The organism is Rhodoferax sp., from assembly GCF_012927445.1.
Taxonomy (GTDB): Bacteria; Pseudomonadota; Gammaproteobacteria; order Burkholderiales; family Burkholderiaceae_C; genus Rhodoferax.
The window spans coordinates 1-55,175 of the sequence record NZ_JABBPD010000002.1 but is presented as its reverse complement, the minus strand read 5'-3'; the positions used below and the strand labels follow the sequence as shown (position 1 = coordinate 55,175).

Annotated in this window: 59 protein-coding genes, 1 tRNA gene and 1 pseudogene (1 of these 61 running past the window's edge); 11 read left to right on the top strand and 50 right to left on the bottom strand. The window is 56.4% G+C overall.

Going from position 1 to position 55,175, the window contains the following annotated elements; genetic code table 11:
• The 8 genes from maiA to HHJ17_RS02900 form a co-directional block, all read right to left on the bottom strand.
• Positions 1–185, bottom strand: partial view of a maleylacetoacetate isomerase gene (gene maiA / locus HHJ17_RS02935; protein WP_296503659.1) — the 5' end (the start) only. 460 nt of this gene lie to the left of the window's left edge; only the first 185 of its 645 coding nucleotides appear in the window; the start codon lies at positions 183–185; the stop codon falls past the left edge of the window.
• Positions 182–1,198: a fumarylacetoacetate hydrolase family protein gene (locus HHJ17_RS02930; RefSeq protein WP_296503662.1), complete on the bottom strand. Its 1,017-nt coding sequence runs from the start codon at positions 1,196–1,198 to the stop codon at positions 182–184. The genes maiA and HHJ17_RS02930 overlap by 4 nt, the downstream gene beginning before the upstream one ends.
• A 6-nt stretch (positions 1,199–1,204) precedes the next feature.
• Positions 1,205–1,744, bottom strand: coding sequence for a VOC family protein (locus HHJ17_RS02925; protein ID WP_296503664.1), 540 nt, complete (start codon positions 1,742–1,744; stop codon positions 1,205–1,207).
• A 21-nt stretch (positions 1,745–1,765) separates the two neighbouring features.
• Positions 1,766–1,990, bottom strand: coding sequence for a DUF2783 domain-containing protein (locus HHJ17_RS02920; protein WP_296503666.1), 225 nt, complete (start codon positions 1,988–1,990; stop codon positions 1,766–1,768).
• Positions 1,991–2,000: 10 nt separating this feature from the next.
• Positions 2,001–3,674, bottom strand: a complete 1,674-nt coding sequence (locus HHJ17_RS02915) for an FAD-dependent oxidoreductase (RefSeq protein ID WP_296503668.1) — start codon at positions 3,672–3,674, stop codon at positions 2,001–2,003.
• A gap of 49 nt (positions 3,675–3,723) precedes the next feature.
• Complete coding sequence (locus HHJ17_RS02910; RefSeq protein ID WP_296503670.1) at positions 3,724–4,689, bottom strand: MBL fold metallo-hydrolase; 966 nt, start codon at positions 4,687–4,689, stop codon at positions 3,724–3,726.
• A gap of 226 nt (positions 4,690–4,915) precedes the next feature.
• Positions 4,916–5,707, bottom strand: a complete 792-nt coding sequence (locus HHJ17_RS02905; RefSeq protein ID WP_296503672.1) for an IclR family transcriptional regulator — start codon at positions 5,705–5,707, stop codon at positions 4,916–4,918.
• A gap of 181 nt (positions 5,708–5,888) precedes the next feature.
• Positions 5,889–8,072, bottom strand: a complete 2,184-nt coding sequence (locus HHJ17_RS02900) for a carboxy terminal-processing peptidase (RefSeq protein ID WP_296503674.1) — start codon at positions 8,070–8,072, stop codon at positions 5,889–5,891.
• A gap of 369 nt (positions 8,073–8,441) precedes the next feature.
• Between HHJ17_RS02900 and HHJ17_RS02895 the strand changes: the two genes are divergently transcribed.
• Positions 8,442–8,645, top strand: coding sequence for a hypothetical protein (locus tag HHJ17_RS02895; protein WP_296504951.1), 204 nt, complete (start codon positions 8,442–8,444; stop codon positions 8,643–8,645).
• A gap of 188 nt (positions 8,646–8,833) precedes the next feature.
• On the top strand, positions 8,834–9,256 hold the full coding sequence (locus tag HHJ17_RS02890) for a hypothetical protein (RefSeq protein ID WP_296504948.1): 423 nt from the start codon (positions 8,834–8,836) through the stop codon (positions 9,254–9,256).
• A 59-nt stretch (positions 9,257–9,315) separates the two neighbouring features.
• Here the strand turns inward: HHJ17_RS02890 and HHJ17_RS02885 are convergent, their stop codons facing one another.
• The gene (locus HHJ17_RS02885) at positions 9,316–9,528 is read right to left on the bottom strand and encodes a hypothetical protein (protein ID WP_296504946.1); all 213 of its coding nucleotides are present in this window, start codon (positions 9,526–9,528) and stop codon (positions 9,316–9,318) included.
• A 177-nt stretch (positions 9,529–9,705) separates the two neighbouring features.
• A complete protein-coding gene (locus tag HHJ17_RS02880; protein WP_296504944.1) occupies positions 9,706–9,972 on the bottom strand; it encodes a hypothetical protein in 267 nt (88 codons plus the stop codon).
• 366 nt (positions 9,973–10,338) lie between these two features.
• Here HHJ17_RS02880 and HHJ17_RS02875 point away from each other — a divergent pair, with 366 nt between their 5' ends.
• Positions 10,339–10,638 (top strand): flagellar basal body protein, encoded by a 300-nt coding sequence (locus HHJ17_RS02875; RefSeq protein WP_296504942.1) that lies wholly within the window; start codon positions 10,339–10,341, stop codon positions 10,636–10,638.
• On the opposite strand, the gene HHJ17_RS02870 is transcribed toward HHJ17_RS02875, so the two are convergent.
• The 12 genes from HHJ17_RS02870 to HHJ17_RS02815 form a co-directional block, all read right to left on the bottom strand.
• Complete coding sequence (locus tag HHJ17_RS02870; RefSeq protein ID WP_296504941.1) at positions 10,635–11,327, bottom strand: DNA alkylation repair protein; 693 nt, start codon at positions 11,325–11,327, stop codon at positions 10,635–10,637. The two genes, HHJ17_RS02875 and HHJ17_RS02870, sit on opposite strands and share 4 nt — an antisense overlap.
• Before the next feature lie 342 nt (positions 11,328–11,669).
• Positions 11,670–12,326: a phage protease gene (locus HHJ17_RS02865; protein ID WP_296505043.1), complete on the bottom strand. Its 657-nt coding sequence runs from the start codon at positions 12,324–12,326 to the stop codon at positions 11,670–11,672.
• Positions 12,327–12,328: 2 nt separating this feature from the next.
• Positions 12,329–13,000, bottom strand: a complete 672-nt coding sequence (locus HHJ17_RS02860; protein ID WP_296504939.1) for a hypothetical protein — start codon at positions 12,998–13,000, stop codon at positions 12,329–12,331.
• A 46-nt stretch (positions 13,001–13,046) separates the two neighbouring features.
• Positions 13,047–13,439, bottom strand: coding sequence for a Mor transcription activator family protein (locus tag HHJ17_RS02855; RefSeq protein WP_296504937.1), 393 nt, complete (start codon positions 13,437–13,439; stop codon positions 13,047–13,049).
• Positions 13,440–13,571: 132 nt separating this feature from the next.
• Positions 13,572–15,368, bottom strand: a complete 1,797-nt coding sequence (locus tag HHJ17_RS02850; protein ID WP_296504935.1) for a phage tail tape measure protein — start codon at positions 15,366–15,368, stop codon at positions 13,572–13,574.
• A gap of 142 nt (positions 15,369–15,510) precedes the next feature.
• Positions 15,511–15,801: a hypothetical protein gene (locus HHJ17_RS02845; protein WP_296504933.1), complete on the bottom strand. Its 291-nt coding sequence runs from the start codon at positions 15,799–15,801 to the stop codon at positions 15,511–15,513.
• 526 nt (positions 15,802–16,327) lie between these two features.
• Positions 16,328–16,810, bottom strand: a complete 483-nt coding sequence (locus tag HHJ17_RS02840) for a hypothetical protein (RefSeq protein WP_296504931.1) — start codon at positions 16,808–16,810, stop codon at positions 16,328–16,330.
• Positions 16,810–17,094, bottom strand: a complete 285-nt coding sequence (locus tag HHJ17_RS02835) for a hypothetical protein (RefSeq protein ID WP_296504929.1) — start codon at positions 17,092–17,094, stop codon at positions 16,810–16,812. The genes HHJ17_RS02840 and HHJ17_RS02835 overlap by 1 nt, the downstream gene beginning before the upstream one ends.
• A gap of 166 nt (positions 17,095–17,260) precedes the next feature.
• A complete protein-coding gene (locus tag HHJ17_RS02830; RefSeq protein WP_296503241.1) occupies positions 17,261–17,797 on the bottom strand; it encodes a hypothetical protein in 537 nt (178 codons plus the stop codon).
• 8 nt (positions 17,798–17,805) lie between these two features.
• Positions 17,806–17,994, bottom strand: a complete 189-nt coding sequence (locus HHJ17_RS02825) for a hypothetical protein (RefSeq protein WP_296503238.1) — start codon at positions 17,992–17,994, stop codon at positions 17,806–17,808.
• Between the two features lie 326 nt (positions 17,995–18,320).
• Complete coding sequence (locus HHJ17_RS02820) at positions 18,321–18,845, bottom strand: hypothetical protein (protein ID WP_296503235.1); 525 nt, start codon at positions 18,843–18,845, stop codon at positions 18,321–18,323.
• 170 nt (positions 18,846–19,015) lie between these two features.
• Positions 19,016–19,264: a hypothetical protein gene (locus tag HHJ17_RS02815; RefSeq protein ID WP_296503233.1), complete on the bottom strand. Its 249-nt coding sequence runs from the start codon at positions 19,262–19,264 to the stop codon at positions 19,016–19,018.
• A 374-nt stretch (positions 19,265–19,638) separates the two neighbouring features.
• Here HHJ17_RS02815 and HHJ17_RS02810 point away from each other — a divergent pair, with 374 nt between their 5' ends.
• The 3 genes from HHJ17_RS02810 to HHJ17_RS02800 all read left to right on the top strand — a co-directional run bounded on the left by HHJ17_RS02810 (position 19,639) and on the right by HHJ17_RS02800 (position 22,113).
• Positions 19,639–20,823 carry an integrase gene (locus tag HHJ17_RS02810; RefSeq protein ID WP_296504928.1) on the top strand — a complete coding sequence of 395 codons (1,185 nt, stop codon included), beginning with the start codon at positions 19,639–19,641 and terminating at the stop codon, positions 20,821–20,823.
• A 155-nt stretch (positions 20,824–20,978) separates the two neighbouring features.
• Positions 20,979–21,278 carry a hypothetical protein gene (locus HHJ17_RS02805; RefSeq protein ID WP_296504926.1) on the top strand — a complete coding sequence of 100 codons (300 nt, stop codon included), beginning with the start codon at positions 20,979–20,981 and terminating at the stop codon, positions 21,276–21,278.
• A 313-nt stretch (positions 21,279–21,591) separates the two neighbouring features.
• Positions 21,592–22,113, top strand: a complete 522-nt coding sequence (locus tag HHJ17_RS02800) for a hypothetical protein (protein WP_296504924.1) — start codon at positions 21,592–21,594, stop codon at positions 22,111–22,113.
• A 99-nt stretch (positions 22,114–22,212) separates the two neighbouring features.
• On the opposite strand, the gene HHJ17_RS02795 is transcribed toward HHJ17_RS02800, so the two are convergent.
• The 16 genes from HHJ17_RS02795 to uvrB form a co-directional block, all read right to left on the bottom strand.
• Positions 22,213–22,422, bottom strand: a complete 210-nt coding sequence (locus HHJ17_RS02795) for a hypothetical protein (RefSeq protein WP_296504922.1) — start codon at positions 22,420–22,422, stop codon at positions 22,213–22,215.
• A 10-nt stretch (positions 22,423–22,432) separates the two neighbouring features.
• Positions 22,433–22,669, bottom strand: coding sequence for a hypothetical protein (locus tag HHJ17_RS02790; protein WP_296504919.1), 237 nt, complete (start codon positions 22,667–22,669; stop codon positions 22,433–22,435).
• 70 nt (positions 22,670–22,739) lie between these two features.
• Positions 22,740–25,169 carry a DNA-primase RepB domain-containing protein gene (locus HHJ17_RS02785; RefSeq protein ID WP_296504917.1) on the bottom strand — a complete coding sequence of 810 codons (2,430 nt, stop codon included), beginning with the start codon at positions 25,167–25,169 and terminating at the stop codon, positions 22,740–22,742.
• Positions 25,170–25,338: 169 nt separating this feature from the next.
• Complete coding sequence (locus HHJ17_RS02780) at positions 25,339–26,046, bottom strand: hypothetical protein (RefSeq protein ID WP_296504916.1); 708 nt, start codon at positions 26,044–26,046, stop codon at positions 25,339–25,341.
• Positions 26,047–26,050: 4 nt separating this feature from the next.
• Entirely contained in the window at positions 26,051–26,386 is a 336-nt protein-coding gene (locus tag HHJ17_RS02775; protein ID WP_296504914.1) for a hypothetical protein, read from the bottom strand.
• Positions 26,383–26,835, bottom strand: coding sequence for an AlpA family transcriptional regulator (locus HHJ17_RS02770; RefSeq protein ID WP_296504912.1), 453 nt, complete (start codon positions 26,833–26,835; stop codon positions 26,383–26,385). The genes HHJ17_RS02775 and HHJ17_RS02770 overlap by 4 nt, the downstream gene beginning before the upstream one ends.
• Positions 26,836–27,235: 400 nt before the next feature.
• Positions 27,236–27,310, bottom strand: a tRNA-Val gene (locus HHJ17_RS02765).
• Between the two features lie 39 nt (positions 27,311–27,349).
• Positions 27,350–28,051: a DNA polymerase III subunit epsilon gene (dnaQ, locus tag HHJ17_RS02760; protein WP_296503230.1), complete on the bottom strand. Its 702-nt coding sequence runs from the start codon at positions 28,049–28,051 to the stop codon at positions 27,350–27,352.
• Positions 28,052–28,081: 30 nt separating this feature from the next.
• A complete protein-coding gene (fdx, locus tag HHJ17_RS02755; RefSeq protein WP_296503228.1) occupies positions 28,082–28,420 on the bottom strand; it encodes an ISC system 2Fe-2S type ferredoxin in 339 nt (112 codons plus the stop codon).
• Between the two features lie 22 nt (positions 28,421–28,442).
• Positions 28,443–30,299: a Fe-S protein assembly chaperone HscA gene (hscA, locus tag HHJ17_RS02750; protein WP_296503226.1), complete on the bottom strand. Its 1,857-nt coding sequence runs from the start codon at positions 30,297–30,299 to the stop codon at positions 28,443–28,445.
• 24 nt (positions 30,300–30,323) lie between these two features.
• On the bottom strand, positions 30,324–30,857 hold the full coding sequence (hscB, locus tag HHJ17_RS02745; protein WP_296503223.1) for a Fe-S protein assembly co-chaperone HscB: 534 nt from the start codon (positions 30,855–30,857) through the stop codon (positions 30,324–30,326).
• On the bottom strand, positions 30,854–31,177 hold the full coding sequence (gene iscA / locus HHJ17_RS02740; RefSeq protein WP_296503222.1) for an iron-sulfur cluster assembly protein IscA: 324 nt from the start codon (positions 31,175–31,177) through the stop codon (positions 30,854–30,856). The genes hscB and iscA overlap by 4 nt, the downstream gene beginning before the upstream one ends.
• Before the next feature lies 1 nt (position 31,178).
• Positions 31,179–31,577 (bottom strand): Fe-S cluster assembly scaffold IscU, encoded by a 399-nt coding sequence (iscU, locus tag HHJ17_RS02735; RefSeq protein ID WP_296503219.1) that lies wholly within the window; start codon positions 31,575–31,577, stop codon positions 31,179–31,181.
• Between the two features lie 18 nt (positions 31,578–31,595).
• Positions 31,596–32,816 carry an IscS subfamily cysteine desulfurase gene (locus HHJ17_RS02730; RefSeq protein ID WP_296503217.1) on the bottom strand — a complete coding sequence of 407 codons (1,221 nt, stop codon included), beginning with the start codon at positions 32,814–32,816 and terminating at the stop codon, positions 31,596–31,598.
• A gap of 53 nt (positions 32,817–32,869) precedes the next feature.
• Entirely contained in the window at positions 32,870–33,406 is a 537-nt protein-coding gene (locus HHJ17_RS02725; protein ID WP_296503215.1) for a Fe-S cluster assembly transcription factor, read from the bottom strand.
• Between the two features lie 95 nt (positions 33,407–33,501).
• Complete coding sequence (gene uvrB, locus HHJ17_RS02720; RefSeq protein WP_296503213.1) at positions 33,502–35,637, bottom strand: excinuclease ABC subunit UvrB; 2,136 nt, start codon at positions 35,635–35,637, stop codon at positions 33,502–33,504.
• A 177-nt stretch (positions 35,638–35,814) separates the two neighbouring features.
• On the opposite strand from uvrB, the gene HHJ17_RS02715 reads away from it, so the two are divergent.
• On the top strand, positions 35,815–37,011 hold the full coding sequence (locus tag HHJ17_RS02715; RefSeq protein ID WP_296503210.1) for an amino acid aminotransferase: 1,197 nt from the start codon (positions 35,815–35,817) through the stop codon (positions 37,009–37,011).
• 143 nt (positions 37,012–37,154) lie between these two features.
• Complete coding sequence (locus tag HHJ17_RS02710; RefSeq protein WP_296503206.1) at positions 37,155–37,970, top strand: Rossmann-like and DUF2520 domain-containing protein; 816 nt, start codon at positions 37,155–37,157, stop codon at positions 37,968–37,970.
• 132 nt (positions 37,971–38,102) lie between these two features.
• Here HHJ17_RS02710 and ygiD read toward each other — a convergent pair whose 3' ends face one another.
• On the bottom strand, positions 38,103–38,960 hold the full coding sequence (gene ygiD, locus HHJ17_RS02705; protein ID WP_296503203.1) for a 4,5-DOPA dioxygenase extradiol: 858 nt from the start codon (positions 38,958–38,960) through the stop codon (positions 38,103–38,105).
• A 229-nt stretch (positions 38,961–39,189) separates the two neighbouring features.
• Here ygiD and phaZ point away from each other — a divergent pair, with 229 nt between their 5' ends.
• Both phaZ and rsxB read left to right on the top strand, forming a co-directional pair.
• Positions 39,190–40,707, top strand: coding sequence for a polyhydroxyalkanoate depolymerase (phaZ, locus tag HHJ17_RS02700; RefSeq protein WP_296503201.1), 1,518 nt, complete (start codon positions 39,190–39,192; stop codon positions 40,705–40,707).
• Complete coding sequence (gene rsxB / locus HHJ17_RS02695; RefSeq protein ID WP_296503199.1) at positions 40,707–41,396, top strand: electron transport complex subunit RsxB; 690 nt, start codon at positions 40,707–40,709, stop codon at positions 41,394–41,396. Before phaZ ends, rsxB begins: the two co-directional genes overlap by 1 nt.
• Here rsxB and HHJ17_RS18765 read toward each other — a convergent pair.
• The 6 genes from HHJ17_RS18765 to scpA all read right to left on the bottom strand — a co-directional run bounded on the left by HHJ17_RS18765 (position 41,389) and on the right by scpA (position 51,321).
• Entirely contained in the window at positions 41,389–43,713 is a 2,325-nt protein-coding gene (locus tag HHJ17_RS18765) for a methyl-accepting chemotaxis protein (RefSeq protein WP_366557517.1), read from the bottom strand. The genes rsxB and HHJ17_RS18765 overlap by 8 nt on opposite strands.
• Positions 43,714–43,803: 90 nt before the next feature.
• Positions 43,804–44,289 carry a VOC family protein gene (locus HHJ17_RS02685; protein WP_296503195.1) on the bottom strand — a complete coding sequence of 162 codons (486 nt, stop codon included), beginning with the start codon at positions 44,287–44,289 and terminating at the stop codon, positions 43,804–43,806.
• Between the two features lie 68 nt (positions 44,290–44,357).
• A complete protein-coding gene (locus tag HHJ17_RS02680; protein ID WP_296503193.1) occupies positions 44,358–46,412 on the bottom strand; it encodes an acetyl/propionyl/methylcrotonyl-CoA carboxylase subunit alpha in 2,055 nt (684 codons plus the stop codon).
• Positions 46,413–46,495: 83 nt separating this feature from the next.
• Entirely contained in the window at positions 46,496–48,028 is a 1,533-nt protein-coding gene (locus HHJ17_RS02675; RefSeq protein WP_296503191.1) for an acyl-CoA carboxylase subunit beta, read from the bottom strand.
• A 65-nt stretch (positions 48,029–48,093) separates the two neighbouring features.
• Complete coding sequence (meaB, locus tag HHJ17_RS02670; protein ID WP_296503189.1) at positions 48,094–49,137, bottom strand: methylmalonyl Co-A mutase-associated GTPase MeaB; 1,044 nt, start codon at positions 49,135–49,137, stop codon at positions 48,094–48,096.
• Positions 49,138–49,161: 24 nt separating this feature from the next.
• Complete coding sequence (gene scpA / locus HHJ17_RS02665) at positions 49,162–51,321, bottom strand: methylmalonyl-CoA mutase (protein ID WP_296503186.1); 2,160 nt, start codon at positions 51,319–51,321, stop codon at positions 49,162–49,164.
• A gap of 152 nt (positions 51,322–51,473) precedes the next feature.
• On the opposite strand from scpA, the gene HHJ17_RS02660 reads away from it, so the two are divergent.
• A complete protein-coding gene (locus HHJ17_RS02660) occupies positions 51,474–52,121 on the top strand; it encodes a GntR family transcriptional regulator (protein WP_296503183.1) in 648 nt (215 codons plus the stop codon).
• A 98-nt stretch (positions 52,122–52,219) separates the two neighbouring features.
• On the opposite strand, the gene HHJ17_RS02655 is transcribed toward HHJ17_RS02660, so the two are convergent.
• From HHJ17_RS02655 to HHJ17_RS02635, 5 genes and pseudogenes are all read right to left on the bottom strand, one after another.
• Positions 52,220–52,462 (bottom strand): hypothetical protein, encoded by a 243-nt coding sequence (locus HHJ17_RS02655; RefSeq protein WP_296503246.1) that lies wholly within the window; start codon positions 52,460–52,462, stop codon positions 52,220–52,222.
• 13 nt (positions 52,463–52,475) lie between these two features.
• Positions 52,476–52,577: pseudogene (locus HHJ17_RS02650) on the bottom strand (ATP-binding protein); the annotation flags it as partial.
• A 259-nt stretch (positions 52,578–52,836) separates the two neighbouring features.
• Positions 52,837–54,294 carry an IS66 family transposase gene (locus HHJ17_RS02645; protein ID WP_296504910.1) on the bottom strand — a complete coding sequence of 486 codons (1,458 nt, stop codon included), beginning with the start codon at positions 54,292–54,294 and terminating at the stop codon, positions 52,837–52,839.
• A gap of 20 nt (positions 54,295–54,314) precedes the next feature.
• On the bottom strand, positions 54,315–54,524 hold the full coding sequence (gene tnpB / locus HHJ17_RS02640; RefSeq protein WP_296504908.1) for an IS66 family insertion sequence element accessory protein TnpB: 210 nt from the start codon (positions 54,522–54,524) through the stop codon (positions 54,315–54,317).
• A complete protein-coding gene (locus HHJ17_RS02635) occupies positions 54,521–54,925 on the bottom strand; it encodes a transposase (RefSeq protein WP_296504907.1) in 405 nt (134 codons plus the stop codon). Before HHJ17_RS02635 ends, tnpB begins: the two co-directional genes overlap by 4 nt.
• Between the last annotated feature and the right edge of the window lie 250 nt (positions 54,926–55,175).

Sequence of the window (55,175 nt, the reverse complement as noted above, 5' to 3'; positions counted from 1 at the left end):
CCGGTGTCCGTTTGCAACGCCGGCACAATGCCGAGTGGGCTTTTTTCCCGGTAGGCCGCCTGGTTCTGCTGGCCACCGTCACGCAAGAGATGCACGGGCACGGCTTCATACGGCAAGCCCTTCAGATTGAGCGCAATGCGGACCCGGTATGCCGCAGAGCTGCGGAAATAGGTATAAAGCTTCATCCCGGATAGCGCTCGACCCGTTGTTCAATGGCGCCAAAGAGGCTCTTGCCATCGCGGTCGAACATCTCGATGCGCACCGTGTCGCCAAACTTCAGGAAGCTGGTTTGCGGTTTGCCGGTTTCAATCGTCTCGTACATGCGCACTTCGGCCAGACAGCAGTAACCCACACCGCCATTGGCAATGGACGAGCCGTTGAGGTCGCCTTGTTTGTTTGAAACCGTACCGGAGCCGATGATTGAGCCCGCTTCCATTTCCCGGGTCTTGGTAACGTGTGCCACCAGTTGCGGGAAGTTGAAGATCATGTCGGTGCCGGCGTCCGGTTTGCCAAACATCTGGTCATTGATCTGGACGGTCAAGGGCCGATGCACCCGTCCCTCGCGCCAGTCTGCGCCCAGTTCGTCGGGGGTGATGGCGACGGGGCTGAATGCGGTGGCCGGTTTGGATTGAAAGAAACCAAAGCCTTTGGCCAACTCGCCGGGGATCAGATTGCGCAACGAAACGTCGTTGACTAGCATCAACAGGCGAATCGCCGGGGCGCATTGCGCCGCAGTGGAGCCCATTTTGACGTCACCGGTGATGACGGCCACTTCGGCCTCCAGGTCAATACCCCAGTCTTCCGACAAGGCGTAGATGGGATCACGCGGACCGACAAAAGAGTCCGAGCCGCCCTGGTACATCAGGGGATCGGTCCAGAATTCTGCAGGCAGTTCGGCACCGCGGGCGCGCCGCACCAGTTCGACGTGATTGACATAGGCGGAACCGTCGGCCCACTGGTAGGCCCGCGGCAGCGGCGAATGGCAGAGCAAGGGGTCAAACGGCACCGAGTCGCTGAAGGCGCCGCTGTTGAGCGCTTCATAGACCTGGCGCAATTGGGGCTCGCAGGCGTCCCAGTCGTCCAGCGCCGCTTGCAGGGTACGCGCGATGGCCGGCACCGGGCGGCAGTGTGTCAGGCTGCGGTTGACAACGATCAGCGTGCCGTCGCGGCCGCCTTGTTTGAGGGTGGCAAGTTTCATTGGCTTTTATTCTCCAGCGTAGCTGCCGTCATGCATCCAGCGTGCGTGTTGGGGGGCTTTTTTAGTGACAGCCCATTCGTTGAGCATGTCCCACTTGGCGTCATCAAGCATCTTGGCCATCTTCGGTGTGCCGGTGTTGGCGCACAGTTCCAGCCGATGGCCACTGGGGTCGAAGAAGTAGATGGATTTGAAGATGGTGTGATCGGTCGGTCCCAGCACGTCAATACCGTCGGCTTCCAGTCTGGCTTTGGCCTCCATCATGGCCTCGACCGATTCGACTTGCAGCGCCAGATGCTGGGTCCACACCGGGGTATTGGGGTCACGCCCCATCGGCGGCTGGGTTGGCAACTCAAAGAAGGCGAGCACGTTGCCGTTGCCGGCATCGAGAAACACGTGCATGTAGGGATCAGGCGCTTTGGTCGAGGGCACTTCGTTCTCGGCAATCGCCAGGATGAAGTTCATGTTCAGGTACTTGCCGTACCACTCAACCGTTTCCTTGGCGTCCTTGCAGCGGTATGCGACGTGGTGGATTTTTTGGATTTTCATTTGAGTCTCCTAAACAATTTATTAGACACCTTGGCGGGCAATCGTCATAGCCTCGCGCAGCACGGACAGATCACCAATGTGGTTCGACAAAAGCAACACCAACTTGGCGTTGACCAGCGCACTTTGCTCATCGGACAAATCGCGATGGGTTTCGATCAAGGCTTCATAGAAATCATCACCAGGCGTGTAAGCCTGGAAATAACGCTTACCGGGTTCAGAGAGGTTAGGTTTCAGATTGAGCGACATGGACGGCTCCTTATTGAACATTGAAAGTTGCGCGGGCCAGAGCTGCTTTGAGCGCATCCGCGTCAAAGGCACGCCAGCGGGCGGCCACATGCTGATCCGGGCGAATCAGATAAACCGTCTCCGGCTGGGCGTCGAAACGCTCGGCAAAACGATTTTTTTCATCGACAAAAACACGCAGACCTTCGGGCGCCACGCCGGCCTTCGGGGACACCAGAACCACTTCAATGGGGATCGGCGCATCCGCCAACGATTTGTAAACACGGGCGGTGGTGACATCCATCTGTGATGGGTCATTGACAAGCACCAAGGCCATGAATTGGTTGCCTACGCGGTCAAGCAGCCAGAAGCTCTTCCCACCTTCCTGCATCGGCGCGTCATCCATCGCGGCGCCTGGCACCATATCGCCCGCAAACACCGCCGTATCCTGCGTATTTAAACGCGATTCGGTGAGCACCGCAGGCACCGACAGACGCCCTGAATTGACCAGCGCACGGGCAAAAGCATGATGACGCGCCAGGGTCAGGGCCGCATTGCGAATGGTCAGCGACATCTTGCTTTTGGGGGTGATGAAATCGGTGGCGCGGGTCGAGTTGAGCAGGTTCTCCTCGGCGGCAAACACACGTTCGTCCGAGTAGGTGTCGAGCAAGCTGGCGGGGGCCTTGCCTTCGATGACCAGCTTCAGCTTCCAGCACAGGTTATCGGTATCCTGAATACCCGAGTTGGCGCCGCGGGCGCCAAACGGCGAAACCTGATGCGCTGCGTCGCCCACAAACAGTACGTGACCATGGGTGAAACGGCTCATGCGGCGGCACTGGAAGGTGTAAACGCTGACCCACTCCAGATCAAACTCACGGTCATCCCCCAGCATGGCCTTGATGCGGGGAATGACGTTTTCTGGCTTTTTTTCTTCTTCTGGATCGGCCTGCCAGCCGAGCTGAAAGTCAATACGAAAGACGTTGTCGGACTGGCGGTGCAGCAGCACCGACTGCCCTGGGTGAAACGGCGGGTCAAACCAGAACCAGCGCTCCGTTGGAAAATCGGCCTTCATCACGACGTCGGCGATGAGGAAACGGTCCATGAAAATCTTGCCGTCAATCTCCAGGTTCATCATGCGGCGGATGCCACTGCGCGCGCCATCCGCCACAATCAACCAATCGGTCTCCAGGCTGTAGATGCCATCCGGCGTTTCGACCTGCAGAGTGGCGCCCTGCCCGTCCGGATTGACCGACACCACCTTGTTCTTAAACCGCAAATCAAGATTGGGCAACTCTTTGGCCCGATTGATCTCGTATTCTTCCAGGTAATACTGCTGCAAGTTGATCATGCCGGGACGCTTGTGCTCGTCTTGCGGGCGCAAGTTGAAGTTATAAACCTCTTCCTCGCGGAAGAAGGTACGTCCGACATTCCAACTGACGCCCTTGTCCACACAAGGGGTGCCAACACCCAGTCGATCAAGAACCTCTAGCGTTCGCTTGGCATAACAAACACCACGAGAACCGACGGAAACCGTGTTGTCATCGTCGAGTACCACTACCGGCACGCCGGACTGTGCCAACTCAATAGCGGCCGCCAAGCCGACCGGACCCGCCCCCACGATCACGACGGGATAGCGCTTTTTTTCAGCGCCGCTTTGCTCCGGTGGGCGGACATATTCGTAACTCGAATATTGATAGGTACTCAACATGACTGTTTCCTTTTTTATTGAAGCCCGCTTCGAAAAGCGGGCGGGGAACTTAAGCCGCCGTCTGCAAGGCGTGCCACATCTCCTGATCGCGCTCAGCGGTCCAGATGCGCGGATGCTTGATACCGCTGGCTTCGTCCACCGCACGGGTCACGTCAAACGGCAGGCAGTGTTCGTAGATGAAGACCTGGCCAAACTTGGGGTCCATCGCTTTGCGGCAGTGGGCCATCGCCTGGTTCAGATTCATGTTCTGGGCCACGGCCTCCTTGGCAGAACTCAGCAAGGTCGTCACGAAGTCGCGGGTGTAGGCTAGGCCAGACTGAACGCGCTCGGAACCGACCAGCGCCGGGCCACGACCGGGCACCAGTTTTTCCGGCTGGAGTGCGGCCAGCGCATCCAGCGTGGCGGGCCACTCTGCCAGTTGCGCGTCGCCGGTGTAGCAGGCGGCATCCGCTTCCACCAGGTCCCCCGAAAACAGCACCTTCTCGGACGGCACCCAAACCACCGTGTCGCCTTTGGTGTGACCGGCACCCAGATGCATGATCTTGACTTCGAGCTTGCCCATCCACAGTGTCATGGAATCTTTGAATACCAGCGTGGGCCAGGTCAGGCCGGGGATGGAATCAAAGGCGTCAAACAGACGGGGAAAGCGCTCGTACTCGGACTGCATGTCTTGCGCGCCGCGCTCAACAATCATTTCATAGGTGCCCTGGCTGGCAATGATTTCCTGCATACCTGCCTCTTTGTAGCCGGAGGCGCCCAGCACCCGCACCGCGTGGTAGTGGGACAACACGACATACTTGATCGGCTTGTCGCTCACCTTGCGAATCTCGGCAATCAGGCTCTGCGCCATCACCGGGGTGGCCAGCGCGTCGCAGATCAGTACCGAGTCGTCTCCAATAATCACGCCCGTGTTGGGATCGCCCTCGGCGGTGTAGGCCCAGCAGTGCTCGGACATCTGCGCAAAGGTGGTCTTTTTGACCTCCAGGTCAGCTTGTGATGCGAATTTCTTAGTCATACTTTTTCCTTGGTTAAATATTTACATCCCCAGATACGCCGCACGCACCTGCTCATTTATTGCCTTGAGTTGCGTTTGTTTGAATTAAAAAATTGCCTTTTTCATCCCATTAATTTGCATTCTGAAATACAGAACTAGTTCTGTCAATTAAAAATAGCAAAAAAATACCTTGTCGACATTTGCACATCAACAAGGTTTCTCTTTATGATTTTCTGAATCGGTATGGCTAATTTGCATCTCCGGCATAGCCCAGACGTCGTGAAAGTGTCTGCGCTGAACGCTTCAGTGCGGTAACCACCGGTCCATCCAGCGACATGTCAATCATGCCTTTCACACCAATGGCCAAGACCGAGAGGGTAATTTCATTATTGGCATTGAAAACCGGGGCCGCCACCGCGGCCACGCCAGGAACCAAGTGATAGTCGGTCACGGCTGCCACGCCGTGCTGGCGTGCCGTCGCCAGCATCGTTTTAATCGCCTCAACCGTATGCACTTCAGGAGGCAGTTCCAGAGTCATCCGTTCACGGGCAATTAACGGGGCAACCGTGGCTTCGGGCAACCAGGCCGCAAATACACGTCCGCTGGCCGAGGTCAGTATGTTGAGTGCCGTGCCAGTCACCACGTTCACGGTGATCGGTCGGTGGGGACGCTCGGAACGCACAATCACCGGACCGTTGTCACTCCAGACGGCGAGCGCCGTCGTCTCATTTATCTCATCGCGTAATTCAGCAATGGCGGCGAGGCCTAATCCGACGCGGTCAAGCCGGTCAACGGCCACGAGGCCAAGCGTCAAAGCAAACGGCCCGAGATCGTAGCGCGAGGACCTCGAATCCTGGTCAACAAGCCCAGAGCGGACCAGACTGACCATATAACGGTGCACCTTGGAAGCTGGCATATCCGCTGCCGCGGCAATGTCTTTGAGCATCATGGAGCGATGGCCTTGGGTAATAGCACGAAGGATGCTAATACCGATTTCCAGTGACTGAACGCCGTGTTGACTCTCTGTATCTTTGCTCATCCGTACCTTGTCCTTGCACCGCGTGGAGCGGCGACACCTTGGATTGATCATAAAACAGGAATAGCCAGACAAAGCTCGCTTACTTGGAATTAATTCCTCTATTCACAATCCGGCAAAAAGTAAGCAGCAAATCCATGAAGCGCGCATTGAAGAAGCTGGTCGCCAGTGCCACTCGACGCTTCTAATCTGGCGCCAATGGGGAAACCGGCTTAACACGGGCAACAAACTTGACACTGGTTTTCAGAGCGTCAACCTCGTCGCCAAGTATATTAATGGCTTCATTCAAAAAAACGTCTTTGGCATTTTTCCGTTCTTTTTCGGCCGCCAGTTCTTTGGCGAGATTGCGTTCGCCAGCCTGCAGACCATCATCCCGAAATGCGCGGCCCTTTCCAGTCGCGAGTTCCTTGCCTTGAGCATCCTCTTTGGTGGTCTTGTCCGTACCCCTCCGTGACTCACGGGACGTAAGCCGGGCTTCCTGAGCGTCCCATTCTTTGCGTCGTTCGGTTTCATTCAAGGAGACCATGTTTTTCTTGCGGAGAAGCCGGGATTCAGCGATGTCTTCTTGCACATACTGGAATTCCTTGTCTTTTTTCACACGGGCCGCATGCCGTGTCAAAAGGATGGGGAGTCGACTCTTCAAGTCGCCGCTCGGCGAATAGTTGGCGGCCTTCACCTGTGTCCAGGGGAGTGCATTTTCGAAGCTGGATTCACCAAAATCCTCCGCATTGGAGGCCGCGGGAAAGAGGATATCGGGCGTTACGCCGCGCAATTGGGTCGTGCCGCCATTGATGCGAAAGAACTGCGCAATGGTCATTTTCAGTTCGCCGAATTGAGGTTTTTTGTTTTTGGCAACTTGATCGAGATTGATCATGGTTTGCACGGTTCCCTTACCAAAACTCGGCTCACCGATAATCAATCCGCGACCGTAATCTTGGATGGCGGCAGCAAAAATCTCCGACGCCGATGCCGAACTTCGATTAATCAGAACACCAAGGGGACCATCCCATGCGACACCCGTCCGGGTGTCGCTCTCTACGGATATCTCACCGCTTGCATTGCGCTGCTGCACGACGGGTCCACTGCCAATAAACAAACCGGTGAGTTCAACCGCTTCCGTTAATGAACCGCCGCCGTCGTTACGCAAGTCGATCAGCACGCTGTCGACCTTTTCTTTTTTCAACTCGCCCAGCAAGTGGGCCACATCCCGGGTCGCGCTTTTGTAATTCCGGTCGCCCTTTTGTCGGGCGGCGAAATCCTCATAGAAGGAGGGAAGGGAAATCACACCAATTCGGCGCGTGGCATTTCCGTCCACGATCGAGTGGATGGACGATTTTGCCGCCTGCTCTTGCAGACTGATCGTTTTGCGAACGAGAGAAACCAGTTTGTGCTTGCCATCGGGCCCGCTGTCTGCCGGGAGCACATCAAGCCGGACGACCGAGTCCGCCGTACCGCGAATCAGCGCCACAGTGTCATCCAAGCGCCAGCCAAGGATGTCCGTCATAAGGCCGTCGTCGCCCTGAGCGACGCCGACAATTCGATCCCCGCTTTGCAGTTGGCCCGAGAGGCTTGCAGGCCCCCCCGGTGTCAGTTCTCGAATCGTGGTGTATTCATCCAACTCAACGAGTACGGCACCGATCCCGACCAGGGAAAGTCTCATGGAAATACCGAAATCTTCAGCAGCTCTTGGGCCCATGAAATTGGTGTGGGGTTCGATCGCCATGGTGTATGCGTTCATGTAGGTCTGAAAAGCGTCAACGCTCTTTACCCGGCTGAGACGTTTTATGGAGTTGTCATAGCGCTTATCGAGTATCTCGACAATGCTCAGGTCATCCTTCCCGGCAAGCTTGAGTCTAAGCCAGTCGTTCTTTACCCGCTTCCGCCACAGCTCATGCATTTCCGCTTCTGTTTTCGGCCAGGCTTCCTTATCCCGCACGTATCGGTAGCTTTCATCCTGTTGGAAATCGAACCCTTTTTTTAGCAGCGTGCGGGCATACGCAAAGCGCTCAGTCGCGCGACGATCGTAAAGATTGAAAATGGCGAAGGGAGCGGTAAGGTCTTCTTTCAGGATGGCGTCGTCGAGCTTGGTCCGATTGACGGAAAGACGGTCAATGTCGGACTGAACAAAGAACAGTTTCTCGGAATCAAGGGATTTCAGATATTGGTCGAATATCTTTGCTGACAAGGTGTCATCAAGCGGCACCCTCTTGTAGTGATAACGGGCCAGCAGTTCTGCCGCCAAGTGTGCTGCCTGAGCGTCCTGTTGGGCTGGTTTCAGCTCTGGCGGATAGTGCGTTTCCGCGTCAAGCGATGCGCCTTGCGCAGCCGTCACCAAGGCAAATACTAGCCAAAGCAGTTTCTGTTTCATTCGTGCTCCATTTGAAGGCGTCAAGATTATCCGCCGGTGGTGTGTCAATTGCGCCCCCGGTATTGGCATAGTATGACCATCAAACCGTCCCGGAATACCCAAGCTCGCCGGATACCATATCCAGGACCTTGCTTGAGTAATTCGTGAAGTTAATCAACATCGTCATTCACCATATCCACTATGCCTGTCGCAGCATGCCACATTCGCTGGTAGAGATTTTTCCAGGCGTCTATCGCCTTTGTAAAGAAAAGTATATGCAGTCAACCCCGGTGATAGCCCGACGTTGAAAGTACAAGCCCAAAGGAAATTCTGGCTCACTTATGACAGTCGAAGCTAATGCGACTATCGCTTTATGAGTGAGTACTGACCATGTTGAACATCAAGACCCTTATCGCTACTGTGTTGCTTTCTGGCATTGCTGCGGTCTCCTTTGCCCAGGCACTGGCTACCCTAAAAGATGCGCCCATAGTTAAAAAGGCAGTTACAAAGAAACACGTTGCAAAAAAAGCCCACAAAGCCAGCGCCACGAAGAAGGTGGACACAACTGCACCTGTAGCACCTGCTGCCAAATAAACCGATAGCAATCTAAAGGGGAACTGAGGAGACTCGGCCTCTTTTCTTTCGCCCATCAGCTGGGCTTCCAAAGAAGTCATTACCAACGATAACTGCCAGCCCAATAGCCCACCGACAGGCCCAATGCCTTGTATTTTTTGACCCCCACTTATGAGCCTTACATTAGTGACTCAACTTGAAAGACTGTCGTGAAGAGATTCAATCTCAAGGCCGTTGCCATTGGCACACTGACAATGCTCGCACTTGACTTACTAACCGGCGTTGTTTCGTTTATTGTTTTCAGTGGTGACTCGCTGACCTCCGGGGCAACTCAATCTGAGATAACGGCCGCAGGGAAAATCATTGAACAGAACGACGGGTACCTGTTGTTTGGTTTGCTCCTTGGCTCTTTATCAACGGTTATTGGTGGCTATATTGCGGCCAGGATAGCCAGAAATCTTCCACTGTTCAATGCTTTCGCAGTTGGCGTGGTCGGCATTGCTGCAGGAATTCTGTTGGGCGGCCAAAGCGAAAGTCCTGAGTGGTTCAATGCCGTCGGATACATCTCAACAATTCCAGCTGCTATTGCTGGTGGTTGGCTGGCCCGGAACACAATGAAACAGGGTGCATGACCCGTTCATCGAAGGGAGCCACCTCCGTCAACGACGACCAGAAACGGCGATAGTAAAACTCACTTACCAACAGCCTCTGCTGGAGTGGATGGATTATTCACGCCTGGTGCGTAAAAGTAATCGGCAGCGAACATCGCACCAATAGAGCCCACGATAAATGCGCCAACAAGCGTCCACCAAATCCACTCTTTATTCAATTTCCGCTTTTGTTTTTCTACTGTTAATTTTTCTTCTTGTGCCAAGGTAAATTCCGATTTAGTTGCGTTCTGCATTAATGTTAATTTGATTGAACATTTAGCGGTTAGTAATCGGGGCTGACTGAGAGATGCTCGTCGGAACCTTCAGACCAACTCCGAAGAAATATATCGGTTTGACAGCCAAAATGCCCTGAACTGAAGACAAAAGGGCCGAGAACCCCCGCACCGATCCATAGAAATCAGTGGCCAAATCTAGTAGGCTTCCAATCCGGGGCCTTTGGAATTCTTCTTTTCAGCAGCTTGCGACTTCTGCGACTTTTTCGAGTGCAGGGACGCTTTATTACTCTTTTTTGTGGGCTGCGTTGACCTATGCTGCTTCGGCTTAGCAGAGGCTGGCGCACTCTTGGCCACGACTGCGTTGGCACCCTTATCCAAAGATACGAGAGATCCCTGCGCTAACGCTATAGAAGCAACAGTTGAAAACAGCGCCGCTGCAAATAGGGTTTTGATATTGGTCATATTAATCAGTCAATAAATGTTCGTTGAGCAAGCCAGTCACATTTCAGATTAGCTTTACAACGTAAGGTTTCAACTTTCGTTGACCGCAGATGCATCACTGCACCGATGCAAGCCCTGCCTGAGCAGGAATCAAAAAATATGACGACGCAAATTCACGATGAACCCGTATTGAAGATAGAGGTCATGTCGTACTGCTTACCAGCAGCTCCAAGATCTCGAATGCCACCCTCTTCCACCCTCTTCCACCCTCTTCCACCTGTCGCCATTCAGTAGTCAGGCCCTGCTTGGTCCAAGGCCGGCCGCGTCAAACTGAATGCAACTTTGTGCTCAAATCCAGTACAGTCAACCACTGAACTGGATTTTCACATGGCCTCCATTTCATCCATTGCACAGTCAGGCATGAACGCGGCGCAGATGACGCTGAATTCGTCTGCTCACAATATTGCCAACATGAACACCACTGGTTTTCATCGCCAGGAAGTGCTTCAAAACTCCCAAGCAGAGGGTGGGGTATCCACGGCATTGACGACTGCGCGCTCTGAGGGGGCGTCGCTGGAGACGGATGTCGTGGCGCAACTTCAAGCCAAGAATTCGTTTTTAGCCAACCTTGCGGTGTTCAAAACCAATGACAAGATAGCCGGTGCGCTGCTGAACATGAATGCTTAGCTACCTGCACGCTCCCGCAGGCGCGCCTGCACCGCCTCACTGCTAAGTTCTCGCAACGCGTCAGCAGCAATCCACCGCGCCGACCGAGAGCCTTGCCGCTGAATGCGCCGAGCTGCTTCGATGGCAGCAGCATTAAGCGCCAGATTGCGCTTGCCGATGTTGCGTAGCGCCCAGTTCACCGCCTTTTTGACAAAGTTGCGCTCATCCCCTGCTGCAGCTTCAATGAGGGGCAGCATCATGACGAAGCGCTCATCGACAGCCCGCTTGTCATGCACCGCCAGTGTGGCCAGCAACGCAAAGGCCGCACGACGTACAAACTCTTCCTTGTGTACAGCCCACTCAGGTACTTTGTGCCAGGCCAACGACGAAGCCAAGAAGGCGCTGCCACAGACTTGGTCACACACGTCCCAGGATGAGAAGTCCTTGGCCCAGGCGTCCATTTGCGGCGATGTCAGTTTTGCGGGCTCGGCTACCATGCCCGCCACGATGCGGGCATCAGGTATGCCGGTATCCCACAACGCGAGCGCCAGTTCATGGTCGCACCCTAACGTTTGTGCAATGCGGCGCATGACTGGCATGGACAAGCCCAGACGGCCTTCAGGATTGATGCCAAATCTGGCCATGCCAGCCAGCTCGCGGGGACGAGCATCCTGCTGGAGCAATGCAAGGGCGAGTTGGAGGCGGCTCATTGTGAGCCTTACTTTACGCGAGGTTGCTTGACCAATAGACTTCAAGTGCAACCATCAATCCGACAGGCAGGTGGCGCCGAATGCAACGATGGTCGGCCACTGCGTTCTGCTCACGGGGGAACTGCTGGTGACAACCCTACCCACTTAAACAGTGTCCTGTGTAAACGGCCACGATCACAGAGGAAAGAGGCCACGATCTTGGAGGAAGGGGAAAAGCTCCAATGTTTCAACTTATGCACAAGTTATCAACATTTGCAAAACTGTCTTAGAACGAACCTTTAAGGTAGCTTCAGAAGCCTTTGAAATACCCTTGTGGACTGGCGTAAAAACAGAGATTAGCGCCTAGCCAGCGTAATGAAACATCTTTACTAGGGCTTCAAGCGATCTGTCTGTCATAACTGGCTCGACAACATTTGCTTGCATGGCGCCGGTAGATGCGAGCGCATCAGTATCCATGCCAAAAACTGATTTGAAAATCTCGCGATCTTTCGCGGTCAAATTTGGTTGTTGCCCACCTTGCATCAAAGGGTTTGTCAACTTCAGCAAAGCAAGATCTGTCAGTCCATGCAATGCAGGGGAATTTGTCAATGCGATGTTGAGCAGCCCGGTCACTTCGAACGTCTTTTTATCAAACAAGAAGGCGGGGGAAATGAAACGGTACTGCTCTGCGTCAAGCATGGCTTTTGCTGCTGCCGTCCAGCGTGTATCCGTGACATATAGACCATCGTCACGCCAGGCCAGATTTTTGAACCATCCCGCTGCCGGTGCGGGTTTGCCATTGGTATTCGCCAGGAGCGTCTGATGCTCATAGTCAATGACGTAATCTATCTTTCGGGAATTTGCCTCACTGACCAGCTTTGCGCCGATGGCCGCATTCATTACCCACATGCCACCGGATGGCCTACCATCGACCGCCTTGAATCTACTCGCTGGGAGAATGCGAAATTCACTCTTGTCGGTCAACGGAATCGCTATAGCGGAGAGCGCTGTAGCTGGCATCATCAACGTACCCCAATAGAAGCACTGTTCAGAGGTGATCCGTTTGCTTCGCGGAAGCCCTGCATAAATTTCATGATAGGTTCTGAAGCTGCAACAATTTCGCCATTGATGGTGACAATCTCTTCATCCAATTTGATCAATTGACTTTCAATGTCATTGATGGCCGCGCTTCGATCCTCAACCGATTCAAGAGCTTCAAGCGCCGTTTTCCCGTACTTGCAATGGTAGAGGTCAGCTATCTTTTGTTTGATCAAGTCCCCGAAGAAATAGGGCATCCAAGTATGGGTTCCAATGTTGTACGTCTTGACGAGTTCAAATTTGTATAAGAGGTCTACTTCACTCGGTGAAGAGCGCTTACCCCACACGCGACCGCGCCCTTGAATTTGTTCGAAGTCGTCGAAAGACAAGGGGCTTTTAGTCATGATTTTTGAGGCATCCAAAAATCCAGAACTCAACATATCGGCCTTGTATACCGCCGCGCGTTCATCCACCGCTGAGAGCATAAATTGCATCATCTGGCGATCATTCAATGGCTTGGCATATAGATCGTTGATCTTATTTTCTAGCTCAATTTTCAGCGTAGACGCAGCTCGCTTTTTTATTTTTATCAGGTCGATTTTCTGCTGAAGTTCTTGCAGGTTGGTTTGCAGGATGTTTTTGGCGTTGTTGGTCATAGTGATTGGGGTGGTGGGTCAATTGAGGCGATAAACAGGCGCAGGTTTAGTCATATCCACCTCTCGCGCTAAAAATGTTATGAGCCTGAAGGCCTCGATTCTTAGGGTGTTTGGCTGGCGGTTTTGAAGACGTCAAGGTGTTTAAGTTTTTCCGCTTCTCGGCCAAGTACCGGGCATTAATTTGGTACACACGGACAAAGCTGAGGCCAAATTCGGCCGCAATTTCGTGTGCGTTGCCACGCTCCATACGCTCACAAATCTCTATATCTCTGGCGCTGCGCTTGTAGCTCGAATCACTAGGGATATAGATCGTCTGGCCCTTCCAGTGATCCACCAGACAATCAGCAAGATAATTGCCAATTTCCATGGCTTGCTCGTCGGGAGTCTGGTATTTTTTTGCCATGTGCACGGCCATGTTCTCAGCGAGGCCTTGAAGCAATTCATGACGTCGTGCAACGCTTTTATTTCAAACAGTGGACATAAAGTGTTTAACTCCTTTCCCACCATTCCACCTTGATAAGACTTTCAAGGCTTGTAAAGCGTTTAAATCGCTTTCCCCATTGGCGGAAAATCAGTGCCCTGCCTGCATATTGGTCTGGCCCAATGACTTCATGGGAATGCGCGGGCTGTTGCTCTTGAACTCGGTTTGTACATTGAGGCCAGGTGCGGCGATTACACGCACAAATATTTCACCCCTGACCTCAGTGGCGCGCAACGCCTCTTGCAGGGCGGCCCGTGTGTCACCGATGCCAATGATGCGCGGGTCATTGAAACCCTGGCCACGAATCCCGCTGCCCCCGCCGTCACGCGCTTTCTTGGCATCCATACGGCGGAGCGCTGCAATATCTGCCTCGCTGGGCTGGGTCAGTGCCTCTAGCATCATCAGCGGCCCCAATAATTTACCCATCAAGCTCATGTAGCGAACCAAGCTGCCTGCACTTCCGATCGAGGCGGCGCCTGGACCAGTTCCTGGTGCGCCAGGGGCGACTGGTATCACTCCGGCACTGCCACCCATCTCGGCCCAGTTGGTGACATAGACCGGGGTGATGCCAGCGGCCGCTTGCAGCGCCTTGCCTTCGGCCACGCCTGCAGCCAGTCCACCCGTGCGGCCCAGCAGCTTGCCCGCCATGCCAGGCAGGATGCGCGAGAGGGCATAAACGCCGACAGCGCCTGCAGCCGCGCTACCGGAGATCTGGCCACCACTCAATTCAAGTCCGCCCTTTTCCTTGCTGTCGAGCAGGTATTTGATGGCGTTAGCGATGGTTTCATTGACGGGTTTTGCAAAACCTTCAGCGGCATGGCGCAATGTGTTGCGCAGGCGCTCAGCTTGGGTGGCAGCATTGCTGGTGGCACGTGCCATGTCTTTCAAAATCGTTCCGTCGGCCTTGCCTGTAAGCGCGATGAACTCCCGCATCTTTTCCAGCATCTCGCCACTGAGCGCACTTGACATGCCGCGCTGGGTATCAAGGTCGGTTTTACCAAACGTTTTTCCCATAAATGCGAAACGCTCTGCATCGGTTTTCAGCGCCTTGTATTTTTTGCGCATGTCTTCCAGCACAGCCACCGCATCACGCCGCTCACCTTGCTTGCCAAACATCTTTACCCCCGTCGCTTTTTCAGCGTCTTTGGAGTAGTTCATGTTGGTGAACAGCCGCATCGACGAATCAACCAATGTCGCCAGCCTGTCCGGTTGCTTCTCAATCTGAGACATGGCCTGAGTGAAGGCCAATGTTTTGTCAAAATTCATCCCCGCGCCTTGGGCTCTGGATGCAATTCGGGGCAAGATATTGGAAAGATTCTCCAGCTCCGCATTGCCCATGCGCCCCGATGCCGTCATCTTGTCCAGCATTGTGGCGGCTACGCCCAACTTTGATAAATCCAAATTAAAGTTAGCCGCACCCACAGTCAACGCACCCGCCAGCACAGCGGGGTTTGCACCAGTAACCGCTTGCGCGTCACTGATCGCGTCGGTCGCATTCATCGCTTCTTTGTATTTCAGGCCTGCGGCAATCAAGCTGCCAAAGCTCCCCACCGTTTCTTCCATAACGCCGCCATTGCGCTTGATCATTTCAAACATTTTTTGGTAGGCATCTGTCTGCTCTTGAATGCTCATACCGGCGGTCAGGCTAATCTGCGTCAGGTTGCGCTGCAACTTCGCCGCCTCGGTGGCCATCGCCACAAACCCCACACCCAAACCCAGCGATGCCAGCTGGCCCTGGTATGACTGCATGAAGCCCTTGAGCCTTTGGAACTCAGCCTTGGCAGCCGCAGTGAACCTGCTGGTACCAGCCTGCGCCTGCTGCACGGCGCGCAGGTAGCTGGCTGCATTTCCATCTATTCGGACGCCGACAACATAGGTAGTGCTCATGATTTAGGTGTGTGGAGTAATGAAAGCTCGGTGACGTAATGCTCAAATTCAGCAATGGGAAGGTTCATGATCTCTGCGCGGCTCCAGTGGAACTTGAGCGCCAGCAGCATGACCTGGCTAAGCATATTTTTCCGCTTAGCGACTAGTCTTCCCCCAGGCGATCAGCCTCCTGCAGGGCAGCGGCAATCTCGCCGAATTGAGCCGTGCGCATGGCGGCAAAGTGACTGGCCACAAAGGGGCCAGTGAATTCACCTGCGCGCACCACTTGCAGACAAGCCATCTGAACATTGAACGAGTTGGGCTGAAAGCCTGATGCCGACTGTTCCGCCTCGCACACGTCTTTCATACTGGCGGGACGCACTTCAATATCGGTAGCCTCTTTGCCGCCGACTTTCCAGGGCTTTTTCAGTTGCTTGATAATGGTGTCTGACATGGTGTTTTTCCGATGATTTGATAGTGAAATTGGTGAGGCCAACACTCGAATTTTTGCCTTCGAGTGGGGAGATAAACCTTTTTAACTCCCGGACCAATTCCACCGCATCCCGGTTTGTATGGCTCTTAAAGAGCTTTGGTTCGTCGGTGATCACCTGGCGCATTCACCATAAAAACGGCCTGTTTGAGGCGTTTTCTCCCCCTGCAGCCGCTACCCCCTTGAAAATTTGAGAACGCGGCGCTTAAAGCGGTCTTAAAAGGGTCTATGCCGCCCTGCTTGTCGTTCCGGTCCTTACTCCCCGGGGGGATCAGGCCATCTGAACGAGGATTGCTCTAAAACCGCGATCACCTCATTGACTGAGGCGTCAGTGATATTGAGCAGGTTTTGTGCTTGCTGCTCCAAATCCCTGCACAAGTATTCATAGGCTTCAGTCCTGGCAAGTCTGAAGGCGTTACGGTTGATGGTCTTTCTGATGATCCTGGGAAGCTTGCGAAGGGCCTGCTCTGGCTTCATGCAAGGGCAGTGCTTAACTGTTGAAGTCGAACTCGGGTTGCGCGTGCTGGCCGACGTTGGCGCGATGCCAAGCAATATCCTCCAGGTGGGCCGTGAGCGCCGCCAGCGTTTGCTCTGCATCCGCTTTCTTGGCGTAGAAGTCGGTCAGCAACTGCAGCGCCGATCCGAAGCCGTTGTGCAGTTCCACAACGTCAGTCCCGATCAGTTTGCGCCCCGTTGGGATGTCAATCAGAATCTTCCCCGCGCTCACAGCGATCCAGCGCGTGACGTAATCAATCCCGCAAGCTGTCTCAAATGGGCGAATCAGGTTCGCTGGTATGCGGCCAGACTGGAGCCATTTATATAGCGTCCAGTGATCAGCAATGCCCATCTCATCGGCGATTCTCTCGATAGACCTGTTGAGCTTTTCTCGGGCGTGATCTTTGCAGAGTTCCAGGGCATGGCGCAGGCTGGTGGCCTGCAGCCTCTTCCAGTTCCGGGCGGTCTTGGTGGCCATCACTGCGCCACCTTCGCCGCCTGACCGACTGCCGGGCCGCGCAGATGAAAATTGGCGAACAGTTCATAGGCTGCATCGTTTAGGCCTGGTGAGTACCGCTTTGCAAGGACGTTACCTTTGAACGTCTCTAGCGCCTGCACCAGGCCAGTCAGTTCATCGTCTTTCAGATAGCGCGCCACGACAGAGCACAGCTTTTTGCAGTAATCCCGCTGCCGCTCTGTTTTGGCGTTTGGCTTGGGCAGCGCCTGCTGTACCAGATCGGTTTTCGCTTGTGGGATGTTCATGATGTCTCCGTTGCGCGATAGGCGACCCGCGCCCACGAAGGAACAAATTGCACCAGGTGATAGCGCGTACCTTGGTTAGCATGGATGCACGACAGACGCCAAGTACCTATCGGATTCACGAACTGAAGGCCTGCGACATGAAAAACGTTTTGAGAGATGGCTTTCATCACACCACCTCCAGCGACTTTGCCGCCAGCTTGTCACGCTTGCGCGGGGCCGTCTGTTTGCTGGTCGTGTGGTTGCTGGCGGGCGTTGCAGATGCCGCGACAGCAGCCGCAGCACCTTGGAGCGCTTGGTCAACCGCAGTTTTCACCACGCCATAAAGTTGGGTGATGATGGCATCCAGTTCATAGTCGGTAGGTGCGACCCTTTCCAACGCCTCCATCATCGAGGACCAGTTCAATTCAGACACCGAAGAGTCATTTAGTGCCGCTTTGTTAAAAGCAAAAATCGTGGACCGCGATGCCGTCAATCGATCAAGCAGCGGGTTCATCAAACGCTCAATGCGTCTTTTGGCGTCATCGCACACATCAATGTCCAGTGCCGGGTTAGCGGGCGTGCTGGCAACAAGTTTCTCCAGGGCATGGATATCTTTTTCGCCAATGGCGCGCCAGACATTTTCAACAACTGGTACGAGTTTTCCGGCTGCTTTGGCCTGGGCAATGATGCTGTTGACACGGTCACGGTTAGTGGAGTTGGTCATGGCATCCCTCACTTCGCAGTTGGATTGAAGGAAGAAAAATCCATCGAGGCACAAGCCAGCGCCTCGCGTCGGCTAACCTGATAAAAGCGCTCAACGCGACGGGCGCGGCGTTTGATCCAAGACAGCGCCTGTGAAGTGCAGGGGAAAGAAGGGGAATGCAAGGCGCGTGCGCCAGCAGATGCGAGTGGGTTAGCCATGATGGCTCCTTGACAACAGGTTTCAAACCTGCCGCTCTCACTTCCAAATGAGGGTGGCAGGCACGTGCAGGTTGGAAGACCGGGTCAAGGAACCGGCGCACCATTTCTAGTGCCCCACACGGCCCACCATAAAAGGGTCGCGTCCCGCGCAACACGGGGAAAAAGAAAAACCGCTGCTCATTGCTGGGCGCGGTTGTTGCGCCTTGAATTCCGGGCTTCCAAACCCGACTGCTGTTTTCAGCAGTGGTCGGAGTATATCCATAATTTGATGTTTATGAAGCCCCCGCCAGAATTCAACCTTAAAGCGAGCTACTCACCGGACTGGCTCACGCCCGCCGCACACGCGGCACGGCCCGAACTGAGCCTTTCTGCTTTGTCGTCGGCCACAGCGTAAGGTCAAGGCCCATGTTGTAGAGAATGCTTCGAGCTTCGAGCAGGTCTAGTGATTCATCGTCATCTTTAGGCGTTGCCCCAGCTTCCAGCGCATCAAAACGCTGAGCATCCAAGCGCCAGTGCGGGGCCAACTTAGCCGCCAGCGCCGGTTGCTCTATCAATATGTGGGGCAGCACTTGGGCAATCACCAGGAACAGGCCGTTGGTGAAATCATCCACCCGTTTTATCTCAGCTCGTAGCGGCTCGACTGCTCGGGCGCTGGCGATTGTCATTTGCACGCGCAGCCAGGTGCAGGTTGCAGGGGACAGGTCGGCGGGCAGATTCATTGAATTCATGGTGAGCACCTCATCAGTGGTTTTGGTGAGGTCAATTCTTCTTTCCATCCAGCATTGGCACCAGACCCACTGGCGGTATTTGATTGGAAGATGCCAGGCGGTCGACTGAAACGGAATTTCCAAAACTGGGCGGCGTTTGCTTTGCCTTCAAACGATCCGCTAGGACAACCGCCAGAATTCGCCAATTTATCTCAAAGTGCCAAGTTATCCACAAGCCAAAAAATTTTGAAAGTTGACTTTTTTAGTTCTCACTAAATTTGAGGCTTCATTGGAGAGGAGGTGTAAACAGCACGTCACAATTGACGCTTTAAGAGCACTTCAAGACCACTCGGGAAAGCATCGTTTTCCATGCGGTGGATAACTTTTGATTTAAGAGCCTTTAAAGAGCTTTCACCATTGGTGGGCTCATCAAAATAATAGGGTGTGGATATCACCCCGAAAAATCCCTTAACACGACCCAAAATCCAGCAGTTGATAATCATCAATTTGCCCGATTTTTTCCTCCAAGATCGTGGCCCGGTTTGCGCAAACAAAACGGCCAATTTTTCTCGCTAAGTCGTTGATTTCACGATAGAAATCCCATTTCAGCTCGTTTAAAAACGCCTTATCCCGTTTCCTCTGAGATCATGGTCCTGCACATCCTGTGCCGTCTCGTTTCAAGCATTCATTAGACAGCGGACAAAAAAAAGGACTCCCGATTTCTCGTAAGTCCTTGATTTATAACCAATATTTTGGTGGGCGATGCAAGTTTCGAACTTGCGACCCCTGCAGTGTGAATGAAGGGTTACATAGTCCACGATTTTCCAGCACAGTATATAAATCAACAAGTTACAGAATTATTAGTCTACGAACGTCCCATATAATTCACCCATGTTTTCCGTACTTTTCCGTACTAACCGAAACTAGGGCAAATTTCATGGCGACAAAAATAAACACAGTGAGCGCCCGCGATGCGCTGAAACTGCGGCGCGAACCGTACTGGCACCTTGTCACCAAGGGAAAGTTTCTCGGCTACAGGAAGATGACCATCGGGCCGGGCGGCACTTGGATTACGCGGGGCCTTGATGAGTCAACGGGAAAACAGAACTACCACGCGTTAGGCGCGTTTTTGGACGTGCCAGACAACGAGCGTTTCAACGCAGCATTCAAAACCGCGCAGGATTGGTTTGGTCACATAGGCTCAGGCGGTTCTAAGGTTGTATTGACGTTGGGCGAGGCGTGCCAGCGGTACATCGACAAAGCGCGGGCTGAAGGCCGGGAAAGTGGCGCAGTTGATTTAGAGGGAAGGTTTAGGCGGTGGGTATTCTCAGACGCCAAACTGAGCAACACCCCCGTGATGAAGTTGACGGCAGGCATGATGAATGACTGGCGTAACAAGTTGGTCAAGACCCCTGCCATCGAACAGGACAAGACAAAGAAAGCAACAAAACCCCGCGCAGCCAGTTCGATAAACAGAGAGATGGCGGTCCTCAAAGCGGCGCTTAACCTTGCCCTTGAGGACGGCCACGCCACCAGCGACACCGCATGGAAAACCAAGCTCAGGCCGATTAAGGACGCGACCCAACGCCGCGACTGTTATCTCGATATGGATCAGCGCCGGGCGCTCATTGCAAGTGCGCCGGCTGATCTGGCTGCGCTGATTACCGCCCTGTCACTGATACCGCTGCGCCCCGGCGCTGTGGCTGCGCTGACTGCAGGAAGTTTTGATAAGCGGTTAAGCGTGTTGACGGTGGGGAAAGACAAAGCAGGTCGTGATCGGAAAATCACCCTGCCTTCGTCCACTGCGTCGTTCTTTGCTGCACAGGCAAAAGACAAACTACCCACAGCGCCATTGATCGCGCGTGCAGATGGCAAGTTCTGGAATAAGGACTCATGGAAAGACCCATTCAAAGCAGCCGCAAAGGCCGCTGACCTGCCCGCCGCTGCGGTGGCATACAACCTGCGCCACAGCGCAATCACTGATTTGATCGCTCTGCACCGACTGGACACGATGACCGTCGCGCAGTTGTCGGGAACCAGCGTTTCAATGATCGACAAACATTATGGGCACCTGCTACGCGACCACGCAGCGACCGGGCTCGGCAAGTTGGCTTTGTTCTGACACTTATCGTGGGTTGGGGGTTTGAAACCGATTTAACCCATGTAACCGATTTACGGGTAAGCCATTCACCTGTTTAAGAATGGCAAAAAAGACGGCGCGGGTGGCGCATAGAACACCATCCCGCACCTGACCACCAATGATTCAAAGGATCAAAAATGGCTGAAATTACTATAGAGCAAATTGAGCAACGTGAATATGCGCGACTCGTATTTGCCGATACCCTCGCAGAGTACGCGGCGGGGCTGGTGTATTGCGCGTTTTTGAAAACGCAGGGTGTGAACAGGGTCTGCGTTTACAAAGACCAGTACGAGCTGACGCACGCATGGGTGCGCGAAACCGCTGCGCGAGAATTTAGTCGGCAAGAAAAACGGGCTGCGCGCCGGGGTTTGCGTGCGGCAGCAGCAGCAGCAGCAGCAGCCACAGTAGCCACACCGGCACCATCGAAGCCAGTCTGAGCGATTAGGCACCCAGCCCCCGTAAACAGTGCGTCGGCAGCTACTGATTTGATAGCGAATGCCGACGCCCACCGGGGGGTGAAAAGTCGCCACGGGGCGCCCCCCGGAAACCGCCTCGTTTCCCATTTGGACAAAATATCCCGCTGTGGGCTATTCAAATGGCCGCTGTACGGCTGATTAGGTTAGCCCACCTCGTGTACGCGAGGGGAAAACAACGTTACCCAAGTCAGGGCCGCGCCAAGCTTTTAAGCTCTAATCGCAGCAGAGCCGCAAAGGCCGGTAAGTCGTTGGACTTCACCAAAAAAAAGGGAATATGAATAAAACAATGGTGCTCGCCATCTTGGCGGCTGCGGTGTCATGCGGCGCTTATGCGGCAAAAAAAGAAGTTAAGCCTAGCTTTGATGTTCCCATCATAGAGATAAAAGGCATACGGCTCGGAATGACTTCGGATGACGTTTACGCGATTCTTGGAAACACGCGGATAAGCACATTTACCATCGGCGAGGTTGGTTCGGATGGGGGGATAAACCCGATTCAAAACTACATAGACGACAAGCTGTCGTCTTTCTTTTTTTCGTTTCGCTCACCTGACTTTGAAGGGGTAATTCGGGCCGTTCGGTCTAAATACCCGATGATTCGGTGCGTAACGAGCGAGGTGAAAAATCGAATGGGAGCCGCCTTCTCCCAAGTTGAATGTGAACTTTCATCTAAAGACGGCTCCATGAGCGTCAGAAAGTACGGCAGCACCATGAACACCGGGCACCTGTTTTTAATTTCAAAAGAGATGCAAGAAAAAACAAGGCTTGAGGCCGTGAAAAAGAGTGGCGACATTTAGCGACCTTGCCGCCTGAAGGCTCTGCCACTTGCGACGCGCCCCACCCTGTCGAGCGAGATGCCCCCGATTGAAACGAGGGCGGGCGCGTCGCGCGCGGCGTTAGAAAGTGCGTTCGCCCCCACAGAGGTCGGCCAAGTCTTGCGGATCGACGTGCCGAATGGCGGCCACCGTGATTCGGGTGTGCCCGTTACGCAATCGCAATGCGCCACTCGGCAGTTTTTCCGCTTCAACGCCCGCTGCGGCCAGCGTCTGTTCCACGTAGGCGGTCCATGCCGCGCCGGTAACGTGTCTGAGTTTTCTTGTTGCCATGATGATTCCTTTAGTTGCCGTGAGCGCCAAGCAAAGCGCCTTTATTGGTGGGGATGTGGACGCCCTCGACGTTGGTCAGGCCGCACCTGTCGATGCGCTGACGCAATAGCTGCGCGGCGTCGGCCAAACGCCACGCGGCTGATTCAGGGTTGCCACAATCCAGCGCGGCGGCGGCATCGCGTAGGCGGTCTGCAATCTGGTTCGTTTGGGGCAGTGCCAGCAGTTCGCGCATTGAATAAAGTTTCATGTTGTTTTGTCCTTTCAAATAGACGTAAAAAAACCCGCACGATGGCGGGTTGTGATTGGTTTGTGGGCAGCTATGCAAGGTCGCATACTTCAATATCCGTTCTGACACTTGCCGCAACTCCGGGGTTTGAAACCTCTATTACCGACGTAACCGATTTGACAAACCAGCGTTCTGATGACGTGGTGCCTGATGCGCGCTCAAATTTAAGTCCGTCAACGATGCGCCCCTGATGGCGACTTATCCAGCGCCCAAGCCTGCGGCGGTTGATTTCGCCACGCTCGTCGGCAATCTCATGCAGCGTCTGGCTCAAGTCGTGATGGCCGAACAGTGCGCCATCCACAGCCTCACGAATCATCATGGGCGCATTGCCGAACGCCTTGCTCCATGCGTGCATAAGTTGCCCAAGCTGCTCTCGGTCGGGGTCTTGTGCAAGCTGTTCGAATACGCGCTCGGCTGGGTCAGGTAGGCCAAGCCACAGCAGCGGCTGGCGTACCCATGCGCTCCACTGCCCGTAACTGGCGAGCGGCTTGCAGGTCGTCGCAGGGCTACCGGCCGCAATCCACGCCCTGATGACAGTCAACGCCAGCGACACATAACGTTCACGGCCAGCGCGCACTGCGGCCAGCGGGTCGCCTTTGAACTGCCGCGTGGCTGGCGTCTCGCAAGCTGGATCGAGGTTCACTGTGATGACGCGCCGTGCCATGTCCCTGACTGCATCCACGTTGTTTCCCGAACTCAAAAACAGAGCGCGCGTGCCGACGGTGGCCGTCTTGCTCACGCCCAATATGCGCCCGGTCAAATGCTCCTCTGTCAACGCACTGCACAGTGATTTGAATGGGATCAAGTCAGAGGTCAGGTTGTCGAACACGATCGCGCCAGGTGCGGCCAGCAAGGTCGCCAGCAGCAGTTTCTGGCACTCCTCGTCAGACGTAGGAAAACCCACAGCCGAAGGGCTGGTGGGGCTGGTGAAGGCCGCGATGATGCCGCTCAAGTAGCTTTTACCGCTGGCGATTTGAGGCGCTTTGATGTGGAACATCGGCGCGGTGGGCAAGCTGGGCCGGATGGTCGCCGTCAGGATTCCAGCAAGTGCGGCGGCTTCGTCGTGGGCGTTGCCGAACGCGAACTCGGACAGCAGCGCCCGAAGCTCGGCCAGTGCCGTTACCGCTTGCGTTTTTGTTGGCTTGTCTGGCACGTCGAACAGGCGAGCATCGAACACACCGAACAATCCCGTCAGGTTGTCGAAACCAGCATCGCGCACCAGTGAGCCATCCGGCCGCAGGTGTGGCTGGCGTGCAAGCCCTTGAAGCGCCGGCAGATGTTCATATCCCTCGCTGTCGAACAGAACCGTGACGTGGCGGGCCGGTGGGTCGCTCACGACAAAATCCTCGGCTCTGGCGTCATAGCGCATCCAGTTCGCGCAACCTGACAGCGCCTTGAGTAACGAGGGCTGCGACAAGGGTTTGATGCTAGTCGAATCGCACTCTGGATCGGTGGCAACGCTGACAATCAAACCGCCTCGTTGGTAGTAGCGCCCTGACACCGCGAGTTCACGTTCTGCGGCATCCACGATGCGATGCAGTTCGCCAGCTTCGACACGAATGGTCGGCTTGTGTTTGGCTGCGGTAGAGGTGACGCCCAAGAATTCCAGCAGCGCGCCGATGCGCTTTGAGCCACCGTGCGAGTGGTGGCATTTGAAACCGCCTATGGGCGCTAAGTCGCTCGGCTCAAAATAGCAGCTTCCGGTGTCGAGCGAGTCCGTATGTTCATGCAACCAAGGGCATGAAACGTCATGCTTGCCGTCGCCAAGCGGCTTTTTATATAGGCCGCGCGCTTTGAGCGTAGTGATAACCTCGTTTTCGTCTGCTCGTGGCAGATAAACGCCATCCTCAAGTTTCCGGTCAGCACCTGCGGTTTTGCGCGGTCTGCCCTTAGCCTTCGGTGGTGTCAACTCCAGCAGGTCAACAATATCTTCGATGCTGTAGCGGCGTTCAGGATGCCATTCGGCAAGGCGGCAAACGTGTGCCGGCGCGTATTTGCCATTGACGCCATTGGGCAAACGCCCGATGCGCGCCGATGGGCCTTTAGCGCCGGGATCGCACAAGTTGGCCTCAACCAGCGAATCCTGCAACGCCTCAACCGCTTTGAGGTCGGCGCAAGGCACATCGAACAAATAGCCGGCTTGATAGTTGCCCGAACTGGTTTCAATCAGGTAGCTCGGTGGGCAGGCATCAAGGCGCTCACGCGGCAGTGCTTTGGAGCCAATGTCGTCGAGCATGACGCCATAGGCCCGGCTGAATTGATCTTTTTTGCGGCGGTAGCTACCTTGTTTTGGCAGGTAGACGGATAACGTGAAGTAGTTGTTTTTCGCGCCATTTTCAGCAGTCAACTCTGGCGACCACGACAAGCCCGACGGCCAGATGGTCTTATCGTTGACGGCGCCCGCGAAGCTGACGCAAACAGGGCGTTCGTCGGCTTGCAAGTCCGTGAAGATGGCAGACAAGAACTCGGTGTTGCTGATGCTTTGCTCAGTTTTTATCGATGGATTTAACATTGTTGTTTTTCCGAATTTGTTGGTGGGTATTCCGTGGCGGCAGCGATGCGCAAGGCCTTATGAAAAAGGCCCTGCGATGGCTAACACGCACCTTGTGTTTTTCTTTGAACGCCCGCTTTCAAGCCATCGCTTTCTTTAAGCGGGCGGCATTGGTCAGAACTTCAGCGCGGCCTGCGCGTACCATGGCGCGGGCCTGCTTGCCGGGCAGGCTGATCGAGTCGCCGGGCAGCGCGTCGCCGTGGGCCGCCAGCAGCACCAGCGTGACAGCAGGCCCGTCGACCTCGTACCGTTCACGCACAACGGCTTCGGAGTCGCTTACCAGCTTCAAAAATTGGGCGATTGGCTCGGCCAATTGCTCATGCAGATCAACCGCGTCTCCAAGTGCGCCCGGCTCGAATCCGAGTTCACGAACAGCAGTGTTCGAGGCCTTGAGCGCAGCGCAGGCGACCAACACCGACTCCAGCGCGGCACGGATGGCACCAAACGAGTCGGCCAACTTTGGCGCAGCCTTGGAGCAACGCTCAATAGCCAGCCTTTGATGTGTGGCGCGCTGGTCGGCAAGGGCCATTTGATGCCCGGCGTGCAGCCTGTCTCGCAGCACCTGCTGATCGGCTGTATCGGTGTTCACCGGGGCGGCAATGGGTTCACCGCGCATAAGTGCAAGCGCGGTTTCTTTGATACTGCGCTCAGGCGCTGGGGATGCGGTGAAGCGCGCGAGGTGAAGCTCGGACAGACGCGTATCAGCAGCAACGAGGGCCGCAGCCAGCGTTTGGACTTCGGTCTGAGAGGCGATGGCGGCGGCGGTGGTGGAGATGTGGTTTTTCATGGATTTACTTCTTTGTGATTTGAGAAAGGCGTTTTGCGTTTTTGGAGCGTTGGGTTTCAGTCGCGGCGGCAAGCCGTTTTGCGTTCTTTGCACCCTGCGTTTCCGGCGCCATGGCAGCGGCAAGTGCGGCGCGATTTGCTGCGGCGGACTTCGGCTGTTTGGCTGTTGCGGTTTTTATTGCCGCAATCCGCAAAGTTGCGGCGCAGTTCTTGAGCATCAGAGTTGCCGCCATTTGTCCGCTATCGAGCCGGCCACCGCCGTCTGGCGCGACACGGTTCTTGATTTCGGCCATCGTGGCGGGGCTGACTTGAGCGGTCAGCGATTGACGCAGCGCCTTCACGCTGTAGCACCAGCGATGCGGCTGGCAATCCACTGGTCGATTTGGTTTGATGGGAAGGCGACGCTCTTAGCAGTGACCTTGACAGATTTCGGGAACTTGCCCTCGGCCATCAGTTTGTAAATGGTCGATCGGGCAATGCCAGTTTTTGCGGAGACTTGAGCCAAGCGCATGAGAGAGATGCTGGTGTTTTCTGTAGATGCCATTTTTGTGTTCCTGAAATGAAAAAAGCCCGTCGAGGCGAGGCCAGGACGGGCTTGAAAACCGGCTTCGCAGCCGGTCGGTGTTTGAGGTGACGGTTTAATTATTGATATGGGTGGTCGGCTCCAGAAAGGTACAAGCGAAAAAAAAAGCCACCTGATAAGGGTGGCTGGATTTGAAAGCAAAAAGCCGCTTAAGTAGCGGCTCTGGTGTTTACTGTCGGGTATTCCTCCGCAGGGAGAAAAATACATCGAGTCAGTTTCGAACGGGTGCATTGTGCACTACAAATCCACTTAAGTGCAGCACTACGCACCGCCGTGCGAGATACATTAAAGTTTTGGTTTGCGCCCGGCACTTGGGCAATGGCTGCGCCCGGCACCTGCGCCGATTCTGGCAACGGGGGAAGCCCCCGGCTAATCGGTTACATGGGTTAAATAGGTTTCAAACCCCCGTGCCACGCAAAGTGTCAGAACTCTAGTGGCTTTTGTCGGTTTCTAAAAATCTTCTACGTCCCGAAATTTGGCGTGTACCGTGTTTAGCCAAGTACGGAAAAGACGTACAACCAACCCCTTATTTTCCGTACTTTTTCCGTACAGACGTAAAAAAAGGACTTCCGATTTCTCGTAAGTCCTTGATTTATAACCAATAATTTGGTGGGCGATGCAAGTTTCGAACTTGCGACCCCTGCAGTGTGAATGCAGTGCTCTACCCCTGAGCTAATCGCCCTGAATTCTGTTCAGGCAAGCCTCGAATTATGCCACATCTTCAGACGGCAACTCGCCACACAGTTTTACTGCCACTTGATTTATCAATCTGCTTGATAACATCGTCATGCGCCGCAATCTCCTGGTCGTTGGCAGCCAGGACGGGGAGATCAAAGCCCCGCAGGTCAATCTGCACCACCCTGAGTCCTTCGTTTTCGGCCGTCCCTACATCGATGAGCAAGGCATCTTGTCCACGCGTCAGGTTGATGTAAACGTCGGCTAACAGCTCGGCATCCAGCAGCGCACCGTGCAGGGTGCGTCCCGAATTGTCAACGCCCAACCGGTCACACAGCGCATTCAGTGAATTGCGTTTGCCGGGGAACATTTCCTTGGCCATGACCAAGGTGTCGATCACACTGGCTACAAATTCCTTGAACGGCGGGCGACCAATCAGCTCGAGTTCCTTGTTCAGAAACCCAACGTCAAACGCCGCGTTGTGGATGATGATTTCTGCGTCTTGCAGGTACTCCAGCAGATCATCGGCCACAGCGGCAAACTTGGGCTTGTCTTTCAGAAACTCGGTGGTGATGCCGTGCACCTTGAGCGCCTCTTCATGGCTGTCGCGCCCAGGGTTCAGATAGAAGTGCTTGTTATTGCCGGTCAGTTTGCGGTTGAGCAACTCGACACAACCAATTTCAATCACGCGGTCGCCGTTGTCGGCTGACAAGCCGGTTGTTTCGGTATCAAGAAAAATTTGACGCATACAGAATTTACGATAAGGCGTGAGTGACGATCAGTGAACTTCTTTGGCGTGGTTGATGGAGTATTTGGGTATTTCCACCACCACGTCTTTTTGCGCCAGAACGGCCTGGCAACTCAAACGCGACTGGGGCTCCAGACCCCAGGCACGGTCCAACATGTCTTCCTCGTTCTCGTCCGGTGCATTGAGCGACGAATACCCTTCGCGCACGATGACGTGACAGGTCGTGCAGGCACAAACCATGTCGCAGGCGTGCTCGATGTTGATGTGGTTGTCCAGCAAGGCCTCACAAATCGAGGTGCCGGCGGGTGCCGAGATTTCGGCGCCCTGCGGACAGTACTCAGGGTGCGGCAATATTTTGATGATGGGCATATGTGTTTCCGATGAGTCTGGTTCAGACCGTCTCAATGTTTTTTCCGGCAAGCGCTTTTTGAATGCCCCGGTTCATCCGCATCGCGGCGAAGGCCTCGGTGCCTTTGGCCAGCGCCTGCGTGGCGGCTTCAATCAGGGCCGCCTCTTCCAGCGACCGGGCGGCGTTGACCGACGCCATCAAGGCGTCAATCTCGGCCCGCTCCGCACTCGACAGCAAATCACCGTCGGCCGCCAAGGCACTTTGTGTCGCCAGCAGCATGCGATCCCCATCGACTCGGGCCTCCACCAAGGCGCGCGCTTTCATGTCAGCCTCGGCCGTGGTAAAGCTGTCTTGCAGCATCCTGGCAATTTGATCGTCGCCCAAACCGTAAGAGGGCTTGACGTCAATCCGGGCTTCCACCCCACTGATCAGTTCTTTGGCGCTGACATTCAACAGCCCATCCGCGTCCACGGTGAAGGTGACACGGATACGCGCCGCGCCAGCCGCCATCGGCGGAATGCCACGCAACTCGAAACGCGCCAGACTACGGCAATCCGCCACCAGATCGCGCTCACCTTGCACCACATGCAGCGCCAGTGCGGTCTGACCGTCTTTGTAGGTGGTGAAATCCTGCGCCTTGGCGGTTGGAATCGTCTCATTGCGCGGCACGATGCGCTCCACCAAGCCGCCCATGGTCTCAATCCCGAGCGACAGGGGAATCACGTCCAGCAAGAGCAGATCGCCGGTGGTGTTGTTGCCCGCCAATTGATTGGCCTGAATGGCGGCGCCCAACGCGACGACCTCATCGGGGTTCAGGTTGGTCAAGGGCTCGCGGCCAAAGAAACTGGCAACCGCTTTTTGAATTTGCGGCATGCGGGTGGAGCCGCCCACCATGACCACACCCTTTACCTCGTCCACCGAGAGCTTGGCATCGCGCAAGGCTTTGCGCACCGCCACGAGGGTGCGAGCGGTCAAACTGCTTGTGATCGTCTCGAACTGCTCAATATTTACATCAAATACGACGGTAGCCCCCGTCAATGCTGCGTTTAAAGCTATTGATTTAGTAGCAGAGAGGGCTTCTTTGCAGGCGCGTGCCGCCACCTTGACGGCGGCCTTGTCAGAGGCGGTAGGGGCCTGCACTCCCACCTGCGCCAGCACCCAGTCGGCCAAGGCATGGTCGTAGTCATCGCCACCGAGCGCGGAGTCGCCCCCTGTGGCCACCACTTCAAAGACGCCTTGGGTGAGTCGCAAAATGGAAATATCAAAGGTGCCACCCCCCAGATCGTAAATGGCATAAACCCCTTCGCTGGCGTTGTCCAGCCCGTAAGCAATCGCGGCCGCCGTGGGTTCGTTGATCAGGCGCAGCACGTTCAGGCCCGCCAACTGGGCTGCGTCCTTGGTGGCTTGGCGCTGGGCATCATCAAAATAGGCCGGCACCGTGATCACGGCCCCAAAGAGATCGTCGCCAAACGTGTCTTCGGCCCGGTAGCGCAAGGTGGCCAGAATATCGGCACTCACCTCCACCGGTGACTTTTCGCCCTGTACCGTCTGGATGCCCAGCATGCCCGGGTGATCCACAAAACGGTACGGCAGCTTGCCATGACCGATCACATCCTTCAAACCACGTCCCATGAAGCGTTTGACGGAGGCAATGGTGTTTTCAGGGTCCAGCGCCAGTGCCGCCTCGGCGTCAAAACCGATCTGACGCGCACCCCCTTCAACGTAGCGGACAACCGACGGCAAAATGACGCGCCCCTGGTCATCCGGCAGGCATTCGGAAACACCGTTGCGCACAGAGGCCACGAGTGAGTGGGTGGTTCCCAGGTCAATGCCCACGGCCACGCGCCGTTGGTGCGGATTGGGGGACTGACCGGGTTCGGATATTTGTAGAAGCGCCATGATTATTTAGTTCGGATCGAGGCGCTATTGTCCCCGCTCTGCAGTGTCCATTTGGTCAAGGCGGGCATCAACATCACGGGAGAAGCGTTCGATGAACATCAGCGCCCTCACCTGTTGCACCGCCCCTGGGTAGTCGCGCTGCACGTCCAGCAATTGGCCGCATTTTTGCAGCGTCTCCCGCCGGGCCGACGCGACCTGGTCGCCAAGAGTCTCCAGATCAGTGGCGCTGCTGGCCTCATCCAAAGCCTCGCGCCACTCCATTTGCTGCATCAAGAACGCGGTCGGCATGGCTGTGTTGTTCTCGGCATTGATCGGCGCGGCGTTCAACTCACACAGATAGGCGGCCCGTTTGAGCGGGTCTTTCAGTCGCTGGTAAGCCTCATTGATGCGCACCGACCATTGCATCGCCACGCGCTGCGCGGCAGCACCCTGCGCCGCAAACTTGTCGGGGTGCGCCTCGCGCTGCAGGTCTTTCCAGCGCGCGTCAATGGCTGCGCGGTCTTGCGCAAACTGGGGTTCGAGACCGAATAGCTCGAAATCGCTGGATTGGAGATTCACACCCGAAACGACTCGCCGCAACCGCAGCGATCGCGCTCTTTGGGATTGTTGAACTTGAAGCCTTCGTTCAGGCCTTCCCGGACAAAATCCAACTCGGTGCCGTCCAGGTAAGCAAAGCTTTTCGGCTCAATCAATACCTTGACGCCATGGCCCTCAAACACCATGTCTTCGGGCCCGACCTCGTCCACATACTCAAGTTTGTAAGCCAGGCCCGAGCAGCCGGTGGTCTTGACACCCAGTCGCACCCCAACCCCCTTGCCGCGTTTGGCAAGGTAGCGGGTCACGTGTCGGGCAGCAGCTTCAGTCAGCGTAACGGCCATGTCAGTGTGTCTGTGCAACGTTGTGTTTTTGGCGGTAGTCATTCACAGCGGCCTTGATGGCGTCTTCCGCCAGGATGGAGCAGTGAATTTTGACTGGCGGCAAAGCCAACTCTTCGGCGATTTCGCTGTTTTTAAGCGCAGCGGCCTGGTCCAGCGTCTTGCCCTTGACCCACTCGGTCACCAGGGATGACGAGGCAATGGCCGAGCCACAGCCGTAGGTTTTAAAACGCGCGTCTTCAATCACACCCGTTTCGGGGTTGACCTTGATTTGCAGTTTCATGACGTCGCCGCACGCCGGGGCGCCGACCATGCCGGTGCCGACAGAATCATCGCCCTTGTCGAAGGAGCCGACATTGCGGGGGTTTTCGTAGTGGTCAACGACTTTTTCAGAATATGCCATTTTGTTTACCTCGTGTGGTTAGTGAGCAGCCCATTGGATGGTGCTGATGTCAATGCCTTCTTTGTACATATCCCAAAGGGGACTCAAATCACGCAGTTTGGCGACGTTGACTTTGATGGTGTCAACGGCGTAGTCAATTTCGGCTGCGGTGGTGAAGCGGCCAATCGTCATGCGCAGGCTGCTGTGCGCCAGTTCATCGCTGCGGCCTAAAGCACGCAACACATAGCTGGGCTCCAGACTGGCTGAGGTACACGCCGAGCCACTGGACACCGCCAGCCCCTTGATGCCCATGATCAAAGACTCGCCCTCCACATAGTTGAAACTGATGTTCAAGTTGTGCGGTACACGCTTGTCCAGGTGACCATTAATGAACACCTGCTCGACGTCTTTGAGACCGGCCAGCATGCGGTCGTGCAAGGCACGAATGCGAACGTTCTCGCCCGCCATCTCTTCTTTGGAAATGCGATAGGCCTCGCCCATACCCACAATCTGGTGCGTGGGCAAGGTGCCGGAACGCATGCCGCGCTCATGACCACCGCCATGCATTTGCGCTTCGATCCGGACACGCGGCTTGCGACGCACAAACAAGGCGCCAATACCTTTAGGGCCATACGTTTTATGAGCGGTCAAGCTCATCAGATCAACCGGCAACTGGCTCAAATCAATGTCGATCCGACCGGTTGCTTGTGCTGCATCGACGTGAAAAACAACGCCTTTCTCGCGGCAGATCGCGCCGATGGCAGCAATATCCTGAATCACACCGATTTCGTTATTGACGAACATGACGCTTGCCAAAATGGTGTCGGGGCGAATCGCGGCCCTGAAGACTTCCAGATCCAGCAAGCCATCCGCCTGCACATCAAGGTAAGTCACCTCAAAGCCTTGCCGCTCCAACTCACGGCAGGTGTCGAGCACCGCTTTGTGCTCGGTCTTGACGGTGATGATGTGCTTGCCCTTGGTCTTGTAAAAACCAGCCGCCCCCTTGAGCGCCAGGTTATTGGACTCGGTCGCCCCCGAAGTCCAGACAATTTCGCGCGGATCGGCGCCCACCAAGGCAGCCACCTGCTCGCGCGCTTTTTCAACCGCGGCTTCGGCTTCCCAGCCCCACGCATGGCTGCGGGAAGCGGGGTTGCCAAAGTGCTGGCGCAACCAGGGAATCATGGCGTCCACGACCCGATCATCACAGGGGGTTGTGGCGCTGTAGTCCATGTAAATGGGGAAATGCGGTGTTGTATCCATCACGAGCTCGCTACTACTGTTTATAAGAAATTCAATTATTGACTGGCCGGCCGTTACATTTTGGAAAACGCATTGCCCAGTGCAAACACTGAATTTGGCACATTCATCCGAATCGGCTTCACCACCGGCATGCTGGAGATAGCCCGCTTGAGCGTCGGCTTGTCCTCAATCTGCAAACCTTTGGCCAACTGCTCGTCGACCAACTTTTGCAGCGTCACGGACTCCAGAAACTCCACCATGTGGACATTGAGCGAAGCCCACAGATCGTGCGTCATGCAGCGGGCGCCCTCGCCCAAGCAGTTTTCCTTGCCACCACACTGGGTGGCGTCAATCGGCTCGTCGACCGAGAGAATGATGTCGGCGACCGTAATTTCAGCGGGGCTGCGCGCCAAGGTATAGCCGCCGCCGGGACCCCGGGTAGATTCAACCAACTCATGCCGACGCAACTTGCCAAACAACTGCTCCAGATAGGATAGGGAGATCTGCTGACGCTGGCTGATGGCAGCCAAAGTCACCGGGCCGTTACTCTGGCGCAGACCCAGATCAATCATCGCGGTGACCGCAAACCGGCCTTTGGTGGTGAGACGCATCGCTTACTCCTTCAGTCGTATTAAGTTGACTATCGCAGTCGAGTATAGCAAGAAACCCAGCAATTTGCTCGGGTAACTAGACTGATCAGTCACATTTACGAATTCTTACCACCAGACGAAATAACCAGCAGATTATCACTGCCGGAGGCACCAAAGGCCTGCGCCTTCAGGATGCCCAATTGATCCCGCACCCGGGCTGCTTTTTCGAACTCCAGATTGCGCGCGTGCTCCATCATCAGCTTCTCCAGCCGCTTGATTTCACGCGAAATATCTTTCTCGCTCATATCCTCCACCTGCGCCCGTTGCATGGCATCACGCTCCAGCTTTTCGGCCTCTTTGCCCGCTTTTTCGCTGTACACCCCGTCAATCAAATCTTTGACCTCCTTGACGATGGAACGCGGTGTGATGCCATAGGCCAGGTTGTGCGCCACCTGGGCCGCGCGGCGGCGTTCGGTCTCGCCCATTGCCTTCTTCATCGACTCGGTGATCTTGTCCGCGTACAAAATGGCCCGCCCATGCAGGTTCCGCGCCGCCCGGCCGATGGTTTGAATCAGCGAGCGCTCGGAGCGCAAAAAGCCTTCCTTGTCGGCGTCCAGAATCGCCACCAGCGAGACCTCGGGAATGTCCAGGCCCTCGCGCAAGAGATTGATGCCGACCAGCACATCAAAGGTGCCCAGCCGCAGGTCGCGCAAAATTTCGACCCGCTCCACCGTGTCCACGTCGCTGTGCAGGTAGCGCACTTTGACGCCGTTGTCGCTCAAATAATCGGTCAGCTGTTCGGCCATGCGCTTGGTCAGCGTGGTGATCAGCACCCGCTCATGCTTTTCAACCCGGATGCGGATTTCTTGCAGCACATCGTCCACCTGATTGGTGGCGGGGCGCACCTCGACTTCAGGGTCGACCAGCCCGGTGGGGCGGACCAGTTGTTCCACCACCTGGCCGGAATGGTCTTTTTCCCACTGCCCGGGCGTGGCCGACACAAAAACGGCCTGCCGCATCTTGGTTTCGAACTCTTCAAACTTGAGCGGCCGGTTGTCGAGCGCACTGGGCAGGCGAAAACCATATTCGACCAGCGTCGTCTTGCGCGAACGGTCGCCGTTGTACATGCCGCCAAACTGGCCGATCAGCACATGGCTTTCGTCCAGAAACATCATGGCGTCCTTGGGCAGGTAGTCGGTCAAGGTGGCAGGCGGCGAGCCGGGGGCGGCGCCGCTGAGGTGGCGCGTGTAGTTCTCGATGCCCTTGCAATGCCCGACTTCATTCAACATTTCGAGATCGAAGCGGGTGCGCTGTTCCAGCCGCTGGGCCTCCACCAGCTTGCCCTGGCTGACGAATTCCTTCACCCGGTCCGACAGCTCGACCTTGATGGTTTCCACGGCAGCCAGCACCTGTTCACGCGGCGTGACGTAATGGCTGCTCGGGTACACGGTAAAGCGCGGAATCTTCTGGCGGATGCGCCCGGTCAGCGGGTCAAACAGCTGCAGCGACTCAATCTCGTCGTCAAACAGCTCGATACGGATCGCCATCTCGCTGTGCTCAGCCGGAAACACATCAATGGTGTCGCCGCGCACGCGAAACTTGCCGCGCGAAAAATCGGCGTCATTGCGCTGGTACTGCATGCGTACCAGTTGGGCGATCAGGTCGCGCTGGCCAATTTTGTCGCCAGCGCGCAGGGTCATCACCATCTGGTGGTAGGCCTCGGGCTGGCCGATACCGTAAATGGCCGAGACCGTGGCCACGATCACGACGTCACGCCGCTCCAGCACGCTTTTGGTACAGCTCAAGCGCATCTGCTCGATGTGCTCGTTGATGGCCGAGTCTTTTTCGATGAATAAATCACGCTGCGGCACATAGGCCTCGGGCTGGTAATAGTCGTAATAGCTGACGAAGTACTCCACCGCGTTCTTCGGGAAAAACTCGCGAAACTCGCTGTACAGCTGGGCGGCAAGCGTCTTGTTGGGTGCAAAGACGATGGCCGGACGCCCCAAACGGGCAATCACGTTGGCCATGGTGAAGGTCTTGCCCGAGCCGGTGACGCCCAGCAGGGTCTGGAACACCTCCCCGTCCTTCACCCCCTCAACCAGCTTGTTGATGGCCTCCGGCTGGTCGCCGGCCGGCGGATAGGGCTGGTACAACTCAAACGGCGAATCAGGAAAACGCACAAAGGTGCCGGTGCGAACCGGGGTGACGTCGTCAGGAGTGGCAAGAGCAATCGGGGTGGGTGCGGGCATAACGAGGCGATTCAAAGTGCTGGCCAAAGGTCAAAATTAAAGATCATGCGCTCCATTTGCACCCGCATCCCGACAGGGCGTGCGCGGGCGGCTGGAGCGGCCGGTAAAATACTTGGCAACATAGTGGTTGACCGCTATTTTCGTTTTTTCTCAGACTTCTCTTCACAGGACTCTTACATGTCACTCTTTTCCGCTGTCGAAATGGCCCCCCGCGACCCGATTCTGGGTTTAAACGAGCAATTCAATGCTGACACCAATCCCGCCAAAGTGAATCTGGGCGTGGGCGTGTATTTCGACGACAACGGCAAGCTGCCATTGCTGCAATGCGTGCAAGCGGCCGAAAAAGCCATGATGGAAAAGCCCACGCCGCGCGGCTACCTGCCCATTGACGGCATTGCCGCCTATGACGCCGCCGTCAAGTCACTGGTATTTGGTGCTGACAGCGACGTTGTCAAGAGCGGCCGCGTGGCCACTGTGCAAGGCATTGGCGGTACCGGCGGCCTGAAAATCGGCGCCGACTTCCTGAAGAAACTCAACCCCAATGCCAAGGTGCTGATCAGCGACCCGAGCTGGGAAAACCACCGCGCCCTGTTCACCAACGCCGGTTTCACGGTTGAGTCCTACCGCTATTACGACGCCGCCCAGCGCGGCGTTGACTTTGACGGCATGCTGGCCGACCTGAATGCCGCCGTTCCCGGCACCATCATCTTGCTGCACGCCTGCTGCCATAACCCCACCGGTTATGACATCACCGCCGCCCAGTGGGACCAAGTGATTGCCGCCGTCAAGACCAAGAATCTGGTGCCATTCCTGGACATGGCCTACCAGGGCTTTGGCTATGGCATCACCGAAGACGGCGCCGTTATCGGTAAATTCGTCGCCGCCGGTCTGGACTTTTTCGTCTCCACCTCGTTCAGCAAGAGCTTCAGCCTGTACGGCGAGCGCGTCGGCGCCCTGAGCGTGGTGTGCGTGAGCAAGGAAGAAGCGGACCGCGTGTTGAGCCAGCTCAAAATCGCGATCCGCACCAACTACTCCAACCCACCGATCCACGGTGGCGCGATTGTGGCCGCCGTGCTGGGCAACCCCGAACTGCGCGCGCTGTGGGAAAAAGAACTGGGCGAGATGCGCGTGCGCATCAAGGCCATGCGCCAGAAGCTGGTGGACGGTCTGAAAGCCGCCGGTGTCAAGCAAGACATGAGCTTCATCACCACCCAAATCGGCATGTTCAGCTACTCCGGCCTGACCAAGGACCAGATGGTGCGTCTGCGCAGCGAGTTTGGCGTTTACGGCACCGACACGGGCCGCATGTGTGTGGCAGCCCTGAACAGCAAGAACATCGACTACGTCTGCGCGTCGATTGCCAAGGTCGTCTGATTTCACTTGATCCGTTGGGGTCCGTGCTGGCGCGTTTTATGTAGCTGCAGCCGGCTCCCCTAATTTATATTAAATAGCTGCCTAGCCCCCGTCCAACGGGCGAAGGCAGCTATTTTTTTAATAGCAACCCGGAGCGCATCGGCATGAAGTCACTCAACATCATCGGTTGCGGGCGCGTGGGCCAGACGCTGGCGCGGCTGTGGCATGACAGCAGCTGCTACCGCGTGCAGGATGTACTGACGCGCTCGGAAGGGTCAGCGGCTGACGCAATTCGTTTTATCGGTGCCGGTCGCGCGGTCAGCCAGATCGTAGACATGCGCGCCGCCGATGTCTGGATGCTGGCAGTGCCGGACCGACAGATCGTGGAAGTCGCCGCCCATTTAGCCCCAATTTGGGGAACGAGGCCGGCGGCCATCGCCTTTCATTGCAGCGGCGCGTTGGCGTCGAGCGAACTAGCGGCCTTGACGACCTTGGGCTGGCAGGTCGCCAGCGCCCATTGCCTGTTGAGCTTTGCCAACCCGGCCAGCGCGCGGCAACAATTCGCCGGCACGCCTTGCGCGTTGGAAGGGGTTCCCGCCGCGTTGAGCGAACTTGAACCGTCGTTCACCACCATTGGGGCGCACTGCTTCGCGTTGGCCGCCGAACACAAGTTGCTGTACCACGCAGGGGCGGTGTTCGCGACCAACTTTACCCCGGTATTGCAAGCGCTGGCCAACCAGTTATGGACGGCGACTGGCGTGCCGCCGGAGGTCGCCGCCCACCTCAACGCCACCCTGCTGAAAAACGTGGTGGACAACATCGTGATCCTGGGCCCCGCTGGCGCGCTGACCGGCCCCGCCGCCCGCGGCGATCTGGCGCTGGTGCAACGGCAGGGCGAAGCTGTGAGCGCATGGAACGCCACAGCAGGCGAAGCCTATGTGGCCTTGAGCCAGTTGGCGGCCAAGCTGGCGGCCCGTTGATTGCAGAGCGGCATTTCAAGCCAACTCAATTTACTATTTTTTCAATAGCTGCTCACGCATACAGCGCGGGGGCTAGAGGCTGAAATGGCTTAAAAATAGCCCGCAATCATCGTCAACCGAACTTTGCAGCGCTCAGCCCCACAGCACCGAGCGCATCGAGATCGACGCCGCCTGAAAGCTGGTGTTGAAAAACTGCGGCGGCTCGTTGGCGTCCACGGCCCCGGCGGTATAAAGCAGGGGCAAAAAATGTTCATGCGTCGGATGCGACTGCCTGGCGATCGCCCCGAGGCTCTGAAAATCCTGCACCGCGGCGTGATTGCCCTGCTGTAAATAGTCCGCCATGGTTTGGTCAAACTCCAGCGCCCAGTCGTACGCCTGATGTGGCGCCGCGTTCATCTGCATGGTGCGCAGGTTATGGACGATATTGCCACTGCCCACAATCAGCACCCCCTGATCGCGCAAGCCCTTGAGTTGCAGGCCCAGCGCGTAATGTTCCGCTGGGGGGCGGCTGTAGTCCATGCTGAGCTGAATCACCGGAATGTCGGCTTGCGGAAACATCGGTTTCAACACGGACCAAGCCCCATGGTCCAGGCCCCATTCCTGCAAATCCAGTGACACCGGTTGGGCACTGTCCGGCTGCTGGAGGCCCATGCTGATTTCCTGCGCTGCTGCAGGAAAACCCGGCGCCGGGTATTGCTGATCAAACAGCGCTTGCGGGAAGCCCCCAAAATCGTGAATCGTTTTGGGCTGGGCCATGGCGGTCAGCCACCCGCCGCTGGTCAGCCAGTGCGCCGAAACACACACAATGAGTTGTGGCTTGGGCCACTTGACACCAAATTCAGTGCCCAAGGCCTGCCAGCTGCGGCGGTACTCGTTGTCTTCAATCGCGTTCATGGGACTCCCATGACCCAGAAAAATGACGGGCATTCTGGCCGTTTTTCTCAATGATTTGAGTGAATCAAAGGCGGTACTATTTGAAATATTGTGCATCCAGGCTCCCAAATTGCTGAAATCAATGCTTTGTCTGCAATTTTCCGTGATTTATGGTAATTTATTATTTATTGCGTTCAGGCGTTTCACGACTTTGCTATAGGCAACGCCTGACCTCAAGCTTGCACAGCGTCGACAGGCGGTAGACAGTATTGGTGTATTAACCTCAACGCAAAGCCGGTTATAACTGTTATATTGCACTGCAACATTTCCTGAAAGTGAATTCATCGTGCTCTACCAACTCTACGAAACCCAACGGTCCCTGATGGAGCCCTTCACTGACATGGCGCAGTCTGCGGCCAAGGTCTATGGCAACCCACTGTCGATACTGGGGCAAAACCCGTTTGCACAGCGCATCTCTGCCGGCTACGACCTGATGCACCGGCTGGGCAAAGATTACGAAAAACCAGAGTTTGGCCTGCGCACCATTGATGTGGATGGCGTCAATATTGCCATCCATGAGCGCATTGAACTTGACAAGCCATTTTGCGAACTGCGCCGTTTCAAACGCTTCAGCGATGATCCTGCGACGCTGGGAAAGCTCAAGGGGCAACCGGCTGTTTTGATCGTGGCGCCACTGTCGGGTCACTATGCAACGCTGCTGCGTGACACCGTCAAGACCATGTTGAAGGACCACAAGGTCTACATCACGGACTGGAAAAACGCGCGCCTGATTCCCATGTCTGAAGGTGAATTCCACCTGGATGACTACGTGAACTATGTGCAGGAGTTCATCCGTCACCTGCAAGGCATTTACGGCAATTGCCACGTGGTCAGCGTCTGCCAGCCCACGGTGCCGGTGCTCGCTGCCGTCTCCCTGATGGCCAGCCGCGGTGAACTGACACCGTTGACCATGACCATGATGGGCGGCCCGATTGATGCCCGCAAATCACCGACCGCCGTGAACAACCTGGCGATGAACAAGCCGTTTGAATGGTTTGAAAACAACGTCATTTACCGCGTGCCGACCAACTTCCCTGGTGCGGGACGTCGTGTTTACCCCGGCTTTTTGCAACATTCTGGCTTTGTCGCCATGAACCCCAGCAACCACGCCAAGAGCCATTACGAATACTTCAAAGACCTGATCAAAGGCGACGATGTCAGCACCGATGCGCACCGTAAGTTCTATGACGAGTACAACGCTGTGCTCGACATGGACGCCAACTATTACCTGGAAACCATCAAGATCGTGTTTCAGGAGTTCAGCCTGGTCAACGGGACATGGGATGTCAGAGGCGTTGACGGCAAAATGGAACGCGTCCGCCCCCAGGACATCACGACGACAGCCCTCTTCTCCGTGGAAGGTGAGCTGGACGACATCTCTGGCTCTGGCCAGACCGAGGCCGTCCACAGCATCTGCAGTGGCGTCGTCCAGTCGGAGCAAAAACACCTGGAAGTGGAAGGTGCCGGACATTACGGCATCTTTGCGGGTCGCCGCTGGCGTGACGTGGTTTATCCCGAGGTGAAAGCATTCATCCTGCACCACCAGCCAGCGGCAAAATCAGCCAAGGCGTCAGTCACTGAGGTACAAGCTGTTGCAGCCCCCGTGGCGCAACGGATGCCTGCCGTGCAAGCGGTCAAAGCGCCGATCGTGGCGAAAAAGGCAACTACCGCCCCGATCAAGCCGACGACCCCAGCGGCAGTGGCCAAGACGCCAGAAAAAGCGACTAAACCAGTTGCCGCAGCGGTGAAACAAGCCCCGGAAGCCGTTAAAGCGGTTGCAACCCAGGTTGTCAGCAAGAAGTAATGACTTCACTGGCCGCCAGTATCCTTGCGGCGCTCCCCCAGACGCAGTGCACCCGCTGCGGTTACACGGACTGCGCAGCCTATGCGCAAGCCCTTGCACTGGGTACGGCGGGCATTAACCAGTGTCCGCCCGGTGGCGCGCAAGGGATTGAATGGCTGGCAGACATCACCGGACAGGCACCTGTTCCGTTGAACCCGGCCCATGGCACAGAGGGCCCGCGCACGGTGGCGTTCATTGACGAAGCTTGGTGCATTGGCTGCACCTTGTGCGTGAAGGCATGCCCGACCGACGCCATCATCGGCAGCAACAAACTGATGCATACCGTGATCGAAGCCTACTGCACGGGCTGCGAGTTATGCCTGCCGGTTTGCCCAGTAGATTGCATTGAACTGGAGAACGTGACAGGCAGCGCCACCGGCTGGGCTGCCTGGTCGCGTCCGCAGGCCAATCTGGCCCAGACTCGCTACGAATTTCATAGCTACCGAAGCAAACGCGACAAGGATGAGAATGACAAAAGACTGGAAGAAAAAGCGGTGCTGAAGCTGTCAGACCTGTCCAGTCACTCTCTGCACACCGACCCCGTTATTCTGGACAAAAAAAGAGCCGTGATTGAGGCCGCTTTAGCGCGTGCCCGCGCCAAGCGGAGCCCAGGGCCAAGCCCTGAACAGAGCACCACCCGCGTTAGCTGAACACCAGGTCTTTGTAAACGCCACAGCCGACGAACACATCGTCCAACTCCTGCACAAAAGACATTTTGGTTTGCACCAGTCCGGTCGTCGGATTGGTAATGTCGTATTCCACCCAGCCGGGCTCCGAACTGGCCTGCGTGACGATGGAATACAGCAAGCCGTTTCCATCGATACCCGCAATATCCTGCACCCGCGTTCCTACTTTGGACGGGTTGCCGCCAAACGCCAGGTAAGCACCGTTGCGATCTAGCGCAAAGATATACATGTCGCGGTCAAAAAAGGACTTGTCAACCTGGGTTAAATCTCGCAAAAAGGCTTCGCGCGAGGCACATTGGCGGCGATAGCCAACGGCACGTTCCACCAGCGCCATGGCTTCCTCCGCTGTACCCTGCAGCAACTTGAAAGCGGCAACAGCTTCGGCGAGCGTGGACGCACGCACTTCCAGGGAATTGGCCTGGCTAACCGTCCGCTCCACGACCGCGGCATTTTGCTGGGTAATTTCATCCAGTTGCCGCACGGCCGAGGTGATTTCGGTCAAGCTGGAGCTTTGCTCGGCGCTCGACGCCGAGATTTGCGACATATTGGCCGCCACGCCCCGGATGCCGTCAACAATTTGGTTGATATTGGCGCCCGCCTTGCGGATCTGCGCAACGCCGGTAGCCACCTGCGCCGACGAGGCCCCAATCAACTGACGAATTTCTTTGGCCGAAGCGGCAGAGCGCTGCGCCAGTGAACGCACCTCGCTGGCCACCACCGCAAATCCGCGGCCGGACTCGCCGGCACGGGCCGCTTCGACCGCTGCATTGAGCGCCAGAATATTGGTCTGAAACGCCAGGCCGTCAATCACGCCGACAATTTCGTCCATCCGCTTGGTGCTGGCCTGAATCGCCTCCACCGAGCCAATGGCCTCGGCCATGGCCTGCGCCCCGTTTTCAGCCACGTCACGCACACCGCTCGCCATCGTGTCGGACTGTTGCGCCGCATGGGCGTTGTTTTGTACCGTAGAAGACAACTCCTCCACGCTGGCGGCAGTTTGCTCCAGGTTGGCCGCCTGTTGCTCCGTGCGCTCGGACAAAGCCCGATTGCCCAGCGCCAGGCTGCTACCGGCGTGGGACACCAGTGCGGAATTGCTACGGACGCTGGCCACCATGGCGGAGAAGTTATTCACCATCGTGTCCATGACATCGGCCATCTCAGCCAACTCATCTTTGCCGCGAATGTGAACCCGCATGCGCAGGTTGCCACTGGCCGTCTCTTGCATGAAATTCAACACCTGGCGCAAGTCGGTCATGAAGCTAAGATGAAAAGACAGCATGAAATAAAGCATGATCAGCACGCACAAACCGCTCCCCAGGGCCGTCAGCCAAAACATGCGCAGGGTTGTATCAAGCCGGGCCTGCAGCAGCTGGCTGCCATTGGCCACCGCCGAATGCTGGTAGGCCGTCACGGCCTCAATGGTTTGGGTGCCGGCCGTAAAGAAAGCCTGCGCTTCGCCGGTGGCGGCACCGGGTAAAAATCGGTCGCGCGAACTGGTGGAAAATGCCTTGCTAGCCTGCACAGCCTTGTCGGCCAGAGGGTCGGCCACGCCGTAATCTTTCATCAGGGCCAGCGAATACTGGATCTCACGAACCAATAAGTCCAGCGCATCAAACTGGGCACCCACCCGGACAGCTCCAGCGTCATCCATCGTCGGTTTACTCAAGAGGCCCGCGCCTTGGCCCCGCAATTTACCCAACTGCTCGGTCCAGGGGATGGTGCGAGACACCACCATGTCGATCAGCAGATAGGATGCCGGATCGGGGTCAAATAGGAGACTGGATTGCTTGGCCAAACCATAAATGAAATGGCCCAAGTCCTCGATCAATTGGGTGTGCAGGGCGAAGCTGGCAGGAGCGGTTTTACCGTCCAGCGCGGACACCAGCCCATCGATGCGTGAGCGCAAACCGGACCACTCCTGTTGGTTCATCTCCGTCTTGACGGCAGTGAGTTTGCGGTCGAGCACATCACGCGCCTGACGCAATGTTTCCCGCGTACGGTCCCGCCCAGCCTGCGCTGCGGTATTACCCGAGAGCACCATATTGGTCTGGCCCCGGTGACTTTGCAGCTGGCGAATCAGTTCATCCGCGTCGCCGACCAGACTGATACCTTCCAGCTCCGCGCGTGTCACGCTAATCTCTTGAGTTTGCGTCTTTATCAGTTGGGCAAGTACCAGCAGCATGGGCAACAGCAGGACCAACGCCAACAAAGTAAGTTTGGTGGAAAAATGCATCTTGCGCATGATCCACATTCCAGCGAAAAAAAACTTGCGGTATTTCATGAACAGCGTTCTCCGGCTTTAATTTAACCCGGCGCCATTAGACACCTCTTTTCACTGCAAAAAGCCCAGGATTACCCCAGACTTACGGCACTAGTAAACAGTCAGTGCGCGAACGACCTCTGGCGGTGCTTGCACCAGCTCAATCAGCACGCCTTCGCCCGCGATGGGGAACTCTTCATTTGCCTTGGGATGCAGAAAACAGATGTCATAACCGGCTGCGCCCTTGCGGATGCCACCCGGGGCAAAACGCACGCCCTTGGCCGTCAACCACGCCACGGCGAGCGGCAGATCGTCGATCCACAGGCCGACGTGATTGAGGGGCGTGGTGTGCACCGCTGGCTTTTTGTCGATGTCCACCGGCTGCATCAGGTCGACCTCCACCTTGAATGGGCCGCTGCCCATGGCGCAGATGTCTTCATCCACGTTTTCACGCTCGCTGCGAAAGGTGCCGGTCACTTCCAGCCCCAGCATCTCGACCCAGAGCTTTTGCAGGCGGGTTTTATCGGTGCCGCCGATGGCGATTTGCTGGATGCCCAGCACTTTGAAGGGGCGTTGTATCGTTACAGGTGAAGTCATGCGCAGGTCTCCTCGGGTTCGCATTGGGGGGTAAATAAGGGGCCTCGCCTGGAGCGAGGCCCCGGTCATCAAACGAACTCGACGATCACCTGGTCAACGGCCATGGACTCGCCCTTGCGCGCGACAATTGACTTGACCACACCGTCGGCGGCGGCAAACAGCACATTTTCCATTTTCATGGCTTCAATCACCGCGACGCGTTCACCGGCCTGCACTTTTTGGCCGGGTTCGACCGCGACTTCCACCAGCAGCCCGGGCATGGGTGACAGCACAAAGCGGCTCATGTCCGGCGGCGCCTTGTAAGGCATCAGTTCGTACAGTGCAGCGGCCCGTGTGGAAAGCACCAGCGTGTCAATCTGCGTCCCGTTGTGGGAGACCCGGATGGCCAGCGGATTCTTGCTCGCCAGACCGCCACGCTCAACCTGCGCCGTAAACGGCTCACCATTGAAAGTGCCGCTGATGCGCACTTCGCCCAAGCGGTAATTGCTACATATTTTGTAGCTGCTTGCGCCCACGGTGACAAGGCTGGAGCCCGTTTTCTTCTCAAAATCGGTCACAGTGACCGGGGTTGGCGTCGTCTGGCCTTTTTGGCCCAGGGTCACCACCACAAACTCCTCACCCACTTCAACTTCATGGCCCTCCATCTGGCCGCTGATATGGGTGGCGCGGTTGCGGTACTTGCGGTTGACAAAGGCGGCCAGTGCGATCAGCAGGTCGGCATCGTCATGCGGCACGTCTTCGGCCCGGAAACCCTGAGAATAATTCTCGGCAATGAAGCCGGTGTTGAAATCACCCGCCACAAAGCGCGGGTGTGCCAGCAACGCGGCCTGAAACGGGATATTGCTGCTGATGCCGCGGATCACAAAGCCATTGAGCGCTTCACGCATCTTGGCGATGGCATCCAGCCGGTCTTTGCCGTGCACGATCAGCTTGGCAATCATCGAGTCGTAAAACATCGGAATCTCGCCACCGTCCTGCACCCCGGTATCGACCCGAACGCCCTGCCACTGACTGGTGTCGGCTGCGAACATGGTCTCTGTTGGTGGCTGGAAGCGCACCAGGCGGCCGGTGGACGGCAAGAAGTTGCGAAACGGGTCTTCGGCATTGATACGGCACTCGATGGCCCAACCCTCGCGCTTGACCTCGGCCTGCGTCAACGGCAGTTTCTCGCCGGCAGCCACGCGAATCATCAACTCCACCAGATCGAGGCCGGTGATGCACTCGGTCACGGGATGCTCCACCTGCAGACGGGTATTCATCTCCAGGAAGTAAAAGCTCTGGTCCTTGCCGACCACGAACTCGACCGTGCCCGCGCTTTGGTAGTTCACGGCCTTGGCCAACTGCACCGCCTGCTCGCCCATGGCTTTGCGGGTGGCTTCACTGATGAAGGGTGACGGCGCTTCTTCGATCACCTTTTGGTGACGACGCTGAATCGAGCACTCACGCTCATTCAGGTAAATCACATTGCCAAAACTGTCGCCCACCAGCTGGATTTCGATGTGGCGTGGTTCTTCGACGAATTTTTCGATGAACACACGGTCATCACCGAAGCTGTTGCGAGCCTCATTGCGGCAACTGGTGAAGCCTTCAAAAGCCTCTTTGTCGTTGAAGGCGACGCGCAGCCCTTTGCCGCCGCCGCCGGCGCTGGCCTTGATCATGACCGGATAGCCAATGCTCTGGGCAATTTCTACCGCACGCTCCGGCGTTTCAATCGCATCATTGACGCCCGGGATGCAGTTCACACCGGCCGCACCGGCCAATTTTTTCGATTCAATCTTGTCGCCCATGGCGGCAATGGAATGGTGCTTGGGGCCGATGAAGACAATGCCCTCTTCTTCCACGCGCTTGGCAAAGCCGGCGTTCTCGCTCAAAAAGCCATAGCCGGGGTGCACCGCCTGCGCGCCAGTTTGTTTGCAGGCGGCGATGATTTTGTCGGCCAGCAAATAACTTTCCCGGCTCGGCGCCGGGCCAATGTTGACGGCCTCATCGGCCATCATCACATGGCGGGCGTCCCGATCGGCGTCGGAATACACCGCCACGGTTTTAATGCCCATTTTTTGGGCCGTCTTGATCACCCGGCAGGCGATCTCGCCGCGGTTAGCAATCAGTATTTTGGTAAACATGAGGTACTCCAGATTTGTCATGCCGGATTTGTGCCGGCATCCATGAATTGCGGGTCCAGCCCGCAACGACAGGGTTTGTTTTTTTACAGCGGGATGTTGCCGTGTTTGCGCCACGGGTTTTCAAGCTTCTTGTCGCGCAGCATCACCAGCGAGCGGCAGATGCGCTTGCGGGTTTCGTGCGGCAGGATGACGTCGTCAATGAAGCCACGCGCGCCAGCCACAAACGGGTTGGCAAAACGGGCTTTGTACTCGGCTTCTCTGGCCGCCAGCTTGACCGGGTCGCCCTTGTCTTCGCGGAAGATGATTTCCACCGCGCCCTTGGCGCCCATCACGGCGATTTCGGCATTCGGCCAGGCAAAGTTGACGTCACCGCGCAGGTGCTTGGAAGACATCACGTCGTACGCGCCGCCGTAGGCTTTGCGCGTGATGATGGTGATCTTGGGCACGGTGCATTCGGCATAGGCGTACAGCAGCTTGGCGCCGTGCTTGATGATGCCGCCGTACTCCTGGGCGGTACCCGGCATGAAGCCGGGCACATCGACAAAGGTAATCACCGGGATGTTGAACGCGTCGCAAAAGCGCACAAAGCGGGCGGCTTTGATTGAGCTCTTGATGTCCAGGCAACCGGCCAACACCAGCGGCTGATTCGCCACGATGCCGACGGTCTGGCCTTCCATGCGGCCAAAACCAATCAGGATGTTCTTGGCGTACTCGGGTTGCAGCTCAAAGAAATCACCATCATCCACCGTCTTGACAATGAGCTCTTTCATGTCGTACGGCTTGTTGGCGTTGTCCGGCACCAGGGTGTCCAGACTCATGTCCATGCGATCGGCCGGATCACCGCTGCGGCGCACGGGCGCTTTTTCGCGGTTGTTGAGCGGCAGGTAGTTGTAGAGACGGCGCAACATCAGCAGCGCTTCGACATCGTTCTCAAACGCCAGATCGCACACACCGCTCTTGGTGGAGTGCGTGATGGCGCCACCCAACTCTTCGGCCGTGACTTCCTCATGCGTCACGGTCTTCACCACTTCAGGGCCGGTAACGAACATGTAGGAGCTGTCTTTCACCATGAAGATGAAGTCGGTCATGGCCGGGCTGTACACCGCGCCGCCGGCTGAGGGTCCCATGATCATGCTGATCTGCGGCACCACGCCACTGGCCATCACGTTACGCTGGAACACATCGGCATAGCCGCCCAAGGAGGCTACACCTTCCTGAATCCGCGCGCCACCGGAGTCGTTCAAACCGATCACGGGGGCGCCAACCTTCATGGCCTGGTCCATCACCTTGCAGATTTTCTCGGCATGGGCTTCTGACAAAGCGCCGCCGAATACGGTGAAATCCTGGCTGAATACAAACACCAAACGGCCATTGATCATGCCGTAGCCGGTGACCACACCGTCGCCGGGAATCTTGTTCGCTTCCATGCCGAAGTCGACGCAACGGTGTTCGACGAACATGTCCCACTCTTCAAACGTACCCTCATCGAGCAGCAGTTCTAGACGCTCACGGGCGGTAAGTTTGCCCTTTTTGTGCTGCGCATCGATGCGTTTTTGGCCACCACCCAAGCGCGCAAGTTCGCGCTTGGCTTCAAGTTGTTCAAGTATGTCGTGCATGGTTTTCTCTCTTTACGAAGTCCTGATCGTCTCTAACATTAAAAAGCTATTATTTTTATAGCTACTTACGCCCTATTCATATGGGCTAGAAGCATATTTCGTGCTGCAGTAGAGGCCGCCATTCGGCCCTGAAGAACCTCCTGGGTGAGCTGCGGTAGCAGCTGTTGCACCTGCGGATGCTGACGAAACGCCTGCTTCAAACCGGTATCAATCCGCTCCCACATCCAGGCCAGCGACTGTTGCTGGCGGCGAGCCGCCAACTTGCCGTTGGCGGTTTGCAGCGTTTTAAATTCATTGACGGCCGCCCAAAATTTATCGACGCCCTGCCCGTTCAGAGCGCTGAGCAGCAATGCTTTGGGATGCCAGTTTTTTTCATCGTGGCTGCCGAACATGCCGAGCAACTGCATGGCGGCCGTGATTTGCAACTGCGCCCGCTGCGCCGCAAGCGCATCAATATCGGCCTTGTTGATGACCACCAGATCGGCCAACTCCATCACGCCTTTTTTAATGGCCTGCAGATCGTCACCGGCATTGGGCAATTGCATCAGCACAAACATGTCGGTCATGTTGGCCACCGCGGTTTCGCTTTGGCCCACGCCGACCGTCTCAACGATCACGATGTCATAGCCTGCGGCCTCACAGACCAGCATGGCTTCCCGCGTTTTCTCGGCCACACCACCCAAGGTGCCGCTGCTGGGACTGGGACGGATGTAGGCGTTCTCGTGTATCGAAAGCTTTTCCATCCGCGTCTTGTCGCCCAGGATCGAGCCGCCCGACACGGTGGAAGACGGGTCGATGGTGAGCACCGCCACGCGGTGGCCCTGGTCGATCAGGTACAAGCCCAGCACTTCAATGAAGGTGGATTTGCCGACACCCGGCACACCGCTGATGCCCAACCGGAAAGCTTTTCCGGTATGCCGCAGCAAGGCGGTCAAGAGTTCATCCGCCTGCACCCGGTGATCCGCACGGGTGGACTCCAGCAGGGTTATGGCCTTGGCGATGGCACGGCGCTGGGCACTGCCACTTGTAGTCACGATCGCAGCAACGGAAATCGGGGCCAAAGCCCCTTTTCGCTCTGCCGTGGTGGTCTGCGTTGGCATCATGGTCATGAATTGAGAGCTGACCCCAATCGCTTACTTGGCCAGTGCCTTCTTGATTTGCTCCAGCACGTCTTTCGCACTGGCGGGAATCGGCGTTCCGGGGCCATAAATGCCTTTGACCCCTGCCTCGTACAACATGTCGTAGTCCTGCCGTGGAATCACGCCCCCCACGAACACGATGATGTCGTCAGCGCCCTGCTTTCTCAGCTCGGCAATGATGGCGGGCACCAGGGTTTTGTGACCAGCAGCCAGGGTGGAGACGCCCACCGCATGGACGTCGTTTTCAATGGCCTGGCGGGCACATTCTTCGGGGGTCTGGAACAGCGGCCCCATATCGACGTCAAACCCGAGGTCGGCAAAGGCGGTGGCGACTACTTTGGCGCCACGGTCATGGCCATCCTGCCCGAGCTTGGAAATCATCACCCGGGGGCGACGACCCTCGACTTCGGCAAAAGCATTGATTTCGGCTTTGAGGGCATCCCAGCCTTCCGCGGAGTCATAAGCTGCTGCATACACGCCAGTCACCTTTTGGGTATCGGCGCGATGGCGCCCGTAAACAGTTTCCATGGCATCGCTCACCTCACCCACGGTGGCGCGCAGACGCATGGCTTTGATCGTCAGATCCAGTAAGTTGCCAGTGCTGGTCTCTGCTGCAAAAGTAATATCAGCCAACGCAGCATTGACGAGGGTTACATCGCGATTTTTCTTGATATTATTCAAACGGGCAATCTGTGCATCACGCACCGCCACGTTGTCAATGTCGCGAGTTTCAATCGCATCTTCGGTCTTGAGCTTGTATTTATTGACACCGACGATCACGTCTTTGCCACTGTCAATACGGGCCTGCTTCTCAGCGGCCGCCGCTTCAATCTTCAGCTTGGCCCAGCCACTGTCCACGGCTTTGGTCATGCCGCCCATGGCTTCGACTTCTTCAATGATCTTCCAGGCTGCATCGGCCATGTCTTGCGTCAGCTTTTCCATCATGTAGGACCCCGCCCACGGGTCGATCACATTGGTGATGTGGGTTTCTTCCTGGATGATGAGCTGGGTGTTGCGGGCAATGCGCGAACTGAACTCGGTCGGCAGCGCAATGGCTTCGTCAAAACTGTTGGTATGCAACGACTGGGTGCCGCCGAACACCGCCGCCATGGCTTCAATCGTGGTGCGCACCACGTTGTTGTACGGATCTTGCTCGGTCAACGACCAGCCAGAAGTCTGGCAATGGGTGCGCAACATCAGGGACTTGGGGTTCTTCGCGTCAAAACTCTTCATGATGCGGCACCACAGCAGGCGCGCCGCCCGCATCTTGGCCACTTCCAGGTAGAAGTTCATGCCGATGGCCCAGAAAAAGCTGAGGCGTCCGGCAAATTGATCCACATCCATGCCCTTGGCGATGGCGGTCTTGACATATTCCTTGCCGTCAGCCAGCGTGAAGGCCAGCTCCAGCGCCTGGTTGGCGCCCGCTTCCTGCATGTGGTAGCCGCTGATGGAAATCGAGTTGAACTTCGGCATATTTTGGGCCGTGTACTCGATGATGTCGCCGATGATGCGCATGCTGGGTGCAGGCGGGTAAATGTAGGTGTTGCGCACCATGAACTCTTTCAGAATGTCGTTCTGAATCGTTCCGGAGAGCTTGTCCTGGCTCACGCCCTGTTCTTCAGCGGCAATCACATAGCCGGCCAACACCGGCAGCACGGCACCGTTCATGGTCATGGAGACGCTGACTTTATCCAACGGAATTTCGTTGAACAAGATCTTCATGTCTTCCACCGAGTCAATGGCCACGCCGGCTTTGCCAACGTCGCCCGTCACACGCGGATGATCACTGTCGTAGCCGCGGTGCGTGGCCAAGTCAAACGCCACACTGACGCCCTGCCCGCCGGCCGCCAAGGCCTTGCGGTAAAACGCGTTGGATTCTTCAGCGGTAGAGAAGCCGGCATATTGACGAATCGTCCACGGCCGCACCGCGTACATGGTGGCCTGCGGACCACGCAAATAGGGCTCAAAACCAGGCAAAGTGTTGGCGTAAGGCAGGTTTTCGGTATCGGCCGCTGTATACAGCGGCTTGACCGTGATGCCGTCAGGCGTTTGCCAGTTGAGCGCATCCACATTGCCGCCCGGTGCGGACTTGGCGGCGGCCTTGGCCCATGCATCAAGGCTGGATGTCTGAAACTCTGGATTATTTTGGGTCATGACGGCTACCGTTCGTGATGGATTAACGAAATATTTTGTCACCGAACTGCCCCGGACAGGTCTAGTCCCGAGCTTTTATCAATGAAGCAACGTAGTTTACTTTATTTATAATTATTGATTCAAAATATTATTTCTTGCTTACAATCCGCGACATGGTTGCCCTCTCTTTATCTCCCCGTGCGCTCTATGAAGAGGTTGCAGAGCTGCTGCGTCAGCGAATTTTCAATCGGGAACTGGAACCCGGCAGCTGGATTGACGAACTGAAAATTGCCGAAGCGTACGGCATCAGCCGAACACCCCTGCGGGAAGCACTTAAAGTGCTGGCGACCGAGGGCCTGGTCACCATGAAGGTGCGGCGTGGCGCCTATGTGACCGAGGTGTCCGAGCGCGACCTGAGCGACGTCTACCACCTGCTCAGCCTTCTGGAGGCGGACGCAGCAGGCGTGGTGGCCGCGACGGCCACCGAATCGCAAATCGGTGAGTTGCAGACGCTGCACACTGAATTGGAAACCGCTGCCCAGCCTGGCAAGCAGGATCGGGAGCGGTTTTTCGAGATCAATGAACGCTTTCACATGCGGCTGCTGGAAATTGCCAACAATCGCTGGCGCGACCAGATGGTGGCCGACCTGCGCAAGGTCATGAAGCTGAACCGCCACAACTCGCTACTGAAATCGGGCCGTATAGAGGAATCATTGAACGAACATCAGGCTTTGATGGCGGCCATTTCGGCACGCGATACGCCGCTTGCGATGCAACGGATGCAGGAGCACTTCAGGAACGGGCTGGAAGCAGCCAACTGAGGCAGGCTGTTGAACTCCACCTGAAGGCATCAGTGTTGGCGCCGATTGAATTTTGACCAGGGGCTAAAGCTGACTTATTGAACGTCAACTCTGGATAACTATAGCTCTTTGCTGGTTTCGTTGATTCCTTTTGAATTGGCTGCTGGCGTGAATTCATCATCAATGGGCTGACTGTACAGGCATTGCTCGAAACAGCTTCCCATTGATTTCCCTGCATCAGAACTACTCAGTCTCAGCCGTCGATTCTGAACCCTGGCGAGCTTCTGCCTTTCTGGATTGCTCCCTGGAGTTGATGCGCCCCTTGACTTCATTGGAGCTGCGTCGGAAGTGGCAAGACTCATTTCCGGTCTCCAGGAGTGCATTGATCAAATCCACCGTCGAGTAGAACCGCACGCGTTTGCTCTGGTGAGTCAGGCTTGAGATACACAAGGCTGTGGCCAAATGCGTCTTGCCGGTAGCCACGATGATTCCAGACCTGTATGCCAGCAAGACTCGGCTGCGGACGTTACAACGTCGAGTCAAGACATGGCGAACTGAGCGTGCTAAAGAAATGCTCTTGGACAGCCTGCCCAAATCTGATGAAGAAACGATTTGACTGCAGGCGGGAACTGGCTCCGTTGGCGAGCCTTAGCCTATGAAAAGGGAAAATCAAAAGAAAAACGTAAGCACGCGGTGAACCCATATTGACTGCGCATTGCAGTCCTGCTTTACCGAGCTAGCTTTGTGGTTGCCAGCGGTGCGGCAGCAGTTCATGAATCTGGCTTGCCCGTTGCGTTGGCAGCCGTGTCAGAACATCCTTGAGATAGGCGTACGGGTCATGCCCGTTGAGTTTGGCGCTTTGGATCAGACTCATCACGGCGGCGGCACGCTTGCCCGCCCGCAGAGATCCGGCAAACAACCAGTTGTTGCGTCCGATGGCGATCGGTCGAATCTGGTTCTCGATGTGGTTGTTGTCAATGGGCAGTTGCCCGTCACCGACGAAACGCGTGAGCGCACCCCAACGCCGCAGGCTGTAATCCAGCGCTTTGGCCGTAGCAGAGCCATCCGTAATCTTCTGGCGGTTGAGCGCCATCCACTGGTGCAAGGCATCAATCAGCGGTTTTGATCGTTCCTGCCGTATTCGTCGTCGCTCGTCGGGGATGAACTCTTTGACTTCCCGCTCGATGTCGTAGATCCTGCCGATCTGCTCCAGTGCACTTTGGGCGATCTGGCTTTTGTTGCTGACGTGCAGGTCAAAGAATTTGCGCCGGGCGTGGGCCAGACAGCCCACCTCGGTGACACCTTGGGTCATCAGTTGCTTGTAGCCACTGAAGTCGTCACAGACCAGGCTGCCTCGCCATTCTCCCAAGAAGGCTTTGGCGTTCTCCCCGGCACGTGACTCGCAGAAGTCATAGACCACGGCCTTGGTGTCCTCAAAGGCACCGGCAGCATAGGCCCACAGGTAGGCCCGGTGCGTCTTGCCACTGCCCGGCCTGAGCATCTGTACCGGGGTTTCATCTGCGTGCACCACGCTGTGCGTGAGGATGTCGTCCTTCAGGGCGTCCACCAGCGCTTGCAACTGTACGCCGCAGCTTCCCACCCAAGTGCCCAGTGTGGAGCGGGGAATGGCCAATCCGGCACGGCCGAAGATGGCCTCCTGCCGGTACAGCGGCAAGTGGTCGGCAAACTTGGCTACCAGTACCTGGACCAGCAGGCCGGTGGTGGGAATTCCTTTGTCGATGACATGCGCATCAACCGGGGCCTGGATCAAGGTTTCGCACTTGGCGCATGCCCATTTGCCACGGATGTGGCGCTCCACGCTGAAGACGCCAGGGACGTAATCCAGCTTCTCGGCCACGTCCTCGCCGATGCGTTTCATCTGGCAGCCGCAGGTGCAGGTGGTGGAATCGGGTTCGTGGCGGATTTCAATTCGGGGCAGGTTCGCTGGCAGCGGCTGGCGCTTGGCTTGTTCCTTGACTCGCGCAGGCTTGTCGTGCGAGGTGAGCTGCTCGATCTCGTCGTTGACGGCCTGCAGGTCCTCATCCAGTGTTTCATCCAGCAGGCTTCTTTGCTCGGCGCTGAAGCGCTCGGATTGGGCGGCGAACTTCAGGCGCTTGAGGATGGCGTTCTCATGCGTGAGCTTGTCAATGGTGACCTGTTTGAAGGTGAGCGTCTGGCGCAGGGACTGCACCATCTCACGCAGTTCTTCTGCGTTCAGATGGGAGAGCGTCTCAGTGCCAGCCAGATGCCAAAACCGTCATGCACCAGCACCTTGATGCGGTTGCCCCGCTTGTTGGCAAAGAGGTAGGCCGTGTGGGGATGGGCTGCGCCGAAGACGGATACGACCCGAGCCAATGCGGTGTCGGTTCCGGCGCGCATGTCCATGGGAGTAACAGCCAGCCACACCGCATCGATGCGGATCATTTGAGAATCGCCGTGGCCCACTGCGCAAACTCGGCAACTGCGCTAACGGGCCATGTGACGATCATCGAAAGCGCACCCTTGCGAAGCTCTACCTTGAGCTCGGGGAGCCTGGGCTCATGCATCACGGCGGGCAGCTTCAATGGGATGAACGCAGGGGACTGTGACGTTGCGACCGGAGCACCAGACGGAGCCGGTCCGATAAGCTGGTGACAGCCGCTGCGCTCATGTTCCTTGAGCCAGCGGTGCAGCACGTTGGCGTTCATCGCATGGCTACTGGCCAATCCCGCAATGGAAACTCCTGGCTGTTGGCAGGCCGCCACCAGTTCGGCTTTGAACTCGCGCGTATAGGTTCGGTGCGTACGGCGAGTTGAATAGGTCGCAATGTCTGATTCTTTGAGCATGGTGTGCACGATTGGTTACGTGCACACGATCTTGCGATATGTGAGAAATCAGTTCAATGTGAGTTCACCGCGTGCTTACAGAAAAACGTCAACCAACTATCGAGTAACATTTCTTCGTGAGGTAACAGGCAAGATCAGAATGGTGGTTCTCCAGACGAAAAAAAACGCCCAGTCGTTAGACTGGGCGTTTCCGGTTTAATAGCCTGACGATGACCTACTTTCACACGGGAATCCGCACTATCATCGGCGC

Bases quoted from the DNA above. Each gene is read 5' to 3' on its own strand.
- HHJ17_RS02930 (WP_296503662.1), bottom strand. From the start codon at position 1,198: ATGAAACTTGCCACCCTCAAACAAGGCGGCCGCGACGGCACGCTGATC.
- HHJ17_RS02925 (WP_296503664.1), bottom strand. From the start codon at position 1,744: ATGAAAATCCAAAAAATCCACCACGTCGCATACCGCTGCAAGGACGCC.
- HHJ17_RS02920 (WP_296503666.1), bottom strand. From the start codon at position 1,990: ATGTCGCTCAATCTGAAACCTAACCTCTCTGAACCCGGTAAGCGTTAT.
- HHJ17_RS02915 (WP_296503668.1), bottom strand. From the start codon at position 3,674: ATGTTGAGTACCTATCAATATTCGAGTTACGAATATGTCCGCCCACCG.
- HHJ17_RS02910 (WP_296503670.1), bottom strand. From the start codon at position 4,689: ATGACTAAGAAATTCGCATCACAAGCTGACCTGGAGGTCAAAAAGACC.
- HHJ17_RS02905 (WP_296503672.1), bottom strand. From the start codon at position 5,707: ATGAGCAAAGATACAGAGAGTCAACACGGCGTTCAGTCACTGGAAATC.
- HHJ17_RS02900 (WP_296503674.1), bottom strand. From the start codon at position 8,072: ATGAAACAGAAACTGCTTTGGCTAGTATTTGCCTTGGTGACGGCTGCG.
- HHJ17_RS02895 (WP_296504951.1), top strand. From the start codon at position 8,442: ATGTTGAACATCAAGACCCTTATCGCTACTGTGTTGCTTTCTGGCATT.
- HHJ17_RS02885 (WP_296504946.1), bottom strand. From the start codon at position 9,528: ATGCAGAACGCAACTAAATCGGAATTTACCTTGGCACAAGAAGAAAAA.
- HHJ17_RS02880 (WP_296504944.1), bottom strand. From the start codon at position 9,972: ATGACCAATATCAAAACCCTATTTGCAGCGGCGCTGTTTTCAACTGTT.
- HHJ17_RS02875 (WP_296504942.1), top strand. From the start codon at position 10,339: ATGGCCTCCATTTCATCCATTGCACAGTCAGGCATGAACGCGGCGCAG.
- HHJ17_RS02870 (WP_296504941.1), bottom strand. From the start codon at position 11,327: ATGAGCCGCCTCCAACTCGCCCTTGCATTGCTCCAGCAGGATGCTCGT.
- HHJ17_RS02865 (WP_296505043.1), bottom strand. From the start codon at position 12,326: ATGCCAGCTACAGCGCTCTCCGCTATAGCGATTCCGTTGACCGACAAG.
- HHJ17_RS02860 (WP_296504939.1), bottom strand. From the start codon at position 13,000: ATGACCAACAACGCCAAAAACATCCTGCAAACCAACCTGCAAGAACTT.
- HHJ17_RS02850 (WP_296504935.1), bottom strand. From the start codon at position 15,368: ATGAGCACTACCTATGTTGTCGGCGTCCGAATAGATGGAAATGCAGCC.
- HHJ17_RS02845 (WP_296504933.1), bottom strand. From the start codon at position 15,801: ATGTCAGACACCATTATCAAGCAACTGAAAAAGCCCTGGAAAGTCGGC.
- HHJ17_RS02840 (WP_296504931.1), bottom strand. From the start codon at position 16,810: ATGGCCACCAAGACCGCCCGGAACTGGAAGAGGCTGCAGGCCACCAGC.
- HHJ17_RS02835 (WP_296504929.1), bottom strand. From the start codon at position 17,094: ATGAACATCCCACAAGCGAAAACCGATCTGGTACAGCAGGCGCTGCCC.
- HHJ17_RS02830 (WP_296503241.1), bottom strand. From the start codon at position 17,797: ATGACCAACTCCACTAACCGTGACCGTGTCAACAGCATCATTGCCCAG.
- HHJ17_RS02825 (WP_296503238.1), bottom strand. From the start codon at position 17,994: ATGGCTAACCCACTCGCATCTGCTGGCGCACGCGCCTTGCATTCCCCT.
- HHJ17_RS02810 (WP_296504928.1), top strand. From the start codon at position 19,639: ATGGCGACAAAAATAAACACAGTGAGCGCCCGCGATGCGCTGAAACTG.
- HHJ17_RS02805 (WP_296504926.1), top strand. From the start codon at position 20,979: ATGGCTGAAATTACTATAGAGCAAATTGAGCAACGTGAATATGCGCGA.
- HHJ17_RS02800 (WP_296504924.1), top strand. From the start codon at position 21,592: ATGAATAAAACAATGGTGCTCGCCATCTTGGCGGCTGCGGTGTCATGC.
- HHJ17_RS02795 (WP_296504922.1), bottom strand. From the start codon at position 22,422: ATGGCAACAAGAAAACTCAGACACGTTACCGGCGCGGCATGGACCGCC.
- HHJ17_RS02790 (WP_296504919.1), bottom strand. From the start codon at position 22,669: ATGAAACTTTATTCAATGCGCGAACTGCTGGCACTGCCCCAAACGAAC.
- HHJ17_RS02780 (WP_296504916.1), bottom strand. From the start codon at position 26,046: ATGAAAAACCACATCTCCACCACCGCCGCCGCCATCGCCTCTCAGACC.
- HHJ17_RS02770 (WP_296504912.1), bottom strand. From the start codon at position 26,835: ATGTATTTTTCTCCCTGCGGAGGAATACCCGACAGTAAACACCAGAGC.
- dnaQ (WP_296503230.1), bottom strand. From the start codon at position 28,051: ATGCGTCAAATTTTTCTTGATACCGAAACAACCGGCTTGTCAGCCGAC.
- fdx (WP_296503228.1), bottom strand. From the start codon at position 28,420: ATGCCCATCATCAAAATATTGCCGCACCCTGAGTACTGTCCGCAGGGC.
- hscA (WP_296503226.1), bottom strand. From the start codon at position 30,299: ATGGCGCTTCTACAAATATCCGAACCCGGTCAGTCCCCCAATCCGCAC.
- iscA (WP_296503222.1), bottom strand. From the start codon at position 31,177: ATGGCCGTTACGCTGACTGAAGCTGCTGCCCGACACGTGACCCGCTAC.
- iscU (WP_296503219.1), bottom strand. From the start codon at position 31,577: ATGGCATATTCTGAAAAAGTCGTTGACCACTACGAAAACCCCCGCAAT.
- HHJ17_RS02730 (WP_296503217.1), bottom strand. From the start codon at position 32,816: ATGGATACAACACCGCATTTCCCCATTTACATGGACTACAGCGCCACA.
- HHJ17_RS02725 (WP_296503215.1), bottom strand. From the start codon at position 33,406: ATGCGTCTCACCACCAAAGGCCGGTTTGCGGTCACCGCGATGATTGAT.
- uvrB (WP_296503213.1), bottom strand. From the start codon at position 35,637: ATGCCCGCACCCACCCCGATTGCTCTTGCCACTCCTGACGACGTCACC.
- HHJ17_RS02715 (WP_296503210.1), top strand. From the start codon at position 35,815: ATGTCACTCTTTTCCGCTGTCGAAATGGCCCCCCGCGACCCGATTCTG.
- HHJ17_RS02710 (WP_296503206.1), top strand. From the start codon at position 37,155: ATGAAGTCACTCAACATCATCGGTTGCGGGCGCGTGGGCCAGACGCTG.
- ygiD (WP_296503203.1), bottom strand. From the start codon at position 38,960: ATGCACAATATTTCAAATAGTACCGCCTTTGATTCACTCAAATCATTG.
- rsxB (WP_296503199.1), top strand. From the start codon at position 40,707: ATGACTTCACTGGCCGCCAGTATCCTTGCGGCGCTCCCCCAGACGCAG.
- HHJ17_RS18765 (WP_366557517.1), bottom strand. From the start codon at position 43,713: ATGAAATACCGCAAGTTTTTTTTCGCTGGAATGTGGATCATGCGCAAG.
- HHJ17_RS02685 (WP_296503195.1), bottom strand. From the start codon at position 44,289: ATGACTTCACCTGTAACGATACAACGCCCCTTCAAAGTGCTGGGCATC.
- HHJ17_RS02680 (WP_296503193.1), bottom strand. From the start codon at position 46,412: ATGTTTACCAAAATACTGATTGCTAACCGCGGCGAGATCGCCTGCCGG.
- HHJ17_RS02675 (WP_296503191.1), bottom strand. From the start codon at position 48,028: ATGCACGACATACTTGAACAACTTGAAGCCAAGCGCGAACTTGCGCGC.
- meaB (WP_296503189.1), bottom strand. From the start codon at position 49,137: ATGACCATGATGCCAACGCAGACCACCACGGCAGAGCGAAAAGGGGCT.
- scpA (WP_296503186.1), bottom strand. From the start codon at position 51,321: ATGACCCAAAATAATCCAGAGTTTCAGACATCCAGCCTTGATGCATGG.
- HHJ17_RS02660 (WP_296503183.1), top strand. From the start codon at position 51,474: ATGGTTGCCCTCTCTTTATCTCCCCGTGCGCTCTATGAAGAGGTTGCA.
- HHJ17_RS02655 (WP_296503246.1), bottom strand. From the start codon at position 52,462: ATGAGTCTTGCCACTTCCGACGCAGCTCCAATGAAGTCAAGGGGCGCA.
- HHJ17_RS02645 (WP_296504910.1), bottom strand. From the start codon at position 54,294: ATGGTGCAGTCCCTGCGCCAGACGCTCACCTTCAAACAGGTCACCATT.
- tnpB (WP_296504908.1), bottom strand. From the start codon at position 54,524: ATGATCCGCATCGATGCGGTGTGGCTGGCTGTTACTCCCATGGACATG.
- HHJ17_RS02635 (WP_296504907.1), bottom strand. From the start codon at position 54,925: ATGCTCAAAGAATCAGACATTGCGACCTATTCAACTCGCCGTACGCAC.